This is a genomic window from Sutcliffiella halmapala (genome assembly GCF_002019665.1).
GTDB classification, from domain to species: Bacteria; Bacillota; Bacilli; order Bacillales; family Bacillaceae_I; genus Sutcliffiella_A; species Sutcliffiella_A halmapala.
The window spans coordinates 3,297,218-3,354,888 of the sequence record NZ_KV917375.1; the positions used below are offsets into that span (position 1 = coordinate 3,297,218).

Sequence of the window (57,671 nt, forward strand, 5' to 3'; positions counted from 1 at the left end):
ACTAGCAACTATAGCTAAGTTTTGAAATCCAGAACGATGATCTCCAGAAGACGCCCATGATGGATCATTAATATTAATAAAGCTCCCACTATCTCCTATTCTCGTAGTAACTGGATCCGTCCCATCAATCACTACGTTCGCTTTCAAACTAAAGCTCTCCACAAAATTTCCTGGTCCTACTTTCATCGAATATCTTTTTGTTGGACTAGCATCATTAATTGCTATCATTCCCCTTGGAATGGTAGCAAAAGGGTTAGCAATTGTTCCATCTCCAGTAACGTCATTACCACCTTTACTCACATATACTGTTTGAGAACTAACTGGTGATGGTGGGGTAAACCCCGGACCTGGTGGACCTTGTGGGCCTTGTGGACCTCTTGGGCCTTGGATTAGACAACAACAGGGATTAGAACAACACCTCGAGCACCTATTAATATTACTTTTTTTATAAAACGACAAAATGGATTACTCCTTTCTAATATAATATTAATATATTAGAAAAAAATATATTTGCTTGTATACTTATCTATTTCTTCTTTGAATAAGCAAATCATTTCAACTATGACCATACCAAATTCTCTAGAAAGAAAACCAGCTTCCTAAAAAGAGGTGTAATACAATTGTAAATGGTTTTTGAAAAAAAACGAACATTTAATCTGTGCCCAACAGTAAAAAGCAAAATACTATAGAGCAAAATGGTTGGTTTTTTGCACTAAAACGTTTATAGGAAATGCATCCGGGTATATAGCTCTTAAAAGGAATTAATAATAATCAATCAAACCGAGTGAAGAAGGAGTGCCAAACTACTATGCAGAAGCTAAAATCGACATCTTCTCTTAAAAAGTTAAAAGATGAATCCTTAAAATTCGCATATGAGCAAGCAAAAATCCAACACTTAGACCCCTACTTCATACAACTACTAGAGAAAGAGATGAAAAAAAGAAACATCTCGCGATTAGCTAAATTTCAGAGAATAATTAATTAATTGTTATGATTACATAATGCCTATTTCCTCATGCAAAAGAAAAAATATCTGTCACCCTCCAAAAAAGAAGGTGACAGATATTTTTTCTTACTTGCTTATTTTTTCTTTTCATTTAACATTTTAGAAATAGTCCCCATATCAACAGGTTTGTTTCCATTGATCAATGTATGAACAATCTTATCTTCTAATTCCTTAGGAACCTTCTTGTTCGCCAACGTAGCCACCTTACTCACTAAATTACGCACTGTTTGTTCATCTTTAAAATTTGCATTTTGCATCGAATTCGCTAATTCAAATACATCCTTCATATTAACGCCAGTTTTCTTCTCTATGCCTTTAAATAAATTATTTTCCACCAAACATCCTCCTCTCGGATATACCTCATTGTATGTGCCTTTGCCTAGGAATGTTACTCAAAAAGGTCCACTAACGAGTTTCTGAAAACCTGATTTATCGACTGTTTTTATTAGATAAAAACAGAAAAGCACGGAATACCGCACTTTTCTTCTTTTCATTCAGTTGGTATTAATAGAATTTAGAAGCACCAACGATAATTAACAGAATGAATAACACGACAATTAACACGAATGTGCCACCGTAACCGCCACCGCCACCACAGCCATAACCGTAGCCAGGATAACCAGCTCCACCAACACCAGGATAGCCACCATAGTAACCCATAATCTCGCACCTCCTTAATGAAGATTCCCTATTACTATATGTCTATATTTCCAAAGGGTATGGGCTAATTTACAGGGTATGTACAGAATTATTAGTTGATTTTATCAAGATGAATCCTTTGAGTTGAAGTTCACGGTATCCGGTACAAATAAAGAAGCCGCTGAAATCCAAGGATCTGTCACTTGGATTTCAGCGGCTTCTTTATTCTTCATCTGTTTCAATCTTATCCAATTTTCGTTTCGTACCTTCCATCCACATCTCTAAGCTTCCTACATACCGGTTCAATCGGATTTCAAACCATTGTGCTTGCTTAATTAAATCCTCTGCACTCTTAATATTTTTCCCACCAAACTTTTCTACTTCCGCAAGGTTTTCGTTCACTTTCCCGCGTTCAAACATGAATTTCAAATGTTCTTCTCCAAAGTCAAATTCACTCATATCGCTCACCTCTTAATACGATATGTTAGTAAGAAACACTGGTGACATTATCCCTTCAATAATGGGTGCAATGTTCTTTTTATATTTTTTAATTCCGCTCCAATATTGCGATACACATCCTTTTGTTTTTCAGTCGAAGTGGTCGCTTCTAAATAGGAAAAATCAGCGACACATTTTTCTAAAGTTAACAAAACAAATTCTCTTTCCTTCATTTTTGGCGGCTTACTTTGATCATCGTATAAATCTATTGATACCCTTCCAAGAGAATCGACCTGTGCGACAAAAACGGATTCTAATAATACTTGTTGCTTTTCAAGCTGTGCTTTCAACCACCCTCGACTTAAGCCTAACTTTGTAAGCGGTTCATCTAAAATGTCCCCATCCATAATTACTGTTTGCGGTTCTTTTATATGTGGTGAATCAGAAAATAAATCCCCATACGTGATTGGTTGCTTTTCCTTTTTCAACAACACACTAAAATCCCCATTTGGTTCCAATGTCGCAAATTCAATATCATCAATATTAAAGATATTCTTCTTACGTAACTGCTCCATAAACTCATCGATCGAGTAGGTTTCTTTCCTTAAGTTTTGTTCAAGGATTTTCCCGTTTTCCACAAAAACAGTAGCATTCCCCTCAATTAAATCTCGAAAACCTTTATACTTTAGGGAGATTCGGGAAATAAGTAACGGAAAAAGGGACCATATTAAGATGCTTGTCACACCATTTTTTATTACTAAATCAGGGTCCATTGATAAGGTTCCAGCAATATCCCCTACTGTTATGCCCACAATATATTCAAAAAAGGAAAGCTTAGATAGCTGCTTTTTCCCTAAAAGCTTGGTAATTAGAAAGAGGCCCAATATGATGGAAATGGAGCGGATAGCTATCTCTATCCATTGTGGCATATACTGACAGCTCCTTTTTCAATTCCTTATGAAGATTGATTTTCGTTTTTTAACACTTGATTAATAGTCTGGATGATTTCATCGATTTTCATCATCGATTCATGATAGCCTTTTTGAGCAACACCATCCACCGCTTCTAGCGCATAGACATGAAGATTACTGCGAATCATTTTTAAAGAAGCGAGATTATAGCTTAAGATTAATTTCTCATCCATTTCTCGTTATCCTTTCGGTTTAAAAAGTAACGCGCCGATGAATCCGAATACGATGGCCGCTGAAATACCAGAGCTTGTTACTTCAAACATCCCTGTAAGTACTCCCACTAAACCATGCTTCGATGCCTCTTCTAACGCTCCATGAACTAAGGAATTACCAAAGCTCGTAATCGGTACAGTTGCACCAGCACCAGCAAATGCTATTAATGGTTCGTAAAGCCCTAGTCCATCTAAAATAGCTCCTGCTACCACAAAGCTGCTTAACGTGTGAGCGGGTGTTAGCTTAAATACATCAAACATAATTTGTCCGATTAAACAAATAAGGCCGCCAACGACAAAGGCCCAAAAAAAGGATAAAAACATTTTTATTGCCCCCCCATCTCAATAGATACTGCATGTGCGATACATGGAATCGATTCTTTTTGTTGGAAAGATAATGGTGAAAGTAAGGCACCTGTTGCAACCATCAAAATTTTCTTTAGATTACCTTTTGCCATTTCATTTAATAAATGTCCATAAAACACAACTGCCGAACAACCAGCACCACTTCCACCCGCTAAGACCGGCTGATCTTTTTTATAAATTAATAACCCTGCATCTTTATATTGTTGATCTGTTACGGCAAAGCCCTGTTCCTTTAACATATCTAGTGAAACTTGTCTTCCTATTTCACCAAGATCTCCTGTAATTATCAGATCATAATAGGATGGATCTCGTCCCAGATCATTGAAATGGGCCTTAATCGTATCCACTGCCGCTGGAGCCATCGCGCCACCCATATTAAACGGATCCTTTAGTCCCATATTAATCACTTTGCCAATTGTTGCAGCAGTAACATGCGGGCCCACTCCGACATTACTAACTAGCCCCACTCCTGCTCCTGTCACTGTCCATTGTGCAGTTGGTGGTTTTTGGCCGCCATATTCTGTTGGATACCGAAACTGTTTTTCCACCGCTGTATTATGGCTTGTAGCACCTGTGAGGCAATAGTTTGCCCCTCCATAGTTGACCAGAAAGCTAGCAAGTGCCAAACCTTCCATCGAAGTAGAGCAGGCACCAAATACACCTAAATAAGGAATCCCTAAGGTTTCTGCTGCAAAATTAGAAGGAGTCATTTGGTTGATTAAATCTCCCGCAAGTAGAAACTGCATATTAGATAGCTCCAAGTTCGCCTTCTCCACTACTTTATTACATGCTTCTTCTAGTAAGAGTTTATGTGCTTTCTCATAACTTTCCTGTTCTAGCCATAAGTCTTTATGTAATAAATCAAAATCATCTGCAAGTAACCCATTCGCTTCAAAAGGTCCACCTACAGCCGCTCCTGCAAGAATAACCGGTTTATTTGCAAAGACCCATGACTGTTTTCCCTTAAGCATTATAAGCCTCCTAACTGTATAAAAATCGTTTTAATTAGCGCTACAACAAAGGCTGAAAACACTCCAAATAAAATAACTGAACCGGCAAGCTTAAACATATTGGATCCAACCCCAAGGACAAATCCCTCTGTTCTATGTTCAATACAAGCTGCTATCACAGCATTGCCAAACCCAGTAACCGGTACAGCACTACCGGCACCTGCAAATTGACCAATTCGATCATAGACTCCAAAGCCTGTTAATAGCATAGAAAGAAAAATCATTGTTGCCACAGTTGGGTTACCCGCTGTAACCTCTGTAAAATTCAAAAAGTGGATGTAACATAGCTGAATAGCTTGTCCGACAATACAAAATAGCCCACCTACTAAAAAGGCAATAGTACAATTTTTCCACACAGGTCGTTGCAGTTCTCTTCTTTGTTCAAACTCTTGATATACTTTCTGTTCTGGTGTTGGTTGATTGTTCTGTTTACTCATCGAATAATCACCTCTTATGCCTTTTCTTTTCGCAAATCGTCAATCTTTTTAATTCGTTTTTTTATTTCTTTATCTGACAGGTTTTTCTCTTCGATATCTTTACGTAATCTTTCAATTTCTAATCTAATTTTGAGATCATGAGATACGACCACTTTTTCATCGGGAAACTCTTTCTCTAGAGCCTTTTTCACTTTCTTTTCAACCTTTTCTGTAAAGAATTTTTGAAATTGCTTCAAATGAAAAGCAACAAGCAATTCATCCTCTGCATCGTATGCAATTGCATCCTTCACTTCGCTAACGTCCTTAGCAATTTCCTCTGCTCTGTTTTCTTTCTCTGTTTTTTCCTTCTGTTTCGTCGATGTTGGACTAACAGTATCCTCTACTCTTTCTTGAACCTCTCCACCGCCACAAGCGCTTAACATGCTTACTAAAAGCACAAAGGGTATCACGTACTTCATTACTTTCATACATTCACCTTCCTATAATAAATACTCTATCCTTTAATATTCTTTTATAAGAGAAAATTATGTATAACAAAAAAAACAGCACTCATGTGGAGGCTGCTTCACTTTACGAAATCATTCTATTCACGATACTTTCTATTAATCCAGCTAATCCAGCTGCTGCCAAAATTATCAGAAACGGCTTTCCTATAAATGGGTACAATTCAAATAAGAAAAATAGACCCGCTGTTACCCATACACCTGTACACCAATGACAACTAACCAGTTCCCCAATCCAGGCCCGTATTCCATTTCCCTTTATAATAAGATACGTTTCTGCTTCCCCATTTTCATCGACTTCCTCCACCTCTTCTACAAAAGGTCGTCTCATAAAATAAGTAATTTTATCAGTGACTACTAATCTGGTCATCCGGAAGCTAGCAAGTCCCAATAAAATAAACCAATACCAGCCTTCAAACATGAAAATCCCCCTTCCATATTACATGATATGATGGAAAGGAGGATCTCATATTAAAAAACATTACTCTTCTGTAATAATTTTTTTCTTCCCACAACCACAGCCTGAGGATTTCTTAACTTTCTTAGTGTTATAAGAGTTCGAAGAGGTAAGTACTTGTGTAGAAGAAACCTTTTGATTTGGTGTTTGTGATTTATAATATTGATAATAGTTCATATTATTATCCTCCATCTTAGTCGAATCGAAAGCATAAATATAATACCCTCTATACTATGCGATTAAGATAAAGATGTTTTCCGCGAAAATACTACAGGTTCGAAAATCTACTCATGTTTCTTTTTTAAAGTTATTATAGAACCAGCTTTGAATTTTAGGATCTTCCTTTGTTTCTTCCTGTTCAGAAGTAGGTAAAGGATCGATGTTCATTTCCCACTCTGCAATAACGGTCTTGTCATGAAAATAATTCTCTGCCTTTTTCTCTAAACTCCCAATGCACGCATGGAGCTTTGCGATATCATCAAGTAATACAGAACTCTCATCATACACTCCCATTAACTCTTCTTCTACTCCTTGGAGCTTTTCAATTTTACTTTGCAGTTCTTCCCGATAACGAATATTTTCCTGTTCCAACTTTTCATTTACTTCAATGACTGTTTGCAAACCATTTTTTTCTGCTATTTGCTTTTCTAATTCCTGTTTTAAACCTGTATTCGCTTCAAGTAAAATCCTTTTCTCTGCATTTACATCCTTTAACTCTTTTTCTACGCTTTCCAGCTTTTCTTGTTTACTTTGGAGCTGTTCCTGATACTGGCTCGTTTCCTGTTGCAGCTTTTGCTGGAGACCTATATTCTCTTCTTTTATTCCAGTCAACTCTGCTTCTACCTTTACTAATTTTTCATAATTAATTTGTTGTTGTTGCTGATTCTGAAGTTTTTCTTGGTCCAGTTTCTGCTTTAAGCTTGCTATACTTTCATGTAACGCAACTTTGTCGACCGTAACTCCTTTTAACTCCTTTTCTGTCTTTTGTAACACTTCTAAGGTCTTTTGTTGTTCTTGCTGGTGGCGGATTTTTTCCTGTTCGAGTTTTTGGTTTAGATTTAGATTCTCTTCATTTACTCCTTTTAACGCATCTTCTAACCTCTCTAGGTTTTCAAGATTACCTTGAATTTCTTGCTGATAGTTGGCCTTTTCCTGCTCAAACTTCTGCTTTAGATTTACATTCTCTTCATTTACTCCTCTTAATTTCACTTCTGCTTTTTGGAGCTTTTCGAGATTATTTTGAAGCTCTTGTTCGTAATGGAGTTTTTCTTGTTCCAGCTTCTGCTTTAAGTTTGTATTATTCTCTTGTAATACATCGTTATTTTCTATTGTTTTAGTTAACTCCATCTCTAGACTTTGAAGTTTGTTTTGCTTAATTTGAAGCTCTTGCTGATACTGGAGTTCTTCCTGCTCCAGCTTTTGCTTTAAGCTCGCATTCTCTTCATTTAATCCTTTTAATTCCCCTTCTAACTTCTCAAGATTTTCAAGCTTACCTTGAATTTCTTGCTGATAATGGGACTTTTCCTGTTCCAGCTTCTGTTTTAGAATTACATTTTCTTCATTTACTCCTCTTAACTTCACTTCTGTTTTTTGGAGTTTTTCTTGATTATTTTGAAGTTCTTGCTGATACAGAATTTTCTCTTGTTCCAGTTTCTGTTTTGATTTTGTATACTTATCCTGTAAAACTCCATTTTCTTCATACACTCGCTTTAGTCCGTCTTCAACTCTTTGAAGTTTATCGAGCGTAGTTTTAAGTTTTTCCTGATACTGCAACTTTTCCAATTCCAACGTTTGCTTTGTACTAACCATTTCTTCATGTAAGGAGTGCTTCTCTTTATTTACTTCTTTTAATTCCATTTCAACTTTTTTAAGTTTTTTGTGATTACTTTGAAGTTCTTGCTGATATCGGAATTTTTCCTGCTCCTGCTCTTTCTTCAGACCAGTTACCTTTTCTTTTAATACACCATTCTCTTTATTTACTCCCTCAAATTTCTCTTCTACTTGTTGTAGCTTTTCATAATTATTTTGTATTTCTTGTTTAAAGTGGAGTATTTCCTTTTCCAGCTTTTGCTTTAAATTTGCATTCTCTTCATGTAACTCATAATTCTCGTCATTTATCTCTTTAAATTTCTTTTCTAGGCTTTGTAACTTTTCAACATTACTTTGAAGTTCTTTTTGAAATTGTCGTTTTTCTTGTTCTAACTCTTGCTTTAAACTCGAGTTGTCGTATTTTGCTTGTTCATATTCCTTTACAGAAGCACTAACTTTCCGATTTGCTTGAATAAGGTAGCTTTCTAGATCAACAATAATGCCTATTTGATTCTTATTCTCAGTTTGGAGCTGCAGATTCTCCTGCTCTAGTTTTATTTTTGAATCCTCTAATGTTCTAATCGTTTCTTGCCATTGGTCTTTTTCCTCTTGCCACGCATGTAAATCCTGTTTTAAATTTGCAATATTCTCATATAAGAGAGCATTCTCTTCATATACTCCTTTTAACTCCCTTTCCACTCTTTGAAACTGATCAAGGTTGTTTTGGAGTTCTTGCTGATACTGGATACTTTCCTGTTCTAGATTCCCATCACTTTCTATAGTTTTTTGGGACCCAATATTTTCTGTTGGGTGCTTTTCTAACTCCTGCTTTAACTCTGCTATAACCTCTTTTGCTTTTTCACATTCTTTTACGGAGGCTCTTACCTTTTGATTTGCTTTGATAAGATGACTTTCTAAATCAGAGATAATGGCTAATTGGTTTTTATTTTCTTGTTGGAGTTGAAGATTTTCTTGTTCTAGTTCAACCCTTGCTTCCTCAAATGCAGCTCCATCCCTATTTTCCGTTTCAATATCCCTTGGAGTGGAAGTATACTTGATAATTTCTTTTTGAAAATGAGATAGCTCCTTCTTTAACTTTTTCTTCTTCTCTATCACAGATTCATATTTTTTATGCTGTTCTTTCCATTTACTTTCTAACTTCTTATTTTCTTCTTCTAGATTGCTAATGATTTCTTGCCATTTTACTTTTTCATCTTGCCATGCATAATTTTCTTTTTCTAATTTCTTTATATACTCTCGATCTTTAACCTTCTCTAAATCAGATTGAAGTCGCTTCACCTCTGATCCTAAATGAATGAGTTTCTGTTGCAATATTACTACATTATCATTCTTAAAACTTTTCATATAACGATGCCCTCCTTATAGACCCTCCCCTTACAAGTAATTCTTATTCATCAAGAAATATTACAGATTATCAAAAATTAAATTCGGGCTTTTGTCTCTGCACAATTACCTACAAAATTCATACTATAAATTAGTCCCGTACCCCAAAAGGGTAATATAAGAATAGGAGGAGTTTTTAGTGAGTCATAAAGAAACTGAAAGAGTCTGTATCAAGGCTCGAAAAGTTTATGATTGGGTTACACGTCAAGTTGATGTTGCTATAAAGCCTGTTTGTAACTCAGATTTAGATGATTTATTTGCTTGGGACCTTGATCATGACAAAGATGCTAGTATAGCTGACATTCTTTGTGATGCAAAGGTTGGTGGCTTATCTGTTGAGTGTTTCTTATCTGATGAAAAAGGTAATAAAATTAATCCGTTAGCAAATCACCATCATCGTCACCACAAAGGATTAACTTGTAAGGAAATTGAGCAGCCAAATGGACGACCAGATGTTGAGGTAACCCTTCCAGATGGAGTAGAAGTAATTCTCCAACGTGTAAAAGTCTTAGTCAAAGGATACGTAACAATACATCTAGTAAATAATAAAGGCCATGTAGTAGGGTGCTCTGCTCCAATACCGTTTGCAACCATCCAAACTTTCCTTTTATGTGCTCCAGACGGAACAGAACTAGATTGTCATGTTACATTCTTTGAGTGTGATTCTAATCTAATTGCAACTCCAGACTATGCACAATTAGATGTAACACTTGCTCTATGCTTAGACATCCAAATGGAAGCAGACGTTAAATTCGAAATTGATGCTAAGATCAGCAGACCTCGCGCTGAAATACTAGAAGGACTACTTTGCCCATTAAAAGAATTCCCACCACAATGTCCTGAAATCTTTCCAGCACATGGTAGAAAACCAAGATAATTTTTAAAAGTCGAGCAAAAATAAAAACAGCAGCCAATGAAATTCAGTTCACACTGAATCAAATTTGGCTGTTTTATTTTAGTTAAGATAAAGAATTACATATGACAAGTATTACTGTATATAGATTATACAAAGAGGTTGTTGGGAGGGATTAGATGAGTAATTATCAGGAATTAATTATGATACAGCAACAGGTCATTCACTATAAAGCAGAGATATCAAAATTTAAAGATCAAATCAAAGAATTAGAGTTGGATTTAGAAAAAGAAGGCATTCGAAATAAATATTTGCAAGCTCGAGTAAAGAGTTTGCAAAACCAACACGGAATTTCTACAAGTAACTTAATAAATCAACTTCGCAAAAAAGTGTTACACCTTGAGGTTTCATTAGAAGAAGAAAAAAAATTAAGTGAGACTTTACAACAGTCAACACCAATGGAAATAAAATCAACAGAAAAAAAAGAAACATCCTTCTACGGTTATTTTAATTATTCGATTCTTCATCCTAGCGATGGAGAAACTACCTTAACCATCATTAGTGATTTCAATATAGTAAATGTTGGTGACATGGAAATGGAAGACGTGATAATTTGTTTAAAAATCATGCCTATCAATAAAATCGTCTTCTCTGGAAAAATATCAAATCCAAAGCTCGTTCAACAAACTGATCAAAACCGTCCAGCAGCGAATTGGGTTTACGCAATCGAAAACTGGAAGGATAAAATAAGAATGGACGGCGAATATTGGATTCGTTCCTTACAAATGCCAAATATCGCTCCTAAAGAGAATGCATCATTTAAATCCTTTGAGATCCACTTGGAAAGGCAGGATTCCCCAACCAAGTATACAGTAGAAGCGTTTATATATTGTAAAGATAATACTATTGGGTTGCCTAGTAACAATAAGATAATGATTCGTTTCTAATAGGCAAATCTACTATAATAATGGAAAAAAGGCGCTTGTACTAAGTGTTTCGCCCTCTCCAAATAGTCCTACTAGAATACATTATTGTAGGAAGTAAAAATTCCTACCAAAATTAAGAGGGAGGCAAAATTTATGAGTTTGTATTATGAGTATAAGTCTTGTTGTGGCAAGAAGGACGACCGCAGAGAGCGTGCAGCTGATGTAGATCGTGAGAAGGATTGTTTTTGCGGGAAGTTTTTAAACAGGTTTTTAGGTGATGATGTTGATATTGTTACAGTTTCTGGGGCACCAATCTCTGGAATCTTAGCGTGTATTGACGATAAAACAGGAATTCTTACGGTTGTAGGAGACGACGGTCCTGTTTATGTTTGCTGTTCACGTATTGAAACTATTTCACCGGCTACTGACGAATCGTAATAAGTCCAAATTCTATAAAGGCTGTCTCAAAGTACTTTTGAGACAGCCTTTTCCCTTCTAATTATTCCGAATAATCAAAACATTACAACAAAAGCATTGGAACTTATTATCACTCTAGTATATATATTTATTAATTCGTTACTCAGGTTTAATACTTACTGTTGAATATTTAGATAGTCTTTAACCTACATTAAGCATAAATCGAATGTGAATTTTAACTTAGCATTTAAAATAATCGTAAATCCATTTTTCAATTTCTTCTCCCTGTGTTCTATAATCTTTAGCAGAAACACTTAGATTTAATGTCTTTTTAAATAACATATTGTTTTCTCCATGCCCAAAACACCTAAAAACTACCGGTAAATTAATCATCTTATAATTTACTTTACATTGGCGAAGGTGACTAATTATTTTTGGGTGCCTACTTAAAGTTAATCTAGAAAAGAATTTACTATTTATTCTAGGTGACTTAGGAAGCATACTATTTGAAAAATAGATAACAGAGCAGCTTCCACAATACTTATAAAATTTGTCAACCAACCAAAATTCATTCAAATAAAAATTTGATAAATATCCTTGATTAATGATAAATGCCTCATAAAAAGGTTCCGAATTAATATATTCTACAAAACGAAAATGTATTAAATCATCAGCATCAAGAGGCATTATATAGCCAGAGAAACCACCCTTCCTTAAATATACTCCTATTAATTTCCTTTTTTTCATTTTATCATTTGTAAAGCCCTTTGAGTTTACTGGTGGGGGAAATTGCGCTGATATCCATTCAACTTTTTTATTTTTCAATTCATTTATTGAAGGTTTTTCATGCCCTGCAATAATGATACGGAAATTTTTTTGAGTATTATTAAGTATTGACCTCAAAGTTCTACCTAGATTTTCTTCTATAATACTCCAATTATTTGATACTTTTTTACTCTTTAATGATATCGCAAAGATAATTTCTTCTTTTTTCATTTCTTTCTTGAAGGAATTTTTTTTTTCATTTAGTTCATTTTCTATATATATTAACTTTTCTTTTATTGATATATTTTCATTGTTTACTATATTTTCTTCTATTTGTTTCTCCTCCCTTATTAGAAATAGGATTATGCATTTCCATTTCAAACAAAGAGACATACTCCAGCCTGTTAATTATGCTTTTCAAAAAAGAAAGATTCCAATGCTACTTGTGTCCGATTGTTTGAGCTCTAAAAATTTATAACGTTCTCACAGATGTATTTGATAATTCAAATAGAGCCACTGTAATTATGAAATCGTAAGCCACTCAATTTCCAGTTTGAGAATGTCTTGATTTTGAGTGAGAGGTATGATAGGCTCGCTGCCTACTCTCGTAACACCATGGTTAGTCGACTTTCGAGCAAAATCTTACCTCTGGAGGGTCCGTGTCAAGAAATTCTAGATTTACCAGTACTAAATCACTAATTGATAATCGGAGTGGCTCAAAATGTAATTAACAAGCACACACAGATATAGGCAAAATTCATGTACAAAAAATGAATAGCATCAATATCTACAATATCCATAATAAACAAATTACTAACCAAGTTTAGATTATTTTAGAAACTTATAATATAGTCGGTTTTTCACTTATTTACACAAGAAAACCTTCTTTGTAGACTAATTAAGAAAAAGATAGATATAACATTCCATAGAGAATTATAAGTCACGTACTTCTATTAAGCATAAAAACTAAACCAAAATTAAAAGCTTAGTATTTAGGCCTTGAAATATATTTTTATCAGGTATCGGTAGAAATGTCCAAATCAAACAAGCTCTTCTCTCATATAATATGTTGATGAATAAATTATGAAAGGAAAATTCAAATGAACGATTTTACAAAAAAAGAAATAGCTATTCTGGGTTTAGGATACGTTGGCTTACATTTAGCTATATTATTTGTTCATAAAGGTTTTAAAGTTATCGGAATTGACATAGATATTGAAAAAATCAACAAGTTAAAAAAAGGTGAGAGTTATCTATCAGACATATCAAAAGAATTAATAATAGAAATAAACAAATCAAATTTGTTTGAAGCAACAAACGAATTTAAAAGCGTAGAAAATGTTGAAGCATGTATACTTTGTATTCCAACGCCATTATTAAATCGCCAAACACCAGATTTAAGTTATATCCGATCAACAATTAAATCAATTACTCCTTACCTTAGTAAGAGAAAACTTATTATTTTAGAGAGTTCTACTTATCCAGGTACAACTGAAGAAGTAATCCTTCCTATGCTAGAAAAAGAAAATAAGAAAATCGGAACTGATTTTCACCTAGCATATTCCCCAGAAAGAATTGATCCTGGTAATAAGAAATATCAATTAGAAGATATACCAAAGGTAATTAGTGGTGTTACCTATAAATGTTGCGAGAAGATTAAATATTTGTATAGTAAAGTTTTTAATAAAACAATTATAGTTTCTTCCCCTAAAGTGGCTGAAATGACTAAGTTGTTAGAAAACACTCAACGATTTATAAACATTTCCTTAATAAATGAAATAGCAATCATTAGCAATAAGCTAGGTATTAATATTTGGGAAGTAATTGAAGCAGCAAATACTAAACCATTTGGTTTTGTAAATTATACACCTGGACCTGGAATTGGTGGGCACTGTATACCTGTCGATCCTCTTTATTTATCGTGGAAGGCCAATGAGTGCGGGATAGACTCAAAATTCATTAGACTTTCTAATGAAATTAATACACAAATGCCTAACTATGTGGTTGAAAGAATCACAAATATATTGTCAGCTAAAGGGTTGTCTATGACAAATTCTAAAATACTTTTAATTGGTATGACATATAAAAAAGACATAAATGACTTACGAGAGTCTCCATCAACTACTATTTTAAGAGAATTATTAAAATTAAATATTATTGTCTCTTATCATGACCCTTTAGTAAATAAATTAGAGATTGATACAAATATATATGAAGGAATTGAACTATCAGAAAAAGTATTAATAAACTCTGATTGTGTTGTTATATTAACAAATCACAGTAACATAAATTATGATTTAATTATCGAATACGCCCCCTTAGTATTTGATACGCGTTTTGAAATAAAGGGTGATTTTCCAAACGTAGTTTATTTATAAACCCATTGATTTAACTTCACAACCGTTTTAGACTTTAAGTCCATTTTGGCCATAAAATGGCTAATTAAGTATATACTTTACAAGGATTATACGCTTCTATGCCTATTCAGCATACAAGATTTAAACGATTTATAAACGACCCAACTTATAACTTATTGTTGATTTATATCCAGTTGTATATAAATTCTTTCTTACCTGTGTAACAACAAAATCGGATGTTGCTTAGGCAGGCGCCATATGTCAAGAACACTACATTGATTTACTCACAGTTGCTAGAATTTCCAAACGAATCACTTTTCCCCCATAAAAAACATTAAAGTAACTATTTTTCCTTTTGGATTCGAGGATTTAGATAATTAGAAACTTTTCAATCACAGTCTGCACATCCACATTCCAGAATGATAACCGCCATCAATGAATTCAGCATGCTTGAGAAGTATCAGATATCTTTACTCTTTCTATTCTATATTTCATGGTTAATCCATCGAAGGCATAGTGACAATCGTTGCTATCCTTTTTTTGACATGAGATCACTTTATCTCTATTCAAAAAAACTTTAAATCCGAATCTAAATTCCTATCCGTAAATCGAAGAGAGACAAGTCAATAAAAGAACTTTCAGAGCTAGAAACGAACTTTACCTTCTTTGAAAAAGATATTACTAGTACTTCTTTCAAAACTTTATATTCAATAATGAAGGTACTCATACTTGTGTAAGTAGTTTCAGAAAGTACAAAACCCGAGACTGAAAAATCACTGCCGAGACAAATAATCAATAATAAGGGGAATACTTCTGTAGCTCACTCATTACAGAGTAAATTATAGCCACATATTTCTGCTTTACAAGCATGCTAAATCACTATTACTCTTTTACTACTACAAAGGTTTGCAATTCAATTCCAATTTAGGAAATAATGATTCAATCATTTAGTAAGTTCTGAATCATATATTTCTTAGTAGAAAAATTGCTTCTTAAAAATACAATAGTTATAACGGACTTCCTCCAATAAGTATGTTTTGCAATTTACTCATTTGGAGTTTCCCCTATTTGAAAATACCGTAATATACCCTGAAATCTTTTGATCCAAATTTAGAAATGCATTCATTTATAAAGGTCAATCAAATAATTTTTTGCTTTCTTGTTCTTAATTTGCCTAAAATTGTTCTTAATGTGTTTTTCTAAAGATAATGAAGTCCAAGAAAGTACTCCAACAGGTAGTTTAAAATGATAAAGATTACTGTTTCTTACATTTAATCCCTTGCAAAAAATTGTATTTCTAGGTGAGGGATGCCCGATTTTAGTTCTTGCCCCTCGAAATTTTTCGAAATTCCATATCATATTAGGGTATTCCTTATTTAAATACTTTACAGAGCCTTGCTTACGTGAAATCAAGTGATTTAAAACAGACTGATCAAACAAATTCACCTTCCTTGCAATCTCATACTTTAACTCTCTCCAGATATTTTCAAATTCATAAAAATGTTGTTGAGATCCTGAAAAAAGACAACCCATAGAGTAAATCTCTTGAGGAATCATTAAATTGGCCCCGCATTCACGCTTATTTTTCCCGTATCCATATGATATTGTGTTTATTTTATTTATATCTAATTTATTCTTCAAATCAGTAAATACTAACATATCTGCATCAATCCAACAGATATATTTATGTGTCTTTGCTGCGTGTAATAATATTAAAGGTTTTGCTGAACGTATCGGTAGTTTGCCTGAATATTCTTTCAGATTTCCCAATGAAATAGTATTATCAATAATACAACCTGGTAAATTCATATTTTTTGAATCTGTATAAATTTTAAGCATTGAACTATTACTTTTGGAAAAAGAACGTGCTAAACCTCTTACGTATCTATGATATTTTTTTCCGTACGCAGCAGTAATAAAAGTTATTTCCCCATCAGTATTATTCACGGTCTCACAAAAATCTAAATTTTTGTCCTTTATTATATTATTTAACTGTGGTTTTTTATGATTTTTTTTTTTAAAACCTTAGTTCTAACTTCATTACTTACAACATCATATAAAGCAATTCCATGTTGGTATTCTTTTCTTTCTGCATCATGTAATATTATTACTCCGTTAGTGTTTAATACTTCAAGACCAACAGCTAAACATTCTACTCTACGGCGCCCATCAATAAATATCAGATCATATTCTGGTACCTTATTTTGCATTAACGGCCAACATGCATAATGGCTTTTATATCCACTTGTTTTTTCAAACACTAGATTAATTTTTTTTCCAAATTGTTTTTTTGCCTTTTCATACCATTTTATATGATGTTCAATGCTTGTAATTTGTGCATCTGGACATTCTTGTAACATTATTTTGGTTGAATATCCTGGCCCATACTCTAATATTTTTTTAGGTTTTATTTCTCTCAACCATTTTCTAAGTGTATTTTCAAAATCATGCATCGACATTTTTTACCTCCGATTTAAATTTAGTTTTTAAGGGATTAAGCAAGCTATTTTTCCTTTTTTAACAAAAAAAAATTATTTCACATCATCTTATAATAAACAGATTTATTTTACTAAATTACAAATGAAAACCTCTCTAAAATATAACACCCCATTTCATTTTACTAATTTATTTATATGCAAGATGTACGTCTCTCTATCCCAAAAACAATACAATCCATTCTTAATTATGTTTTTTTTCTGAATTAACTAATATCAATTCGATAGATAAATTCCTTTTTTAAATAGCAATCAATAATTTGATAATAAACTAGGAGAATCAAATCTATTGTTAAGATAAAAACACTTAAATTACTATAAACAATCTGTAATTTTAATCTTTCATTAACTTTTTTAGAACTGCATACAATTATAAAATATAAAGGCTAATCCATTTACCTGAAAGGTATACTTTGAAAAGTTCCCTAACTAAAATAGAAATAGATGTGTGTATTAATGCTAAAGATTATAGATTTACAGCTAATTCAAATTAATGTAATCTGGAGTTAGGCATTAATGATTAGAAAGAAGTAAAATATAAAAATCTTGTAGGTACTATCGATCAATTTTAGTCATAAAGGGTTTTCTTTTCATAAAAACATCCTAACCTAGATTAGGATGTTATCACTATAATTCTAGAACGCACATTCCTGTTCTCTTCCTCTTCACTTTTTCTTTTTTCCAGTACGCTTTCCGCAACAAGCTTTTTTTCACCCATTACTCTCCATGTTTGTATCATAAATTCTAGTACTCCTTCCATTTTGAACTATTAGCAGTTTATTCAGTTGGCTTAAGAAGTGTTTGTACATATAGATTAGTAATTCAACCCATTGATTACATTTGAATGCCTATTTAATCAAGTTACTTTAATTTTTGTCTGTTTGTATAGTAACTCACAGCTTGCTTATAACACAAAAAATCCAGGTTTATACCAGGATTTTTTACACGATCATCAAACTTATCCTTATAACTTAAGATTCGCACTTAAAACCGAAGCCGATTTTAAATTTACACTTCCAACTTAACTTCTTCCTTTTCTTCTCACACTTACTTTTTCCCAGAAGCGACTCTGCAACTAGTTTTTTTTCACCCATTACTCGCACAACTTTTACCATGTTAACACTCCTCTCATCTGAATTACTAATAGAATATTCCTATTATCATGAAAGCGATTGGACAAGGGTTTATAGGAATAAAGCATTTTAGAAAATTTTTGATCTGATGAATTAACTAGTATTAATCACCAATTAATCAGTTAATTAACGTATACATAATTATTGTCTTTTATACTTCTTCTCATTCTATTTTATTAACAATAATGATAGATTGTATCAGCTACATCCCTAGGACAGAAATACATTTTAATAGAGAATAATAGATTATATTTTTTCAAAACATAAAAGCATCCTAGCCTAATCCAGGATGCTTTTACTATCTATAATTTTCAAAATTACAAGTTCAACCTTTTTTCTTTTTCTTCTTGTCTTTTTTTCTTTTTGAACTTTCCGAAACGAGCTTATTTTCACCCATTACTCTCCATGTTCGAATCATGTTACTTCTCCTTTCCACTTGAACTACTATCAATTTATTCATGTGGACTAGGATGTGTTTGTACATAAGTATAAAGAGTAAGTCACTTTGCTTTTTAGATACCTATTACATGTAACTCTTTCACTTCTTGTATCGTCAAAAAAATCGAATCCTCTGTGTTTGGTGCTTTGATTTCTAAGATTTCGTTTTGATACCCCGCCACTTTTCCTACATACTCCCCGTCTAGTGTAATGATTTTACACATTTTCTTAGTCATTTCTGGTGTATGCCTAGTTAATTCGTAAATTTTTTCTTCTAACGATAATGAATGAAATGGTCTCTTTTGTGCTTTTTTCATTTCAGCTTCCTCTTGCTCTTTCTTTAGATCTATAGTTTGGATTTGAATCTTCTGCTTTTTCATCCGCCTTTTTGCATCTACTACATCCAGCTGAATTTCACTTTGCATCGGAACTGCCACATTTGAGTTTGAAACTGTCTGTATATAAAGCAGCGGCATTTGTTTTATTTTATCTGTTTGCTTTTTCAACCTCTGCACCTCCACATCCTTCTATTCTTTAATATGTATGCAATTGGCTTGTCTCTTTTTACAAGAAGTTAATGTGTTAGGTATACTACCTAGCATAAATTAATTGGATTTCCCCCCTAAACCTCTCGCTAAGAACTATATTGGTGGGACGAAAGTTGGTATCCATATAGCATATCTATACCTTTTTTCTTTCAAAATAGTAATTTTCATAGGCGCTTAAATGCTTTATTTACACCTTTTACATAAAATCGCAACAAAAAAGGCTAAAGTATAGTAATTTTCATGTACGTTTTAATAGAAATTGAATACCTTATAAAATGTGAAAACATTACTCAACCACATTAAAAGGAGGATATTTAATGGGTTCTGTTTATATTGATTTTGGATGTGGAGATCGTTACCCTTCTCGAAGATGTAACTGCTCTCGCTGCAATCCAAGAAGAAATGACAATTGTGGCATACCACCGGAAGAACTTTTAAATCAGATTAGACTGTTGGCTGAGCGCTTACGCTTGGCTGAAACAAGAATCATCACCCTTGATAACAGAGTAAGTGAATTAGAAGCAGGATTGCCTGGAGAGCCTGGTGAGATTCAAGAATTTTTCGAAGACAATGTAGGTTCGATTGTCTCTGTTACAACTACCTTTGATCCGAACATTGTCGGAACTGTTTTAACTGCTGGAACAGATGCTGTAGAAATTGCATCTCTTGATGGTGATATTGTGATTATTCCTTATTCAAGTGTCATTACAGTTTCAATGGAAGAATTATAAAGGAGGCGAGTTCATGACATTTGCAGACATTCTCCGTAAATATATTGGTAGAGAAATCGAAGTATATTTACCTAATAATGGGTTACTTGAAGGCGTTTTGTTTTCTGTTGGGGATGAATCCTTTACGCTTCAAGTAAGAAACGGCTCTTATCCAGATCCGATTGCACCCGTAACTGTCTTCTTTTTTAACGTAGAAGGAATCAGGGTATTAAATATAGCAGTATAAGAGAGTGTGAAAACGATAGCCCATCTATCGTTTTCACACTTTTATATTTAATTCTCTCAATAACCATTGCTTCCATTCCTCGTAGGTACCTTTCGGTGTATTAGAAACACTATCCAACCTTAACCTTCTATGATAAAGCACTTCATTTAAATGTTTTAGCATACCATTCTTACTTACCAAACATATCATATATACATCTTCATAAAGCCTACTATCAAAAATATCTGTCGTATGCCACCCATTAACCTTATGCAATAACTTTACCCGATATAGTCGGGGTGCTAACGGTGAGGGGTTAGTTAAATAGCTTTTAATGTCAAAATTCCTACTGCCTCTTTTTATTCCTGCATAGAATAGCTTTTTATCCCGTGACCGCTCTCTCCATTCAACATAATTTCCATAGATAAGCCCTATATCTTGGTCCATTTGATTTAGGACAAGATTTATTTTTTCGATGCAATCCTTCTCTAACCAATCATCTGCATCTAATTCTAACATCCATTCTCCTTTTATTACCTTCATCGCTTGATTTAGACAGCATGCTTTGCCACGATTTTCAAAGTTGGAGATTAAACTAATAGACGGATAAGTTGAATACATTCCTAAAATCTGCTCTGTATGGTCAGTCGAACCATCATCAATAATGACTAGTTCCCAATCTGTAATCGTTTGACGAAGTACACTATTAACCGCAGTTTCCAAATATTCCGCATTATTATACGTACATAATACGATAGAAATCATTGAATCTCCCCCATTTCGTTATTTCTTTCCGCCCGTTCAGTGTGAAAATTCATTCATTCGTCCACACCTTCATCGATGCATCACATACTATAGGTTATGAAGTTTTTTCAGAGATTAGTATTTTAATAGTAGGGGGACTAGAATTGGATATTATTATTTATCCACCAACGATCGATTGGACCTTTATGAAGCAACGGCCACAGCACTTAATGAAGCAATTTGCCGATCAAGGCTATCTCGTATTTTACTGTAATCAAACGAGTCAGCAAATGGAGATAGAGGAAATATCCCCAAACTTATTTTTAGTTCATGATCATGATAAATGGTTAAACATGACATTACCAACGCTAAGAAAAAAGAATAACAGTAAGGTTGGTATATGGTGCACTTGGCCTCAGCTTGTCGACTCTTTACATCAGTATGAAGCAGATTGGATTATCTATGATTGTGTCGATGAATTTCCACGTATGCTAGCCTTTGAAAGAAAAATGATAGATGCCTCCACTGCGATCGTTTGCACTGCAGAAAGGATTTTTTCTCGATTAAGAAGAAAATACCCGGAGAAAAAAATAAAACTGATAAGAAATGCTTATGACAAAGACATGGGATTGCATCTCCAGAAAAATAACCGTTCCATTTCTCACAAGCAGAAGAAAAGTATTGGCTATATTGGTGCTTGGGCTCCCTGGATTGACGATAGACTGATTAGCCGAATTGCTACCAAAATGAAGGATGTTGAGATAGTGATTATCGGCACAGAATTCGGAAAAAAGTTTAACTTGAATAATCCTAACGTTACCTTTTTAGGTCACCTTCCACATAAAGACTTAGCCGAATATTTAACTTCATTTTCTGCCTGTCTCATCCCATTTCGAATCAATCCAATTACACGGGCTACTAATCCAGTAAAAATGTATGAATATCTTGCAACTGGAAAGCCAGTGATTTCTACCAATCTTCCGGAATGCTCTCTTGTGCACCAACACGTAGATATCGCTAATAGCCATGTGGAATTTATGGAGAAGTTATCATACAGACTGCATGATCCTGGAAACTTACAGAACAGAATTAATTTCGCTTTACAAAACACTTGGGAGCACCGAATTACAGATGCAATTTCCTTAATTCGTGAGATAACCTAAAAAGAAAGGAATAATCAGATGAAAATAGCAGTAGTTGTGGGAACTCGCCCAGAATTAATAAAAATGGCCGTTCTTATAAACGAGCTAAAGAAAAGAGATTCCTCCCATTTATTTATTCATTCCGGTCAGCATTACGATTATCATATGGATGGTATGGTTTCAGAATTATTTAATCTACCAAAACCTGATTATCACTTCGATGTAAAATCAGGTACACATGCAACAACAACCGCTACTATCATGACTAAATTGGAAGATATAATAGTGAAGGAGAAAATAGAGAAAATTATTGTTCACGGTGATACGAATACCACGCTTGCAGCAAGTTTAGCTGCTGCAAAAACCTTTATTCCTATTGCACATGTTGAAGCCGGACTTCGCAGCTTTGACAAAACAATGCCAGAAGAGATAAACCGGATCGTAGTGGATCATATGTCGACGTATCTATTCTGTCCTACTAAGGACGCGATAAAAAACTTACACAACGAAGGGATTTTTAATGGTATCCATCATGTTGGTCAAACTATCGTGGACGCTGTTGAATTCCTAAAACAGGTAAATTCTGTCGATGTATTAAAAAAGTATCAATTATCCGAAAAGCAATACTTTTTTCTCACTATTCATAGACAGGAAAATACGGACAACTTACTAAGACTTATTTCGATATTTTTAACCATCCACGAGCTTTCTCAAAACTCCAACTATAAATTAGTTCTCGCAATGCATCCCAGAACAAAAAAAATACTACAGCAGCATAATATGTTTGATAGTCTCATTAAAAATAACAACATTCTTTTATTAGACCCTCCACCTAATTTTTATGAAAGCATTCTCCTGCAACAACACGCTAAGCTTGTTTTGACGGATAGTGGCGGGTTACAAGAAGAATCCTGTATCTTAGGTACACCCTGCATCACTTTACGTGAGAATACCGAGAGACCGGAAACCATTGAATGCGGCTCAAACATTTTAGCAGGTTACAAGCGAGACACTATCATAAAGGCCGTAGAAGATAGCATAATGAAGTCCACTGACTGGACAAATCCTTATGGCAGTCCAGGAATAAGTAAACGCATTTTAGATTTGATAACAAACTAGTAGAAAGAGAGGAGATACGATGAAGGTATTAATTCATGGCTTTTATGGTGCAGGAAATGCTGGAGATGATGCAATTCTCCAATCTATTATAGAAACGTTAAAAGAAGTAGATCAGCATGTAGAAGTTGCAGTAAGCATTCGTTCAGCAACCATTCCTGCCTACTTTGGTAAAGAGAAAATATCTTATGTTCGAGGAGGTGACATCCCTTCCATTACAAAGGTCTTAAAGCAGTGCGATTTATTAATTGTCGGTGGCGGGGGTCTTTTTCAAGATTACAATTCCTATTTACCTGAAAATTTATTCACGAACCAAAAAGGAGCGATTAATTACTATAGCTATCCTATTATTCTAGCGAAGATGCTTAATATTAAAGTAATGCTCTACGCACTCGGAATAGGACCTTTGAGGAATCCTGAATCCAAGAAAGCAATGAAATGGGTAAGTGAAATCGTGGATACGATTACCGTGAGAGACACGGAATCCTTTGATTTATTAACTAGTCTTGGGGTCACCAAACATGTTTTATCAGCTGATCCGGTTGTGAATCTAACAGCCACACCTACTTCATTGCCTCGTTCCATGACTGAGAACCGTAGTAAAAATGATATAAAAGTTGGTTTAAATTTACGTAATTGGTCTTATGCAACGGACGATTTACATGATTTTCAACATATGCTGATCAAATATTTAAATGACCTTTCGTCTCACTATCCGCTATCAATTTATGTATTCCCATTTAATAAGCTTCCATCTGAAACAGCAATGGCCGAAGAACTAGTGAAAGCATTAACTGGAAAGGTTCAAATCATCCCCTATAACGCTTCTCCACAAGATTATAAATTTTTATGTGGTCAGCTTGATTTAATGATTGCAATGCGCCTTCATGCCAATATTTTTGCGATATATGAAGGAGTACCGAGTCTAGGAATTTCCTACGATGGAAAGGTTCGTCAATTCTTTCAAGAACTAGACTTACATGAATATTGTCATACTTTGGGTAATAGAGATTATGCTTCCTTTAAAACAATCATAAAAGACTGTATAAAAAATCCAGCACAACATAAACAGAACTTAAAAGGTAAGTTAAAGCATTTACAGGGAAGAGAACACTTAAACAAAGCTACTTTAATAAAAACGTACGAGTTGATTGAAAATGAATGACTCTCCTTTAAAAATTGTATTTATTGGTCGCTATACGGAAGGTCAAACTGGAATTGTCAAAAGTATTCACATGGGATTACTGGAAAATGGCTATGATGTTCATGAAATCAATTTGTCTCTTCGTCCAAAATTAATCTACAATCCTTACCGGAATTTTGGAGGATTTGGACCCGTTTTTGTGAAATGGGATTTAATTAAAGAAGAAGTGATTCAGTTTAATCCGGATGTAATTATTTTTTGTGCAGGTGGTTTAACATTCCCTGTTGATATATTAAAAAAGCTGAAAAAATATTGCACAATTATTGGTATCACACTTAGTGATCCAGATGTTTTCCCTTCTATAAAAAAATTCGCAGGCCATTTTGATTACCATACAACCAATTCCACTCTTGCATTTGAACAATACAAACAAATTGGATTAACCAACACTCTGTATCTGCCCTTTGGTATCGATTCTAGATTTTTCACTCCTCATGATTTAGTAGAAGAATATCGTTCAGATGTATCGATTATAGGGCATTATCGACCAAATCGCCTTGAACTTACGAAATCGCTGCAACAAAACTTCGATTTGAAGATTTTCGGAAGAGGATGGCCGATTCCCTCTGAAGGCCCGGTGTATGACGAAGAGTGGTTCAAAGCGATGTACTCGACGAAAATCATTGTAAACTTCCCGACGACCGGTGCAGGCTATACCAATGTGAAAGTAGGTATCTTCGAGGCTGCTGCTACTGGTAGGTTAATAATGACAGAATACTTTGATGAAATGAAACAGTTTTTCGAATATGAAAAAGAGATTGTTGGCTACAAGGATAAAAATGATTTAATCGAAAAGCTTCACTATTATCTAGCAAACCCTGACGAAGCAAAAATGATTGCTGATGCTGGTCAAAAAAGATGTGCCGTTTCCCACACATGGAAAAACAGATTAAACAACCTACTAAACTCCATTCAACTCACAAAGCAACCTTATTCATGGGAAAACTATGAAGATTAATTTGAATTACTCTAGCTATCATATAAAAAGGTCGACTCACTTGAATATGGAGTCGACCTTTAAACTTGTCAGGTTAACTCCAACGTATTGTTGTGGAAAACAAACGCCTGTAACGGAGATTAACAGGCGTTTTAACCGATACCTCAAAGCTCAATTAAAAAAATTTATTAACTTAATGTACTCCTCCACAATCCCAATATCATACCGCTCACTATCCACTACTTTCCCATAACAATCCTCCACCGCTAGTAAATCCCTTATTGCATCGGTTAACTGAAGCTCTTCCCCAATATTCGCTACCGAACTGTCGAGCATTTCAAAAATACCAGGAGTAAAAACATACCTTCCGACAACAGCAAAGTTGGAAGGCGGATTCATTTTAGGTTTTTCCTCGATCCCATCTAATTGATATAATCCTTTTGTCTTCTCTATCCCACTAATTACTCCATAATTACTGAGCTTTGACTCTTCTACCTCTTTCACACCAATAACTGATTTTTTCGTATCTCGATAAACATCGATCAATTGCTTCAAAGCTGGCTCTTTCTGAGAAACCATAATATCATCCGGGAGCAAAACCGCAAATGGTTCATTCCCTACAAATGTTTTCCCTATTCTAATCGCATCCCCTAGCCCCTTTGCATATGGTTGACGGACATAGTGAATCGGTACTGATGGAATTGGTACTAAGTCTATAAGGTGTTGTTTGTTTTCCCTTTCTAGAAATGCCTCAAGCTCTAAGGAATGATCAAAGTAATCGACGATCATATTTTTCTTTCTAGAGACAATTAGGAGGATTTGTTCAATTCCTGATGCTATTGCTTCTTCGACGACATAGTGGATTGCTGGTTTGACGCCAATTGGGAACATTTCTTTTGGTAGTACTTTGGTGATTGGTAAGCTACGGGTTCCGTAACCTGCCGCTGGAATGATTGCTTTTTTGACCACTCTTAACCCCTCAAATCCTGCTTTTTCCTTATTGTATTCGTTATTTATATGCAAGCAAGTTGTCTTTTTAGAATTTACTTCCTCCGCCTTTTCTCTTTTTCTATAATTGGGCTGGGTATTCGTCACAACTCAGGCTTGTTCCTTAATAGGATAGTAAATAAAGAATCTGGGTGTTAAGTGTTAGGGAAGGAGTGTAGGTCTTGAATATATGTATTATCGGAGCAGGCTATGTCGGTCTTACCACTTCAGCCGTCTTAGCCGAGTTCGGGCATAGAGTTCATTGTGTAGATATAAATGAAGCGAAAATAAAGAGTCTGCAGCTTGGCAAAGTTCCCATTTATGAACCGCAATTAGCAGAACTTCTTCACAAGAATAAAACGAGGATTACATTCACGACAACTATTTCTGAAGCTATTCAGAGCTGTCCCATTATCTTTGTTACGGTTGGTACCCCGAGCTTACCTGACGGAAGTACCGATCTAAGTTATCTTTATTCTACCTTTGATGGCATCGCACCATTTCTCGATACGTATAAAACCATTATTATCAAAAGTACCGTTCCACCTGGTACGAATAAAAACATGAGTCACTATTTAATAAAAAAAGGCGTTTCATCTTCTCTTTATCATATTGTTTCCAACCCTGAATTTCTGCGAGAGGGATCAGCTATCCACGATATGTTTTATCCAGATAGAACGGTGATTGGGTTAGGTGAGAATGATCAAACTTCAGAAGCGATTGTAAAAGAGATCTATCGAAAATTAGACGCACCACTACTAATCACAACATGGAATGGCGCCGAAATGATTAAATACGCATCCAACGCGTTTCTTGCTACTAAAATATCTTTTATTAATGAAATCGCACGTATTTGTGAAGCAAGTGATGCAGACGTGATGGATGTGGCAAAAGGAATTGGATTAGATCCGCGAATCGGTTCGTTATTTTTACAAGCTGGTATTGGCTATGGTGGCTCTTGTTTTCCAAAGGACCTTCAATCATTACAACATACAGCGACTATTCATTCCGTCTCCACTCCACTATTAGAAGCTGTTCAACATGTGAATCGAACCCAAATAGATTACTATATCGAGAAATTGCAAGAGAAGCTAACCTCTTTTACAGACAAAAAAATTACGGTGCTAGGAATCTCCTTTAAACCAAATACGGATGATATCCGATATTCACCAGCTATCACACTTATCTCCCGCCTTCATGATTTAGGTGTTGATGTTCATGTTTATGATCCAAAAGCATATTTACCAGTAACACTTCGCCATCTGGCAACTCAGCACAAAACACTGAAGTCCTCTTATCTGGATTCAGAAGCAATCATTATTGCAACAGACTGGCCAGAAATAAAGCAATTAGACTGGAAACACGTGAAAGCGAACCTGAAGGGCAATATTATTGTGGATGGCAGAAACTGTGTAGAAAAACATGACGTTACCCAATACGGTCTCGTCTACAAAGGAGTGGGACGCGGATGAGAATACTCGTAACTGGTGCTGCTGGATTTGTTGGGTCTCACCTTTGCGAACGATTACTCATAGAACCTTCCTATGAAGTAATTGGTGTGGATACTTTTATCGGTCCTACCCCTCCCTCTTTTAAAAGAAAAAATATTCTAGAATTAAAGCAACACCCTCGTTTTTCTTTTGTCGATACGAATCTATTAAACACAGATATTCCTACGCTTTTATCTGGTGTCGATGCCATCTATCATCTATCTGCTATACCTGGAGTACGTGCAAGCTGGGGGGATGAATTTGCCCCATATATGTACCATAATATTCTCGTCACGCAAAAATTATTAGAAGCGGCGAAAGATACAGAGATCGACCGTTTTATTTATATTTCTACCTCTTCTGTTTATGGCGAAAAAGTTGGAAAAGTCGGAGAAGACGACTATCTAACACCCTTGTCCCCTTATGGAATTACTAAGCTAACAGGGGAGCATTTATGTAAAGTATACGAAAAAAGCTTCGGACTTCCGCTTGTTATACTACGTTATTTTACTGTATATGGTCCTAGACAACGACCAGACATGGCTTTCCACCGCTTTATAAAACAGCTCTTAACTAATCAGCCGATCACAGTATTCGGCGACGGGTTACAAACAAGAGATTTTACGTTTATCGATGATTGTGTGACCGCAACAAAAGCGGCGTTAACGCTTGAGAATATTATCGGGGAAACGATTAATATCGGGGGGAAAGAACGTGCCTCTGTTCTCGAAATCCTTTCCCTGTTAGAGGACATTACCGGCAAAAAAGCGTTACGTTCTTTTTCCGGTATCGTGAAAGGAGAACCGAAGCATACATGGGCCGACATTACAAAAGCAGAAAAGCTATTAAACTATTCTCCTGTTACTCCCTTAAAAGAAGGGCTAGAAAAAGAATGGCTCTATTTGAAGAAATTGTACGGCGAGAACAACTCATAAAGCTTGCCATCATTTGTACAGAGAAACTTCCTGCTCCAGCCATAAAGGGTGGAGCCATTCAAATGATGATTGACGGAGTGACACCCTTTTTAAGTAAAAAATACGAGCTAACTATTTTTTCCGTTTCTGATCCAGAACTTCCTGATCGTGAAATACTGAATGATACTCGCTATATTCGTTTCCCACGAAGTGAGTATCGTCAGCATGTAGCGAATGAACTTGCCAATCATTCATTCGAGGTGATTCATGTATGCAATCGCCCAAAGAATGTTCTGCTATATAAACAAGCTTCTCCAAAAAGTAAGTTTGTGCTAAGTCTCCATAACGAAATGTTTGCCGAAAGAAAGCTATCAGAAGAAGAAGGCAAACAGGTGGTCGAAACGGTAAGTGCCATCACCACTGTTAGTAATTTCATCAAAAATACAGTGCTAGAACGCTTTCCAGAAGCCGCGGATAAAATAAGAGTAGTCTATTCTGGAGTAGATTTGTCCTCCTTCCCACTTCGCCAAAGTAAGGAAGGTCAGCAAATCCGCCGAGATTTCCGCAAAAGATACCATCTAGAAGGCAAGCAAGTTATTCTATTTGTCGGTCGTCTAAGTAAAACGAAAGGACCTCACCTCTTAATCCAAGCGATGGAACAATTATGGAAGAGGCACGAACATATCGTCTTGCTCGTAGTCGGAGGAAAATGGTTTAGCGATAACGGGATGAATAAATATGTGTACTCCTTATATAAAAAAGCCTTGCCTTTTAAAGATAAAATTATTTTCACAAAATACATCCCTGCTAATTTTATTCACGAAGCATTTCTTGCGGGAGATGTGTTTGTCTGCAGTTCACAATGGCAGGAGCCACTTGCAAGGGTCCACTATGAAGCGATGGCGGCTGGGATTCCTGTTATTTCCACAAACCGTGGTGGAAATGCCGAGGTGATTCTGAATAACTATAATGGGTTGATTATTGAGGAGTATAACAAAGCTCACGCCTTCACAAAAGCCATCCATTATGTACTGTCTGAGCCAGAGCTGAGTAAGTGGATGTGTCATAATGGCAGAACATTCATTGAAATTAATTTCACCTACAAACATGTGGCAGATCGACTTATCAGTGTTTATCAGGCCGTTCATCCACTTCATATAGAAGTATCAACAGGAAAGTGCCAGGCCCCTTAATAAAACAAGGGACCTGGCACTTTCTTATTCACGATTTTATTCTTCGTCATCATCATCTTCATAATCGTCTTCGTTTGCTCCCTCTTCTACAACTTCCACTTTCTCTACTTCTTCTGCCTCTATTCCCTCATTATACTCTACAGCAATCTTCACTTCAGAAACTCCGCCATCCTTCAGTGCTTTCAATACTGCCTTCAAAGCATCTTCCGCATTTAATTCTGGTGCTAAAATAAAACCATGTTCAAAATCAAGTTTTAGTTTAGCCTTACGTACTTCATTTACCATCCTACTCACCCCTACTATGAAAAGTTAACTGATATATTAACAACCTATGCTGTTACCTATATCTTTCATGTATAACATTTTAGGAGTAATTAATGATTCTTTTTAGATGGCGAAATATCGGGTGCAATCCAAGGTTTTTTCAATGCGGTTTCCTTAATAATAATTGTTACTTTCCTCTTAGGAACTGGTTCTTCTTCAAGTACTTCTTCCATTTCCTCTTCAATAAATTCTTCCACCTCGACAACACTTTCTGCTAATTCTGGTTCTACACTAATTACTTCCAGCGTCTCTTCCAAGTCCACTTCTGCAAGCTGGGCTTCTTCTTTGTTTTCTAGATGCTTCGCTTTTAATTCTCCACTTAACGAAAGTTCCACTAATTGGATCCCTCTTAAAGACTGCAATTGCGAATTAACCGTCGATTCATTTAAGACGAGTTGATCGGGGTTTTCTAATAGTTGTTCATACTCTGCCATATTCCACCCCATTGGCCCTGGAGGAGAAAAGGTGAATTTCCCTAACTCAAGTTTAGGTATTTTCGGACTATCCGTCATTCTAACTTCCCTCCCCCTTGTGAAGAAATGATTTCTCCATAAATCGAAGGATATTGCTTTAAAAATTGACCCTTTGATTGTTCCAAAGCAATGATATTTTGGATGGCCCAAATATATTTTTCATCGGACCACGAACGTTTTTGGGCTAGGAAGTATTTATGGCCAATCGCACAAAACAAATGTGGGAATAAAAGATCGATGTTCAAGATTTTATAATAGTCTTCTGAAAGTGGATTGGTTGAATGATAAGCTCGAAGCAAATCAAAGACCAGATTATCGTCCCAGACTGAAAACTTTTTCATCATTTTATTTAAAATAATGCGAAGGTCTCGTGTTGGTAAATCATACGTAACCGAATGAAGCTCCTTCATAAACGGTGCACCATCCACTTCTGTAAACCTCGCTAACGTGAAATCCTGCTGGCAGAAACCTTTTAAACTACTAACCTCTTTGGAAATCTCCTGATAAACTGGCTCATCCAATGCCGCTAATGCATTTTTCGCCCGAAGAATCATTTCATCCACATGTTCCAAAAATAAAAGAGAAAAGGCATCTGTTGGGTAAGATTGTGCAATTGTTTTATTACCTTCTAACTCCTGAAGTTTCCAGCGAAATAACTTATGCCACTTCCCTATTCTACCTCGCGTCTTACTTTCATCTGCAGGAACATATCCAATAGATGCTTGATAAAACTGGCCAGCAAACTCCATCGCTTGCAGCATTTGCTCTTTGTTGTAATAAATCACTTCATTTCCTTCTATTTTGTCATAAAGCACATAACCTAAAGAACCAGCCCCGATGCAGATACCGCCATTTTTCGTTTCATGTATCGGGGTGATTGGTAAGCCTTTCTGATGCAAATGTTGGTGAGCGCCAGCGATAAATAGCATTCGCTCTGGCTTCATGCTTGCCTGCTTTAAAATCTTCTTCCCTTCTGTTGTATCCACTTCCCATGTGGTTCTTCCACTTCTACTAGAAAGGAGCCTCACATCAGAAATGTCAAACGGGTAAAATTCTAGTACTTGCTGTAAGTGATGCTGTTCCACTTCTTGATGCTCTTCCACAAGTCATCACCTTTCTTCCTTATTTATTGGCAACTTCCTCATATACTGCTAGCAAATTATGTTCTACATTTCTCCAACTAAATTGTCGCTCTACCTTGTCACGCCCATATCTTCCAAGTCTTTCGCGCTTCTTTGAGTCATGTAATAAGGCATTAATCACTCGTGCATAGCTTTCTGGATCCTCGAACTGTTCAATTACATGGCCGTTTTTTCCTTCATCTATTACTTCTGGATTTCCTCCCCGTTTGCTCGTTACAATCGGCAGTCCTGCTGCCATTGCTTCGTAATGCACGCGAGCGAGCGGTTCCTGCCATTGTGAAGAGCAAACAAACACATCGGACATCGCAAATAATTTTGGAATATCTGCCGGTTTTACGAACTTAATAAATGTTACATATTCAGGATACATTGCACCTAATGTATATAAATGCTTGACGTAATTGTTTACCTGATCATCTCCAAACCATTTCGATCCAATAAATACCATCATGACATTAGGGTGTTCCTCTATAATAGAAGGAAGTCCCTGAAGCAGGATATGTGGTCCTTTTACTTTACTTAACCGCCCAACAAAAAGGATGACCTTTTTATTCGAAAGTCCTAATTCATCCCGAACCATTGTCCTTGCCTGCTTCCCTTTTGCAGACCATGAAGGCTGAAAAGTATCAAGATCCACTCCAGAATAAACTGTTCTCACTTTAGATTTTGCAAAAGGAAATCTATCGGTGATGGTACTGCCGATAAAATCACTAACCGTCACAACCTTGGAGACAAGATCTAAGCATTCTTTTCCTTCCTGATCGCTTAGTTTTTCAAACGTAAACATTTCATTATGGACACTTAACACAATTTTTGTTTGTGGTGTTGCTTCTTTCACTTGCTTCACCCAAGTTGGGCGGTTACACAAATGAATTACATCGTATTTCTCTTGCCTGATATGCGAAATAATAGAGGAAAGATATTGCTTTTCATTAAATCGAATAAAGCGGACATTCCCTCTTTTTTCTTGTTGTTCTAATTCTTCATGTTCAATGGATAGTATGGTTACATCGTGCTTGGCACCAATGATTTTTGCAACTGAATCTATATATATCTGTATTGCACCACCACGAATTGCCGGCACTGGAAGCTTCTCTGTTGCAATATAGGCAATTTTCATTTGTTACCTCCATTCACCTAAAAACGGTAGTTTATAAGTATGTTATGGATGAGCCACCACTAATGTAGCTTTTCCCTAACTTCTTTTCGAAAAAGGGCGGTTTTTCCTGTTTTTTTGAGAAATAAAGACACACGTCTATAACACTTTTTGGGTAAGTACCATACCTTAAAGAAAGTGATGCTCTAATATGGAGTGTATTCACTCTTAGACGCTGGTAGTTAACTTATACTGCCACTTAAAAGAGGATGGTGGACCGTTTGTTAGAAGGTAACATACTTAATCAAAATGAGGATTCGGAAGAATATGTATTGTCACCCGAGGAAATAGCAAGACTTGTATCCCTCGCTGAAACTATTATAAAAAATTGGGATGTATCAGTGGAACAAATAGAAGTAGTTCAAGGTGGTCAAATGGCGTTAGTATGGAAAATACATACGAGCGTTGGACCTATTTGTTTAAAAAGAATACATCGCCCCGAGAAAAAAGCATTATTCTCCATCAACGCTCAAAATTATTTAGCACAAAAAGGCACAAGAGTACCAGGCATTATCCCCAATAAAAATGGGGTGCTCTATACAAAGCATGGTCCCTTCTTATTTGTTGTATATGAATGGATCGAAGGGCGTCCATTCGAATTAACTGTGCAAGAAGACTTAGAATTTATCATGAAAGGTTTAGCCGATTTCCATACTGCATCCATCGGCTATAAACCACCGGATGGTATTCCAATTTTCACGAAACTTGGTCGCTGGCCAAACCATTATATAAAGCGCTGTCAACAAATGGAGACTTGGAAGCTAATGGCTAAGTCGATGCCCGATGATCCATTTTCCCAACTTTACCTCGCTGAAATTGACCCTTTTATTCAAGAAGGCAGAGATACACTCGCCAGATTATTAAACTCCGAGTACCGATCATGGGTCGGACAACTAAAAGCAAGTCCAACCCTGTGCCACCAAGATTACGGTACTGGGAACTCACTCCTTGGGGATGACGGACAAATATGGGTTATCGATTTGGACACCGTTTCTTTCGACTTGCCAATTCGTGATTTGCGGAAAATGATTATCCCATTACTTGATACAACTGGTGTTTGGAACGAAGAACAATTTAATGTCATGATAAATGCATACGAATCCATCTCCCCACTCACCGAAAAGCAAAAGGAAATTATGTTTATTGATATGCTTTTCCCATATGAGCTATATGATGTGATTCGCGAAAGATATGTTCGTAAATCCCCATTACTCGAAACTGAGTTGGCAGAAGCATTGGAATATGAACGGATTAAATCAGGTGCTTTAAATCAATTGATCTTGTAAAGGAAGAAAGCCGGACTCACTTATAATAGTGAGTCCGGCTTTTATTGCGTCGCACCTACGTGCGAAAAGTACACTTAGTTATTTTTGCGTACTTCGACTAATACATCTCTCATCTGTTCTAACTCCACTTGCTTCACCGTGATTGCCTCTTCTAAATTACGCTCATAAATTTTCAAGATAAGTTGCCCATATTGAGTGCCAGGCACTGCCCATCTTCCGTTTAAATCGGTCCAGCCAGGAGCAATTCCTCTTGTGACAAGATCGAAACGCGGATCTACTTTTGGATAAGTGCTTGGAAGAGGTTCTGTGGAAGCGTATGCGTATAGATGTTGAATATGTGCTAATACTCCTTCCTCTGGCGTGGCAAAGGATGCGCCGGTAACGCTGCCTCCCGTTGCGCCGATGCCCGCATAGTTATTTTGCTCTGGCTTTACAATACCCGTAAAGCGAAAATAGTTTGTTTCATGGATTGCCTGTGCAAATGCAACATCTCCCCGAATGCCATACCCCCGCCCGATTCTTTCATATAACTCACCAAGCTCAGGTGCTGTAGGATTTACTTTATGAACAAATAAATCCATTTCCTCCCCTTTTAATACAGATAATCCTTTAATGGAAAATCCCGGTGGTTGAGTTGGTGGAGGTGGAGGCGGTGGGGGCTCAACTGTTGGAGGTGGGTTGGAAGGCGGCGATGTCGGAGGAATAGACCCTTGTGCTTCAGCTATTAAAAATGCTTCCACTCCTAATTGATTTAATGCTTGAACCATTTGCTCTGCATTCTCTCTTTCCCTAAACGCACCTGCTTGAACACGGAAATATGGAGCGCCATTTAAGGTCGCTTGGACGATAAAAGCACCGATATTATTTTCTTGTAAAAACTGAATTCTTGCTTCCGCGTTTTTTCGATCCTTAAAGGACCCCGCGATGACTTTAAACATGATGCTAGTTGTTTTTCTTGGCAAGGACAACGCCTTAGCTATTCCTTCTACAATGGCAGCTGCAACATCCCTTTTAAACGTTTCATTTACAATTAATGCTCGATCACCCTCGTTATCTATAAATAATATTTCTATTAACATGGCAGGCATATTGGTCTCTCTTAAAACATGAAAATTTGCCGTCTTTATTCCTCTATCTCTTTTATTATATTTTCCTGCTATAACACGGACGATCTCCCCATGAATCGTCTCTTGGTAGACAATCGTCTGATTTGAAACCGTTCCATTATAACGGTAGCTTTCAAACCCTGTTCCTCCACCGGCATTGAAATGAATGGAAAAGTAGTAATCGGCTTTAAGTGAGTTTGCCAAATTCGTTCTTGCCTCAAGCGAAACAGTTGTATCTCCCTCTCTTGTCATGGCAATTCTAGTCTCATAATTTCTTTCTAACTGTTCCCTCACTCTTGTGGCCATTTCAAGATTCAAATTCTTTTCCAACAGTGACTGATACACAGCCCCTGGATCCTGACCGCCGTGGCCCGGGTCTAAAACTATCAATTTCATATGTTGATTCCCTCCTTTCTATACAATATGCTAGATTTCCGCGTCTAGTATAGGTAGATGGGAAGAAAATCGAATGGGAAGTTGTCCATTTCTTACAATCTTCATTTTTGTATCTTTTCTATGCTTTTTTTTACAAAAATGTCTAGTTAAAATGAAGAGCTGACGCTTTTTATGGAGCCTGCTTCCTTTTTAATTACCTATTTTCATTTTTTTACGTTGAATGTAATGGATTGGGGTTCTTTTTGGAGTTTTTCTATATGAAGATCTTAGGGGTTCTCACCTAAATCGGGGAGGTTCTCACGTAACTTGGAAGGGTTCTCACGTAACTCAAGGAGGTTCTCACCTAACTCGGGAAGGTTCTCACACAACTTCAAAACGTTCTCATATTTCTCAAAATCTAATGCTGCACACCCTCCACGTTTTGCACAAGTCTTGCGTTCTTCCAAAAAAGAAAAACCCGCTTCTGACACATAGTCGTCAAAAGCGGGTTTCGCAAATCAGATTATAGAATATGGTATCCAGAATCGACGTGTAGGTTTTCACCAGTAATGCCACGAGCTAGATCACTGAATAGGAAAAGGGCTGCATCGCCAACTTCTTCTTGAGTGGTAACACGGCGTAATGGTGCACGCTCTTCGATTTCTTTTAGGATCGAGTTGAAATCACTAACACCTTTTGCAGAAAGGGTACGGATCGGTCCTGCGGAAATGGAATTCACGCGGATCCCTACTTTTCCTAAGTCATTAGCTAAATACTTCACACTAGCATCTAAGCTTGCTTTTGCTACACCCATTACATTATAGTTAGCAACTACTTTTTCTCCACCAAGATAGGTAAGAGTTACAATGCTGCCACCTTCTGTCATTAGGTCTTTCGCTTCCTTCGCAACTGCTGTTAACGAATACGAGCTAATGTTGTGAGCAAGCATAAAGCCTTCTCTTGTTGTATTCATGTAATCTCCTTGTAGCTCTTCTTTATTAGCAAAAGCGATACAATGAGCAACACCATGAATTACACCAGTTTGTTCTTTAATTTGTTGGAAACATGTATGAACTTCTTCGTCTTTTGTTACATCACATGGAAGAACGATGGAGTCATTACGATCAAGTGAAGCCGCAAGATCGCGAACACTCTTTTCTAGACGTTCCCCGGCGTATGTAAATACTAAACGTGCTCCAGCATCATGCAAGGAACGTGCAATTCCCCATGCAATACTTCTTTTATTCGCTACACCCATTACTACATATGTACGACCATTTAAGGATAAAGTCATCTTTATATCCTCCTATTTATATAAGTTATTAGTACCTAGTCATAATTATAGCACAATCCAGATAAATTGCGAACTTTTCTTCTGGATATATTTTTTAGAAGAAAAATAGAGATCAGTTCTTTAGTAAAAGGCTACCCTGAAAAAAGATAGAACACGGTTGAACTCCCTTTCGATTTCCGCTCCTGTCACTTGCTTTCCGCGGGGCGTTTGTGAAGCCTCCTCGGCCATGCCTGTGGGGTCTCCACAAAACGCTACTTCCCGGTCGAGTAAGCGGGAGCCACACTTTTACTGTGTTCTCCTCACTCCTCACAGATCCGTGCATGCGATACTATCGCACACGGCTCTTCTCATCACCCTTCACAAAATGTAGCTAATGTCTTTCTTCAGTTGATATATGTTTACTTTCGCCCTTGGACTCTTCAAAGGATATTTACTTAAAAATATGTTGAACTTCTCCCATGTGAATGATTTCCTTTGGCTCCTTCGGTTCATCCACTTGAACAATAGTAGTCGGATACGATACAGAAAACTCTCGACATGTTGAGTGTTATCGGTAATACAGTAGTAGTTGTAGTAGCCTGTTAAGGAACGGTTAATGCTTTTCATAATGTCCTTGATGTCCATTGTTCGATTAGCTTTGAGCCATTCCTTATGTTTCTTTAACTTGGCTGTTACTTTCTTCTTACTACTCTTCCGTTTAACCCTAAATGACCCTTTCTTACTCTCACTACAATAGTGAGTGAAGCCTAAGAAATCGAATGTTGGTGGTTTTCCTTGTCCATTCCGCTTACTATCTTTATCTGCATAACGACCAAAGGAAATGATTTTCGTTTTATCTTCTGCAATTTCAAGATGGAACTTTTGTAAACGCATGATAAGGGCAGAGTAAAAGGCATCTGCATCGCTTTTGTACTGAAAGCAGCACACAAAGTCGTCCGCATAACGGACCATGTAAGCTTGACCATTACACTGTTTACGAACCACTTTTTCGAACCATAAGTCTAGGACATAATGTAGATATACGTTCGCTAAAATTGGTGAAATGATACCCCCTTGGGGAGTTCCTTTATCCGTATCGAAATATTTACCTTCTTCCATGTACCCACCTTTTAGAAACCTAGCGATAATTCCTAAGAAGTTTGGGTCATTGATACGTTGTTTCAAGAATTTCATCATCCACTCGTGATTAACGTTGTCAAAGAATCCTTTAATATCAACATCCACTATATAGTTGGTGGGGCGTTCTTCAATATACACATTCAGAATCTTTAATGCATCGTGGCAGTTTCTACCTGGTCGAAATCCAAAGGAACTGTCCAGGAACTCATGCTCAAATATGGCTTTGAGAATTTTCCCAATGGCTTGTTGAACGATTTTATCCTCGTGGTCTGGGATACCCAGTGGTCTTTTCATCTTCGTTCCAGGTTTATCGATGTATGTTCGTTTTACTGGGATAGGACGATAAGCCTTCTTCTTTAATTTCCCCACTAGTCTTTTGGTGTTCTCATCCAGATTTGTGTCATATTCCGCCTTTGTCATGCCAGTTATGCCTGTTGCCTTCTTGCTTGGCAACTCTCGGTGACATTGTTTAAGATTCTCTTCATTAAGTAAATGAGCCAACGAAGTGAAAACTATATCTTGATTCGATTTCGCTAATTCTGTTATCCTTGCTAGTTTTGTTTCCACTTCTCTCTCTACCTCCGTGTGTAGTAAGTGTGTCTCTTTCAAGGTCGATGACGAGTAATGGCCTTTCCTATCATTATTTTAATAGGTACTATGCCACTATCCGACTTCCTTTAAGCGTTTGACAGCCCTCACTTTGTTATCGCTTGTTCGTCATTACTCTCCGATATGAAGGAGAGACTTAAAGGACCTCCCGAGTTGCCGTAATATATCAATGTGAAACGTGCCACGGTCATCGACTCCGAGGAAGTTGTCATTCTCTCACCATTACGAGAATAACAATGTTGCCTTCTGCACTCCCGAACACATCGGCCTTCCTAACTTGGCACTGATTTCGGAGCTCAATCCCTTCAACCTTTATTCGGTTTACGGCCCATTCCCTAACTGTCTACGCTTAAAGATATAGTGTTACCACATATCCTCCAAGACTCGCTACGAGTGAATGGTTAGTTCTTTCTCGACGGGAATCCCACCCGTTATATATTACGACCTTGCTCGGTCGCTCCAGGAGTCAAGTGCCATCCGCTCCAATCTACAGGGAGGACGGGGATACTTAACATTCCCCTCTTTCATCATCCAAGGTGAAATTACTCTATATATTACATAGGTGTCTCCCTAAAACTCGATAACCTCTTTGAACATATCCTTGCCTTAGCAAAAGGCAACAATCGCATTGAATTTAACACAGTTCGTGCTTTTTAAGATTACTTAATCATAATCCCGCTCTAGCAGTACTTCCTTCGGTAATTCTGTGCCTCGTGTACCGCGGAGGTCTTCTTTTGTTTCGGTTGGGTAAAGGATGATAAAGCTTTCTGGGTTTATTTTTGCAAGTTTTTCTGGTACTTTTTCGAGCTGTGGATGCCATGCAGTTGTTCCTTTTCGTGCACTAATGACAACAACTAAATCATCCCTATTGAATGTGTTTAATTTTTCTTTATACAGGGATCCCCAACCTTCGACCCATTCCACTTCTGTTGGTGGATTAGGTTTTATTTCACGCATTTGGGCCTTAAATGTCTCAGGGTAGCCTTTTATCGCATAGCAATAAATGGATGCTCCTAAATTGGTTGCAAGTAGTTTGATTGTAGAAAGTGCATCCCAATAACCAGGTTTATGGTCGATTCCATTTGGTAAAACGAGAATGATTCTTTTCGTAGTGTTTAAGGGATGACCGAGTTTGGAAATAAGAACAGCCACATTGGACTGATCTAATACCTGATCAATCACTCCACCAAAGATTTTTTGTTGGGTCGTTCTCTCCCCATTCCACCCCGCAACGAGGGTTGTGATTCCTTCTTCGGCAATCGCGCGATTAATCCCGATGGCAATATTACGGTCTACCCTTGTTATGACTCGAATTGGAACATCTGCTCCGCTTGAATAAGTAACTGCTTGCCCAAGCATTTTCTCGGCCTTGGCGACCTCTCCTTCTGACGCCCACATATCTCGTTGAACGACTCTTAACGCATAGATAGGTTGTTCTTTTGATAAGGATTGGCGGATGACAAAGGAAAGGTCTAACAAGGATTCCATCGTTTTAGGATTCGCGATTGGAATAAGAATTCGCTCTGGGGCGTCTCCTTTTTTCACTGGCTTTTGATTCTCGTGCAACGCAATTCCTCTCCCATATTTTTCAACCAAATAGGGACCACCAATACACGTAATCAAAATCATAATGATCATCCCATTTACCGTTACCTGATCAAGCAGTCCAACGTTAAAACCGACTAACGTAGAAGCTAAGGTTCCGGCCGCTTGAGGTGTTGTTAACCCAAAGATAACGATGCGTTCTTTTTTGGAATAGCCGTAAAACTTACTTGTTAAGAGTGCAGCAGAATATTTTCCGATTAATAGTGCAAAAACAATCGAAATCGTTAATATCCATGCTTTTGGATTACTTACTAATACACGTAAATCCATTAGCATTCCAACCGATAACAAGAAGAAAGGGATGAAGATCGCATTGGCGGTAAATCGAATCCTGTTCATTAATGGACCTTGATCAAAAATAAAACGATTCAGTGCTAAACCAACTAAAAAAGCACCGAGAATTGGTTGTATTCCAGCCAATAGCGCAAGTGACCCGGCAGCGAATAACATAACCATGACAAACGTAAATTCGATTGGCCCCTCTGTTGTAACATTTCGGAAAAACCAACGAGCAATAAGAGGCGTTCCGATAAATATCGCCGCTACAAACACTATGAGAGAAATCGTTAGTTTTATACCAAAGTACATATCTAACTGCCCTACTGCCGCTCCAGCAATGATGGCTAAGATCAGGAAGGAAAATGTATCTGTGAGAATACTGCCTCCTACTGCTGTTGTTATCGCTTTGCTTTTTCCAATACCTAATCTACTTGCAATCGGGTAGCCTAACAAAGTATGCGATCCTAAAATGGAACCTATTAATATCGAAGCTGCTAAATTGTATCCAAGAAGGAAACTAATCAACGTTCCAACAGCAAAGGGAAGCCAAAACGACAGCATACCAAATACAATGCTACGGTTCCGGTATTTTTTAAATCCGTCTAAATCCATTTCCAGACCAGCAATAAAGATGATGAATAACAGTCCAACTGTTCCTAATAGCTCAATGGTCGAACTTCGCTCTAAAATCGCAAAACCATTAGGGCCAATTATTACTCCCGCTAAAATAGGGCCAATTAATCCAGGAATACGCAACAATTTCATTAAATAGGGAAATATGAAAAAGATAATCATTGCTAATGCAAAGATAAACACAGGCTCTTTGATTGGTAGCTCAAACATAGAATCCCCCCAATCATAAAATTTTTTTACACATGACTATATGTAATAAGCAAAGATTATATCATTCTTTTAGTTTTGTTAGTATATAAATTACATAAAATTAACATAGTCATGTAAGCAAAATTCCGGAGCTAATTCTCCAATAAAAGGTAGTTTTCCCTCGACATGATTTATTCAGTCAAGAAGAGAACTTTATGTATAGAAAGGAGCGGATTTTTTGATGAAAATAGATATTATCGGAGACATTCATGGCTGTTACGATGAATTCATTACTTTATTAAAAGAGTTAGGTTATGAAAAGCAAAAAAACCTCTATCAGCATCCAGAGGGAAGGAAGCTTGGATTTGTAGGAGATCTCACTGATCGTGGTCCCGCTTCTCTAAAAATAGTGGCTCTTGTAAGTAAGCTTGTTGAGAATGATATCGCTTATTATGTTCCAGGCAATCATTGCAACAAACTCTATCGTTTTTTCCTTGGCAATAAGGTACAACACACACATGGACTTGAAACGACTGTCACAGAATACGAAGCACTGTCTAAAAAAGAGCAAGAAAATATAAAAAAAACCTTTATTAGTTTGTATGAGAAAGCTCCACTCTACCAAGTTTTAGATAAAGGAAAACTCATCATCGCTCATGCTGGACTTAAGCATGAGTATATTGGGCAGCAAAGTAAAAAAGTGCAGATTTTTGTATTGTATGGAGATATAACCGGTGAGTTTCATGAAAATGGGATGCCTGTTAGAAAAGATTGGGCTAAGGATTATAACGGGGATGCATGGATTGTATATGGTCATACTCCGGTGCGTGAAGTGCGAATTGTGAATAGAACTGCAAATATTGATACTGGCGCTATATTTGGTGGTAAGCTTTCTGCATTAAGGTACCCAGAGATGCTTACTGTTTCTGTGCCATCTAGTATGCCATTTGTGAAGGAGAAGTTTCGTGAGTTGTGGGACTGACTGATAAACACTCTGTTTACCATAGCGTTTAATAGATCAAAAAAGAAAGAAGAAAGCTGTCATTTTTAGCTTTCTTCTTTCTTCAATAACCCCATCATGTCTTTGGGTAATTTGGAGTGGAAGGTGAAGGTTTTTTCAGCAGATGGATGGTAAAAAGATAGTTCACAGCTGTGAAGTGCCTGTCGCTTTATATCTTTCTTTTTACCTCCATACAAATTATCCCCAGCTAATGGATGGCCGAGGTATGCCATGTGGACGCGAATTTGGTGCGTTCTTCCCGTTTCTAAATGAAGGGACACATGGGTGAAGGCTTGAGATCTGCCAAGCACTTGATAATTCGTAATCGCTTTTTGTCCATCTTCTCTTACTTCGCGCTCGATTATGCTTGAATCTTTTCGACCGATTGGTGCGTCAATACGTCCGTTACTTTGTTGCACTAAGCCATGAGCGATCGCTTCATATCTTCTTTTAATCCCATATTCACGCTGTTGCAACGAGAATAAATGATGAGCATGGCGATGCTTTGCGATAAGCATTAAACCTGAGGTATCACGATCTAGTCTTGTCACGATGTGAATAGTCGATTCATACCCTTTAGACTGGTAATAATGTAACAAAGCATTAGCAAGTGTTCCACTCCGGTGCTCTCTTGAAGGTATGGATGCAATAGCGGGTGGCTTGTCTATAACAAGAACATAATCATCCTCATACACAATATCTAGTGGGATTTCTTCCGGTTGTAAATCCTCACTTGGTGTCTCCTTTGGAAATTGCACAACAATTTGATCTCCGGCCTTTAATAAATAGCGCACGGTCACTGGCTCATCGTTAACGAATAAACCTCCACCATAAAATTTAATCTCTGTGAGAGCACTTTTAGAAATCCGTTTTTCTTTTAAAAATTCACGTAATAATTTCCCTTTATCTTGCTGCTCGATGACGTAAGTTAAAGAAAACATGCTCACTTTTTATCCTCTTTCTCTCATTTATCCGTAATAAAGGAATCACTAACTCTCTTCCAAAACGGAAACGGACGAAAACGAGCAAATCTGATTTTTTCTTTTGCTACTCTACATTGAATCGATTTAACATCCTTATGCAACAAAGTTAAATGATCGATGGTGATTTGATAATCGACATCATTTACTGGCTTTAACAAACAGGTATGATGGTCAGGTAATACTAGTGGTGAACCAATCGTACGAAACACTCTGTTGTTAATAGAAGCCATTTCCGCTAATTGAATAGCAGGTAGCGACGGATGCAAAATAGCTCCACCTAGTGCTTTATTGTATGCCGTACTTCCAGAAGGGGTGGATATACAAAGTCCATCTCCACGAAAGGTTTCAAAAAGTTGGCCTTTAATTTCCACATCCATCACAAGCGTACCCTCTACACTTTTAACTGTGCATTCATTCAATGCCAAGTACCTTGCTTCACGGCCACCATCAATATATCGAATAATTACTTCAAGTAAAGGATATTCCACAATTTGATAAGGTGTTTTCGCGATCGCGATGACAAGCTTTTCTATTTCTTCTGGTACCCAATCTGCATAAAAACCTAAGTGTCCTGTATGAACCCCAATAAAAGCTGTTTTATCAAGGCGACTTCGATAGCGATGAAATGCATATAATAACGTCCCATCTCCACCAACTGAAACAACGATGTCTGGCTGATCTTCATCATATACTAATTCAAAGTCCTGCAAATACGTTTTCATTTTATGCATAAGCGTATTAGACGTTGAATCCCCTTTGGAGGTAATTGCAAACTTCATACTCCCACCCCTGACTTTTAGTCGATATCTTTGTTTTCTTTTTTCCGTGAGAAAATAGCTTGCGCTTCTTGAATTTCTCCACGTATTAGAGACATTTCTGCATCTAACAAATAAGCAGCTTCTGCTGCACGGACTAGCCGCTCTTTGATAACCTGAGGAAACTGCCCACTATACTTATAGTTTAAAGAATGCTCAATCGTAGCCCAAAAGTTCATTGCTAATGTACGAATTTGTATTTCTACAAGGATTTTCTTTTCTCCATCTATCGTTTGAACAGGATAACGAATCACCACATGATAAGATCTGTATCCACTATTCTTCTTTGTAGAAATATAATCTCTTTCTTCGACTATTTCAAAGTCATTCCGGATTCGTAATAATTCCACTACCCGATGAATGTCATCAACAAACTGACACATCATTCGTACTCCAGCAATATCTTGCATTTCCTCTTCTAGTTTCTCTAATGAGATACCCTTTCGTGTTGCTTTATCTAAAATACTGGCAATCGGTTTTACCCTTCCTGTCACAAACTCGATTGGAGAATGTTCAGATTGCATCTTAAATTGCCCACGAATTCCCTTTAATTTCACTTTCATTTCATCAATTGCTTGTTTATAAGGCGCTAAAAACAAATCCCAATCTTGTATCATATTTGGCCAAACCCCTTAAAATATCTCGTTTACTCGCTTCTCCATCTCTTCTCCGTAATTAGCATTATCTCTAATATTTTCTATTAAGTAGCCAAGCTCTTCTTCTATGTTTGTTAATAATAAGGCGATATTTTGAATTTTAAGCACGACAGCTTTTTTTTCAATCTGTGCTTTTTTTAATGCTTCCCAGTATGTATCTCTTATGCTTACATAAATAAACTCAGAAGGTGTTTCCAGCTTGTAAATAAATGATAAATTATCTGAGTCCACTAGCATTTGATTACTCGCTGATACTTGATCCAAAGAATAAGAAACAGGATCTGCTTGTAATAAAAGTTGATGTTCATTCCATGATGTACTTATAATTTCAATTCTCTTTTGCATAATAATCTCCTTCCAACCTAAAGCCTACTCATTATTTTATCATAATTCCCAGTTATCATCTAAACGGAATGTCATTTTTTTCTTCACGCCTAAAGTACCTTTTATTGTTATGATTATTGATATCTGTTTGAAAGCGAGTAATAATAGAAGTATACCAATGATGAGAGGTAATTATATGAACCATCAAGAAATTGAAATAGAATTCAAAAACATACTAACCTTCGAGGAATTCACAACTCTTTGTTCAAGTTTTCAAGTTCAAGCAGAAGATTTTTTCTCTCAAGAAAATCATTATTTTGATACGCCAACCTTTTCATTAAAAGAAAGCGGTTGTGCACTTCGAATACGAAAAAAGGAAAATAACTATACCCTCACCCTTAAACAGCCTGCTAATGAAGGATTGCTTGAAACTCACCAAGTGATCACAGAAGAAGAAAAAGCAAAAATGTTCGAAGAGGAAGAGGGATTAATCAACGGTGATATATTCACCATTTTAAAAGACCAATTAATGATTGACCCCCTATCAGTTCGCTATTTCGGAACACTTAAAACAAATCGTGTAGAATTTCCATACAAAAATGGCTTGTTAGTATTAGATGAAAGTCATTATCTACAAACTAGTGATTTTGAAATCGAATATGAAGTCAGCAATTATTTAGAGGGCCAAAAGCATTTTCAAGAGCTACTCCAGGCTCATAACATACCAGTTCGCGAAACGAAAAATAAAATTGCCCGCTTTTATGACATAAAAGTTTGTAGGCTCAATGAATAGGATGGCAGAAAATGAAAGTTGATCAGTTCCGATCTATGATGCAAATACAAGCATTGCAAACACTACAATCAAACAAACCCGCTTCCACTAATGCTAATAGCTATCAATCCTTCTCCCACATGTTCGAAGGATTATTAGAAGAGAAGCCCCAAGCTAGTCAAACTAGCACAAGTCCCTTTTCCTTGTCGCACCCTTTGAACCTAGCTCATTTAACAAATTTTTCACCAACTATACAAGCATCATCTGTTCAACATACGCCAAGCATCGCTAACCGAACAAATTACGAGGACCTCATTCAAGAAGCGTCACTGAAGTACAACGTAGATCCAGCACTAATTAAATCGATCATCCAGCACGAATCCAGCTTCAACCCAAATGCCAAAAGCCACGCTGGCGCACTCGGCCTCATGCAACTGATGCCACAAACCGCTAAAGGGCTAGGTGTAACGAATTCATTAGACCCAAAGCAAAACATCATGGGCGGAACGAAATACATCCGCCAAATGCTAGACCGCTACAACGGTAACATTCCACTAGCCCTAGCAGCCTATAACGCTGGCCCAGGAAACGTCGACAAATACAATGGAATTCCGCCATTTAAAGAAACAACCAACTACGTAAGAAAAATAACCGAAAGCCTAAAAGCCTAAAAGTGAGCGCCCCAAGCGCCCACTTTTTTTTACAACATAAATCAAAAGAACAAAATCAAAACACCGCAAATCCACCCCTTTTCCCTTTATTTTGCAAGGTTGGAATCGAATTGTTTGAGATATAATAACCACATTGCTAAAATATACATACAATCTTCACATTGATTTTTATAAGGAGTTAAGAGAATGATGAATAACATACAATCACCTTTTGAAAATATTGGCGGAGAACAAGTTATTCACGAACTTGTTGATGCATTTTACGCGCGTGTTAGTCGCCATCCTGATTTAGCTCCCATTTTTCCTGATGATTTAACGGATACAGCAAGGAAGCAAAAACAATTTCTTACACAGTATTTAGGAGGTCCGTCTCTCTACACAAGTGAGCATGGACATCCCATGTTACGTGCAAGGCATCTGCCTTTTGAAATAACGCCAAAACGTGCCAAGTCATGGATAGCCTGTATGGAAGAAGCGATGGATGAAATTGGACTTGAGGGTTCATATCGAAAAGAATTTTTTCAGCGTTTAGTTTTAACAGCTCAACATATGATTAATACCCCAGACAAACCTGAAGAAAAGGAAGATTCATGTGACCTGTAATGACAAACAATTATTTTATTTAAATAATATTCGCCATACAACAAACAAACCAATTGAAGTCTATTTTTTTATAGATCCACTTTGCCCGGAATGTTGGGCATTAGAACCGATATTAAAGAAATTGCAAATGCAATATGGCCAGTACTTTACGATCAAGCATGTTCTCAGTGGAAATTTAACCACGTTAAATCTAGCAAAAAAACATTATGCGGCTTCGATGGCGCAGGTTTGGGAAAGAACCGCAAATCGATCTGGTATGTCCTGTGATGGCTCATTATGGCTGGAAAATCCAATTTCGACTCCCTATGCAGCATCTCTAGCCATTAAATCTGCCGAGCTTCAAGGAAAAAAGGCAGGTATTAAGTTTTTGCGAAAGCTTCAAGAAGTATTATTTTTAGAAAAACAAAATATTTCGGAGCTACCTGTATTAATTGACTGTGCAGATTCTGTGGGATTAGATAAAGAAGAATTTATTAAAGACATTAACGGAGAATGTGCGTCAAAAGCATTAAAGTGTGATTTGAAAATCACAAACGAAATGGAAGTTAACGAAATCCCGACACTCGTTTTCTTTAATGAAAACATTGAAGAAGAAGGAATCAAGATTTCAGGGTATCATTCATACGACGTGTATGTACAGATCTTCCAAGACATGCTTGGAGAATACCCATTTCCAACGATGCTGCCATCATTAGAAGATTTTCTGCAACAATTTCAATTCGTTGCAACAAAAGAAATCTCTGTCGTATACAACTTACCTATCGCAGAGGTGGAACGCGAATTAAAGAAGTTACAATTAGCACAAAAAGTGGAGCAAGTTCCTGTTAAATACGGAACCTTTTGGAGATATTTAGCATAGAGAATCCAAACATAAGTGTTGGAGTTTTAAAGTATAGAAACCTCAATAATAGTAGTACGTATAAAGAAAAGCCTTGGTCCTAGGACCAAGGCTTTCTTCTTGTCATATAGACAACAAAGGGGATGGGAGAAATTTTTCACGGTCAAACAAAGGGGTATATGTTTGTTTGTGAATCGTTTCACGATATTAATATATCAAATTTTGTCGACTTTTGACAAGTACTTTGCTTACTTTTTCACAAGTTTGTCACAATAAATAGGGTACAGTTATTTTTTTGAAATGATTTTGGCTTTCTAACATACATATAATGTAGGAGTAGTCCAAGGATAAGAAAGGAGAAATGTAATGAGTAGATTACCATTTTTATTTGCCTTATTATTTATTTTTATTTGTTTTGTTTTTAATATTTTGGGACTGATGAAGATTTATCCGCTCTATCTTACATCTCCTCTTTTATTTTTGTCCGTTTTGTTTTTGATAATTTTGCTAAATAATAAGCACCGGTTTCGTGGGTTTCGGAGGTAGCTTAATTAGTTAACATATGGATTGGTACATTTTATTGCTAATACTTTTATAGTTGGGAAGCAATCATAAAAGACTACCCTTTATACAACTGGTAGTCTTCTTTGTTTTTATAATAGGCTCCCCTGAAAATAAAGTGCACCCTTTCAACCCCCTGAAGATTTCCGTGCCAGGCGTTCGCTTTCCGCGGGGCGCTTGTGGAACCTCCTCGGCTTTGCCTGCGGGGTCTCCACAAAACGCTACTTCCCGCAGGAGTCTCACGCCTTGCACTACAATCATCAGGTGAGACGGGGGATTCTTGAAGAACCACTTTTGCATTATCCATGATGCGATTTTTCTTTGCACTGCATGGCTGTCTCCTCTGAAAATGAGGATATCTCATTAAACACACTGTTGATTTACGCTCTAATCAACAGTGTGGTATAACTTGGCCTTCTATTTAGGAAAGTAGTTCTTCCATTTCTTTTAGCTTTTCTTCGAATACTTTGCATGCTTCTTCGATTGGGGTTGATTGGGTCATATCAACGCCTGCTTTTTTGAGTACTTCGATTGGATAGTCTGAGCTTCCCGCTTTGAGGAATTCTAAGTAGCGATCCACAGCTGGTTGGCCTTCTTCTAGGATTTGCTTACTTAGTGCAGTTGCTGCGCTATAGCCTGTCGCGTACTGATAGACATAGTAGTTATAATAGAAGTGAGGAATTCTTGCCCACTCTAGGCCGATCTCTTCATCGATGTGAATGTTTTCACCGAAGTATTTTTTGTTTAGCTCATAATAAGTTTCTGTTAAAAGATCTGAAGTTAAGGCTTCTCCGTTTTGCGCTAGCTCGTGAATCTTGTGCTCATATTCAGCAAACATCGTTTGACGGAAAACGGTTCCACGGAAACCTTCTAAGAAATGATTGAGTAAATATAAACGCTTCTTATCATCATCAATAGTTTTTAGCAAATAGTCATTTAATAACGCTTCATTGCATGTAGAAGCCACTTCTGCTACGAAAATTGAGTAATTTCCATACGGGTATGGCTGGGTTTTTCTAGTGTAATAACTGTGTACAGAATGGCCGAATTCATGAGCAAGGGTAAATAGGTTATTGACATTATCCTGCCAGTTCATAAGGATATAAGGGTTTGTCCCATAAGTACCAGAAGAATAAGCACCAGAGCGTTTTCCTTTATTCTCCTGTACATCCACCCATCTGTTTTCAAAGCCTTCTTTTAGGATATCTAAGTATTCCTCACCCAGTGGAGTCAGACCCTTTAACAAATAATCCTTCGCTTCTTCATAAGGCACTTCCATTTTTACATCTTTAACAAGTGGTGTGTAGAGGTCGTACATGTGTAACTCCTCGACGCCTAAGACTTTTTTTCGTAATTCTACATATCTGTGTAGTAAATGAAGATTTTTGTTTACAGTATTCACTAAGTTATCATAAACTGTTTCAGGGATGTTGTTGTTGCTAAGTGCTGCATGACGAGCAGAGTCATAATTACGCACTTTTGCTTGGAAATTATCCTTTTTAACTGCTCCACCTAATGTGCTAGCAAATGTGTTTTTATATTTTCCATATGTTTCGTAAACCGCTTTAAAAGCATTTTTACGAACCTCTTGTTTTTCACTTTCTAAGAAACGAATATAACGACCATGGGTAATTTCTACTTCTTCTCCGTCCTCATCCTTTACAGATGGGAAAGTTAAATCTGCATTGTTTAACATTCCAAATGTATTAGAAGATGCAGATAATACTTCAGACGCCTCTGCTAACAGGGCTTCTTCTTTAGCAGATAATATATGAGGTCGCTGATGATTAATTTCATCTAAAGAATGCTTGTATAGAGTAAGCTCTTCTTTTTCTTGAAGGAATTTCGCGATGTCTTCTTCCTTCATTGTTAAAATTTCAGGGACAACAAATGACAACGCGCTTGCAACCTGTGTGTAGAGATTTGTAGCACGATCATTTAAACCTTGATAGAAGCCATTTGTTGTATCTTGGTCATAGCGCATATGTGCATATGTATAAAGCTTTCCGAGACGACTTGATATAGAATCTTGATATTGTAGTGCTTCATACAAATTGTCAGCAGACTTGGAAAGTTCCCCTTCAAAGTCCTTTATTTTTCCAATCAACCCTTTTACTTCTTGGAACTCCTTTTCCCAAGCCTCATCACTTGGAAAAATATCTTCTAACCTCCATGTATCTTCCACAGAGATTTCTTTTCTTTCTTGCAATTTTTTTACTGCTGTTTGTTCCGCCATGGACTGTACCCCCTTAACAAATTTAAAAATGGCATCTTTAAAACAATTCGACGCAAGCTTATTATTCCCTCTTTTCTTCTCATTAAATGTCCTTTCCTTCCTGTATCTGTAATATCCGCTCTAACACTTGTTTATCTTGGACAGACGCCTCTTCTAAATGAGTATATGGCATTTCTTTTTTCTTCTTTCGATAAATAATACTCGACTCTTTTTCAAGAATTCCTAATAATTCGAGGAGCATTAAATATTCTTTTATAGCATCTTCATAATGACCATATTTCACCAACGGTAGGTCCTTAACCTTGATGAAGGATTGCTTAATTCGTTGATTAAATCTTTTTACAATAGAAGGAACATGGATGATTGAGGAGACAGGAGTTTTATAGATGGAGTCAAAATACAACCAAGCTTGCCATTGTATGATAGGAGTTTGAAACCAATAAGACGAAGGTACAGGCAGACCAATTTCAGCGGGAAATAACGATAGTGGTATGTGCATTTTATTGTAGCAATAGTAACGTAATTGTTGATTCTGCTTATACAAGCAATAGTTATATCTCCACTGCTTCTTGTGATGAAGCCATTTTGTTTTCCAGTACATCGGTTTATTTTTACTAGTTATCAATTTAGGTTCTAACTGCCATTCTTTACTCGATTGATAGGTTAGATAAGTGTCTAAACTACTGAAGCTAAACGTAGGAAACAAATAATAAAATAAAGATTGTTGTGGACAAAAGCTTAATAAATAGGGAGAACTATCTGAAGAATGATTTTGCAGAAAAGCCCATTGAAAAGTGGATAGCTTCATATGTGTATCAACTGCTCCTAGCTTTTCCTTGCCAATTAACCAAATTGGAGTAATAAGAATGGATTCGTAAAGCTTTGTTCTGCGTTTTAGCGTAGAGGGATTTATAGAGGAGCATTGAAACTCAAAAGCGAATTTTCGATCCGTTTCTAACAGTATATCTGCTCGTTGTTTTGTCTGAGGAATAAAGGATTCCAGCTGTGTAGCTCCATAATCTTGCAGCACCTTATAGAGCTTGTCTTTTCCTTCTAAATGATACCAAGTCTCTGGTTCTGTTGCCGCTCGACATTCTGCCTGAACATGAGCAAAATGGATCCTACGTATCTCGCCATTTTTCACTCTCACTTCTGCACCACAAGCGGGACAAAAAAAGCCTTGGTTCTTATCTCCTTTTAGTTCTAACTCTTGTGTGTTTTTTAAATCCATTAACGTGATAAAGGAACCATCTTTCCTTTTCGCAACAAACATCGCTTCACACCTTTCGAATTTTTCTACTCCATTCACCTATTCGTCAAAACAAAACAAATTCCTCCAAAAAAATAAAAGAATGCCGTTTAGACATTCTTTTTTTAGGCTATATTCAGCTATTAAATTTTTCACGAAAATTAAAGCTGCATTACAGTAGAGGTGATGCTAATCTAGCAAATGACTCTGTAACTTTTTGATAAAAAGGGCGATTAGCAAAAACCTCTTTCACAATTGGCTTACAATCTAACAAATCCTTCTCAAAATCCTCTACAAGGGCCAAGACACTTTCGGTATTATACAAGAAGGCGTTTACTTCGAAGTTTAGATGAAAACTCCTCATATCCATGTTTGCGGTTCCAATTGATGCTGTTTCATCGTCCACAATGACAACCTTACTGTGTAAAAAACCTTTTTCATATTCATAAATTTGCACACCAGCGTCCATCATTTCTGGAAAATAGGAACGGGAAGCGTAATAGACAATTCGTTTATCAGGTCGCTGCGGTACCAATAATCGAACGTCCAACCCACTAAGGGCAGCAACCTTTAATGCTGTAAAAATATCATCATCTGGAACAAAATAAGGGGATGCAATCCAAATAGACTTTCTTGCAGAAGTAATCATAGAAAAGTACAAGCTTTTTATGACTTCCCATTCCTGGTCTGGTCCCCCTGCGATCATCTGAACCCCACCATGCCTTTTATCCTCAGATACCTCTGGTGTTAAATAGGTTGAAGTAAGTAATGACTGATCTGTTGCATAATACCAATCTTGCAAAAAGATTAGCTGAAGAGTTCGAACGGCCTCTCCTTTTACAAAAAGATGAGTATCTCGCCAAAACCCAAAATATTTATCCCTTCCTAAATACTCATCTCCTATATTTAAACCGCCAACAAACCCTACATTACCATCTATTACAATAATTTTACGGTGATTCCGGAAATTGATCTTATTGTTAAAAACAGGAAGTCTTACAGGCGAGAAAGAAACTATTTCCACACCTGCAGCTCGCAAATCCTTTAAATATTTTTTTCCTAACTTTAAACTCCCAACTGCATCAAAGAGAAAACGTACACTAACGCCTTTCTTTGCCTTTTCAATTAATAATTTTTTAATTTGATTGCCTATCTTATCATCTCTTACTATGTAATATTCTAAATGGATATGGTGCTCTGCTTTACTTATCTCTTCAAGAATTCTCGTAAACGTCTGATCTCCATTTGTTAAAACATCTGTCTCTGTTTGAAAGGAGATTGGGCTTCTTCCAATATTTTCAGAAAGTCGAAAAATACCTCTTTTATTATCTCCTAGTAAAGCCATATCTTCTTTGGCGTAAACTCTTTCCCCTTCAATTTCTCTAATAACCTCTTTATCAAGTAGCGCTTTTCTTTGAAAAAGACGACGTTTTCGAACATTACGCCCGAACATTAAATAAAAAAAGAAACCTAAGACCGGGAAACTACCAAGAACAACAAGCCAAGTTAGCGTTCTTGTTGGATGACGATTCTCTAAGGAAATTAAAAAAGCAATAAAAACAACTGAAAATGTAAATAGCAAGGAAATGGAACCTAATAACCACCCTTCCCATAAACCTTGAGTAGCAAATAAAACGGCGCCAACCGCTAATACGAATACAGCCACCCTAACAGTATTCTTCAAAAAACTCAGCTCCCTAAATTCTGTATCTCAATGTAGATAAAGGGCAATTCCCCTTGTTCTGCCTTCTGTATAGAGATTTTTAACTAAACCGCATTCTATCTCTCAAAAAGCTGGAGATTAGAACAAGGCCCTAACCAAACATGATTTTAGTAATACTTCTTTTGTTGAGGAAAAAAAACCGATTTCAACAATGTGAAATCGGTCTTTTTATCTAAGTGGAAAATGCTTTGTCATTTCCTTCATTGCATCGTCCTTCGTTACCTCAGAACCATACTCTTGGAGACGGTGGATCGACATTGCTGATTCATCACCATATTCAAGGAGAACGCTTAGAACATTATCAATTTCTTCATCGGTATAATGCTCGCTTGAAAAATCTGAGTATAAATAGTAGTTCCCTTCAAAGAAATAGAGGCTATTGCTTAAATTTTCAAGATTCTGTAAACGATGACTTACTGATATAATATCCTCCAAATCTCTAAAGCGGATCATAAATTGTAATAAATCCGTTTCTTCTTCAAGCTTTTCTTCTTTATTCGCTTCCGTCTTTTGAGATGAATTAAAGTGTTGATCTAGAAGCGACTCTATTCGCTCATCGACAGGAATATCTATTTTTTTGTCATCTGAAACAGGAACTTCAAAATTCTTGCCGTCTTTTGATAATTGTGCTCTCGTTACAATGACCTCAAGTCCTTTATCTAGCGCTTGAACCTGTATCCATAATGGACCTTCCACCATAAAATCTTCCTCGTCATGGGCTTCATCCATCATTTCCCAAAACAACTCTTCACTTCGCTCACGATTGTACCAAATTTCTTCGCGATCGAAGCCTCTTTCTTCTATATCACCATATGAAATATAAAACTTAACTGTATGATCGTTTATACGTTCAATTTCCATCTTACTCAACTCCCTTCAAATTAGGTAAATGATCAGCGCTTACTCTCTTCAACAAACCTCTTGCTAAGCATGAGATCAGCTATTCTCTATATTGTCCGCTTCTCATTTTCCTCCAACTTTCCTTGGAAGGGACCCTCCACAAAATTTAATATGCCTATTGTTACAATTTATCCAAACACATCAGCCTGTAAACATATATCCTATGCAAAGATACAATATCTTGTACTCTTATTTTATGATAAAAAAGGAAGAATGGAAATAAAAAAGCTCATATTTTTAAAAATCGTTCATTTGCCTATTCTTCTTAGAAAAAAAGATGTTGCTTGTTCAACTCTCTCGGCTATAAACATTAGAAAATAGTCATAAATCCAGACAAGCTCCACTATATTTAAAAAGGAATGGGACAAGAAGGGGCGATTGGGTGGACTTAGAGCTAATTACTTCTATTCTAATTATTATTGGGATTGATATAGTCTTAGGTGGAGACAACGCGATTGTTATTGCATTAGCCTGCAGAAATCTTCCAGTACAATATCGAAATAAAGCAATCATAATAGGAACACTATTAGCCATTATCGTTAGAATAATTCTTACTATTGGAGCCGTTTATTTACTAGCCATTCCATTTTTACAGTTTGTTGGCGGCGTACTTTTAGTTTATATTGCGATAAACTTATTAAAAAAAGAAGATGAAACAACCATTATAAAAGGAAGTACTTCCATCTTAGTTGCAATAAAAACAATCGTAATTGCCGATATCATCATGGGAATTGACAATGTTATGGCTGTTGCTGGTGCAGCCCATGGTGAATTCTTTCTCGTTATGATTGGATTATTATTCTCTATACCGATAATAATATGGGGGAGTAAAATTATATTAAATGTAATGGAGAAATATCCTATAATTATTTATTTTGGAGCAAGCATTCTTAGCTTTACTGCTGGGAAAATGATATTACAAGAACCAATTATTGCAATTATAATAAGCGATGGTATTTTAAAAACTGCGATTCCATTTCTTTTGATCCTATTTGTTCTATCTTTTGCATGGGTCCAGAAATTATATCACTCGTATAAAAATAACTAACGAAGTCATGTTAACCAATAGTTAAAAAAAGCTTCTACATAATTAAATGTAGAAGCTTTTTTTAATTTTATATTAGCCGTTAACTAAGCGTTGAGCTTCTCTTAACTGGAATGTTCTTACCTTTCTTGGTAAGAAGCGACGAATCTCATCTTCGTTGTACCCTACTTGTAGTCGTTTTTCGTCAATGATAATAGGTCTTCTTAGTAAACCCGGATGTTCTTTTATAACAGAATATAATTCTTGAAGGGGCATTGCCTCCACATTTATATTCAGCTTTTGAAAGATTTTAGAACGAGTAGAAATAATCTCATCTGTCCCGTCTTCTGTCATTCGAAGGATTTCTTTAATCTCGTCGATTGATAAAGACTCAGAAAAAATATTTCTTTCTGTATATGGAATGTTATGTTCTTCTAACCAATTTTTCGCTTTACGACAAGAAGTACAACTTGGAGATGTATATAAGGTTACCATGAACTTTCCCTCTCCTTTATTCTTATATTATTCGAATAAGAACATGCTGTAGGATGCTTAATTGTGAATCGCTCTCACTTTGAAATTACTCTAAAAAAGGAATTTCTATTGATTATTATACACGATTTTTCATGAAAAAGGTACCGTATTTTAAAAGTTTGACAAGTTGTCACAGCATGTTCGTATGTCTAGAGGAGCTAGCTAGATAGCTAGACATCCATAAGGCGGAGCAGGCTTGTACTGCTTTCCACACTTATTAAGACGTATTACCCTTAAGAAAAGTTTCATTTAAATGAAATTAATTATCACTATATTTCTTATGTTCACAAATTAGTAACAATTAGTTCTTTTCTAGCCCCACCTGTTAGATAGCAATTGTAAGGGTACTTCATACATGATAGCTTTATATTTAGACAAGATAAGTATGAGGTGAATACATTTGAAGAAAACATGGCTATTCCTTGCTTTATTTTTACTGATATTTACATCCGCATGTAGTAAAAAAGAGATTACAAGTCAGAATACAGAAGCTAATAAAACACCTGTTTCCATTGCAAATGTTACAGAAAAAAATATTAGCAACACGATTGAACTAGTTGGGCTAGCAGTACCCCAAACGCAAGTACCACTCCTCACTACCTCCCCTCTAACGGTTAATCAGGTTCACGTGAAAATTGGTGATATAGTGAAAAAGGGTGAATTGCTTGTCTCTCTAGATTCAGATGCTGCCGACAATCAAGTAAGTCAAGCAAGAAATGCTGTTTCTGAATTGGAAAATGCCCTATCTAAAATGAAAGAAATGCAACAAGCTTCTGAAAATCAAGCCTCTTCAGCTGATATACCCAAGTTACAAGGGGAATTAAACCAATCTCTAGAAAAATCTCAAGCTCTTTTAGATGGAGTCGAAACTGGGGCTGTAACATCTTTAGATTTATTACAGAGCACGATGGAAGTAATGTTGAAACAAGCCCAACTCGCAACAGCCGCAAGTCAACTGCAACAAATACCTACTTTTAACACCTTAGAAATTGAAGCACAATTAAGTCAAGCTCGCCAAGGCCTAAAACAAGCCGAACAATTAGCAGAAGCAACGTCTATTACCAGCCCAATTGATGGAATTGTCTCAGAATTGAATGTCGTGCAAGATGGAATCGCTGCACCTAACGTCCCAATTGGAACCATCATACAATTAGACAATATTGCAGCTACCTTTTTAGTTAATAGTTATCAAGTAAGTAAACTAAAAGAAGGCCAAAGTGCAAACATAACTTTTGAAGGTTTATCAGATATCTTTGAATCATCGATTGAAACGGTTTCCCCAACAGTTAATCAGCAAACAAATATGTTCACTGTCACAATCCCTATCAGCAACACGGATTCAACT

59 protein-coding genes (2 of these 59 running past the window's edge) are annotated in these 57,671 nt (G+C 36.5%); 22 read left to right on the forward strand and 37 right to left on the reverse strand.

Annotation, left to right across the window (positions count from 1 at the left end; all coding sequences use genetic code 11):
• A protein-coding gene (locus BK580_RS16320; protein ID WP_078381367.1) for a hypothetical protein crosses the window boundary here: on the reverse strand, positions 1-459 show its 5' portion. Its footprint begins 567 nt before the window's first position; the window shows 459 of its 1,026 coding nt (coding positions 1-459); the start codon lies at positions 457-459; the stop codon falls past the left edge of the window.
• A 349-nt stretch (positions 460-808) separates the two neighbouring features.
• On the opposite strand from BK580_RS16320, the gene sda reads away from it, so the two are divergent.
• Positions 809-985: a sporulation histidine kinase inhibitor Sda gene (gene sda, locus BK580_RS24170; protein WP_078381368.1), complete on the forward strand. Its 177-nt coding sequence runs from the start codon at positions 809-811 to the stop codon at positions 983-985.
• 95 nt (positions 986-1,080) lie between these two features.
• Here sda and BK580_RS16330 read toward each other — a convergent pair whose 3' ends face one another.
• The 12 genes from BK580_RS16330 to BK580_RS16380 all read right to left on the reverse strand — a co-directional run bounded on the left by BK580_RS16330 (position 1,081) and on the right by BK580_RS16380 (position 9,213).
• On the reverse strand, positions 1,081-1,341 hold the full coding sequence (locus BK580_RS16330) for a sporulation-specific transcription regulator SpoVIF (RefSeq protein ID WP_078381369.1): 261 nt from the start codon (positions 1,339-1,341) through the stop codon (positions 1,081-1,083).
• Positions 1,342-1,510: 169 nt separating this feature from the next.
• On the reverse strand, positions 1,511-1,666 hold the full coding sequence (locus BK580_RS16335) for a YjcZ family sporulation protein (protein WP_078381370.1): 156 nt from the start codon (positions 1,664-1,666) through the stop codon (positions 1,511-1,513).
• 201 nt (positions 1,667-1,867) lie between these two features.
• Entirely contained in the window at positions 1,868-2,104 is a 237-nt protein-coding gene (locus tag BK580_RS16340) for a hypothetical protein (RefSeq protein WP_078381371.1), read from the reverse strand.
• A 47-nt stretch (positions 2,105-2,151) separates the two neighbouring features.
• Entirely contained in the window at positions 2,152-3,012 is an 861-nt protein-coding gene (locus tag BK580_RS16345; protein ID WP_078381372.1) for a DUF421 domain-containing protein, read from the reverse strand.
• 26 nt (positions 3,013-3,038) lie between these two features.
• Entirely contained in the window at positions 3,039-3,227 is a 189-nt protein-coding gene (locus tag BK580_RS16350; protein ID WP_078381373.1) for a DUF1657 domain-containing protein, read from the reverse strand.
• Between the two features lie 6 nt (positions 3,228-3,233).
• Positions 3,234-3,590 (reverse strand): stage V sporulation protein AE, encoded by a 357-nt coding sequence (gene spoVAE / locus BK580_RS16355; protein WP_078381374.1) that lies wholly within the window; start codon positions 3,588-3,590, stop codon positions 3,234-3,236.
• A 2-nt stretch (positions 3,591-3,592) separates the two neighbouring features.
• Entirely contained in the window at positions 3,593-4,603 is a 1,011-nt protein-coding gene (gene spoVAD / locus BK580_RS16360; protein ID WP_078381375.1) for a stage V sporulation protein AD, read from the reverse strand.
• Positions 4,603-5,079 (reverse strand): stage V sporulation protein AC, encoded by a 477-nt coding sequence (spoVAC, locus tag BK580_RS16365; protein ID WP_078381376.1) that lies wholly within the window; start codon positions 5,077-5,079, stop codon positions 4,603-4,605. The genes spoVAD and spoVAC overlap by 1 nt, the downstream gene beginning before the upstream one ends.
• Before the next feature lie 14 nt (positions 5,080-5,093).
• A complete protein-coding gene (locus BK580_RS16370; protein WP_078381377.1) occupies positions 5,094-5,546 on the reverse strand; it encodes a YhcN/YlaJ family sporulation lipoprotein in 453 nt (150 codons plus the stop codon).
• A 103-nt stretch (positions 5,547-5,649) separates the two neighbouring features.
• Positions 5,650-6,003: a DUF1360 domain-containing protein gene (locus tag BK580_RS16375; RefSeq protein WP_078381378.1), complete on the reverse strand. Its 354-nt coding sequence runs from the start codon at positions 6,001-6,003 to the stop codon at positions 5,650-5,652.
• A 60-nt stretch (positions 6,004-6,063) separates the two neighbouring features.
• Positions 6,064-6,216: a hypothetical protein gene (locus tag BK580_RS23675; RefSeq protein WP_169865061.1), complete on the reverse strand. Its 153-nt coding sequence runs from the start codon at positions 6,214-6,216 to the stop codon at positions 6,064-6,066.
• A 111-nt stretch (positions 6,217-6,327) separates the two neighbouring features.
• Positions 6,328-9,213 (reverse strand): hypothetical protein, encoded by a 2,886-nt coding sequence (locus BK580_RS16380; protein ID WP_078381379.1) that lies wholly within the window; start codon positions 9,211-9,213, stop codon positions 6,328-6,330.
• A 178-nt stretch (positions 9,214-9,391) separates the two neighbouring features.
• Between BK580_RS16380 and BK580_RS16385 the strand changes: the two genes are divergently transcribed.
• From BK580_RS16385 to BK580_RS16395, 3 genes are all read left to right on the forward strand, one after another.
• Entirely contained in the window at positions 9,392-10,129 is a 738-nt protein-coding gene (locus tag BK580_RS16385) for a BMQ_0737 family morphogenetic spore coat protein (RefSeq protein ID WP_078381380.1), read from the forward strand.
• A 155-nt stretch (positions 10,130-10,284) separates the two neighbouring features.
• Positions 10,285-11,052, forward strand: a complete 768-nt coding sequence (locus BK580_RS16390; RefSeq protein WP_078381381.1) for a hypothetical protein — start codon at positions 10,285-10,287, stop codon at positions 11,050-11,052.
• Positions 11,053-11,184: 132 nt separating this feature from the next.
• Positions 11,185-11,469 carry a hypothetical protein gene (locus tag BK580_RS16395; RefSeq protein ID WP_078381382.1) on the forward strand — a complete coding sequence of 95 codons (285 nt, stop codon included), beginning with the start codon at positions 11,185-11,187 and terminating at the stop codon, positions 11,467-11,469.
• Between the two features lie 219 nt (positions 11,470-11,688).
• Here BK580_RS16395 and BK580_RS16400 read toward each other — a convergent pair whose 3' ends face one another.
• Positions 11,689-12,594, reverse strand: a complete 906-nt coding sequence (locus tag BK580_RS16400) for a glycosyltransferase family A protein (protein ID WP_078381383.1) — start codon at positions 12,592-12,594, stop codon at positions 11,689-11,691.
• A gap of 719 nt (positions 12,595-13,313) precedes the next feature.
• Here BK580_RS16400 and BK580_RS16405 point away from each other — a divergent pair.
• On the forward strand, positions 13,314-14,591 hold the full coding sequence (locus BK580_RS16405; protein ID WP_078381384.1) for a nucleotide sugar dehydrogenase: 1,278 nt from the start codon (positions 13,314-13,316) through the stop codon (positions 14,589-14,591).
• A gap of 1,101 nt (positions 14,592-15,692) precedes the next feature.
• Here the strand turns inward: BK580_RS16405 and BK580_RS16410 are convergent.
• From BK580_RS16410 to BK580_RS16420, 4 genes are all read right to left on the reverse strand, one after another.
• Positions 15,693-16,517 carry a hypothetical protein gene (locus BK580_RS16410; protein WP_139364921.1) on the reverse strand — a complete coding sequence of 275 codons (825 nt, stop codon included), beginning with the start codon at positions 16,515-16,517 and terminating at the stop codon, positions 15,693-15,695.
• A 41-nt stretch (positions 16,518-16,558) separates the two neighbouring features.
• Positions 16,559-17,029, reverse strand: coding sequence for an O-methyltransferase (locus BK580_RS16415; protein WP_078381386.1), 471 nt, complete (start codon positions 17,027-17,029; stop codon positions 16,559-16,561).
• A gap of 649 nt (positions 17,030-17,678) precedes the next feature.
• Entirely contained in the window at positions 17,679-17,804 is a 126-nt protein-coding gene (locus BK580_RS24055; RefSeq protein WP_268877401.1) for a hypothetical protein, read from the reverse strand.
• Between the two features lie 906 nt (positions 17,805-18,710).
• Entirely contained in the window at positions 18,711-19,142 is a 432-nt protein-coding gene (locus BK580_RS16420; protein WP_078381387.1) for a CotO family spore coat protein, read from the reverse strand.
• Between the two features lie 359 nt (positions 19,143-19,501).
• Between BK580_RS16420 and BK580_RS16425 the strand changes: the two genes are divergently transcribed.
• The gene (locus tag BK580_RS16425; RefSeq protein ID WP_078381388.1) at positions 19,502-19,915 is read left to right on the forward strand and encodes a hypothetical protein; all 414 of its coding nucleotides are present in this window, start codon (positions 19,502-19,504) and stop codon (positions 19,913-19,915) included.
• Positions 19,916-19,928: 13 nt separating this feature from the next.
• Positions 19,929-20,141 carry an LSm family protein gene (locus BK580_RS16430; RefSeq protein WP_078381389.1) on the forward strand — a complete coding sequence of 71 codons (213 nt, stop codon included), beginning with the start codon at positions 19,929-19,931 and terminating at the stop codon, positions 20,139-20,141.
• Between the two features lie 33 nt (positions 20,142-20,174).
• Here BK580_RS16430 and BK580_RS16435 read toward each other — a convergent pair whose 3' ends face one another.
• Positions 20,175-20,885 carry a glycosyltransferase family 2 protein gene (locus BK580_RS16435; protein ID WP_078381390.1) on the reverse strand — a complete coding sequence of 237 codons (711 nt, stop codon included), beginning with the start codon at positions 20,883-20,885 and terminating at the stop codon, positions 20,175-20,177.
• Positions 20,886-21,028: 143 nt separating this feature from the next.
• On the opposite strand from BK580_RS16435, the gene BK580_RS16440 reads away from it, so the two are divergent.
• Genes BK580_RS16440 through BK580_RS16455 form a run of 4 tightly spaced genes read left to right on the forward strand, consistent with a single transcriptional unit; the run spans position 21,029 to position 25,284 of the window.
• Positions 21,029-22,027 carry a glycosyltransferase gene (locus BK580_RS16440; RefSeq protein WP_078381391.1) on the forward strand — a complete coding sequence of 333 codons (999 nt, stop codon included), beginning with the start codon at positions 21,029-21,031 and terminating at the stop codon, positions 22,025-22,027.
• 18 nt (positions 22,028-22,045) lie between these two features.
• Positions 22,046-23,125, forward strand: a complete 1,080-nt coding sequence (wecB, locus tag BK580_RS16445; RefSeq protein ID WP_078381392.1) for a non-hydrolyzing UDP-N-acetylglucosamine 2-epimerase — start codon at positions 22,046-22,048, stop codon at positions 23,123-23,125.
• Between the two features lie 19 nt (positions 23,126-23,144).
• The gene (locus BK580_RS16450; protein ID WP_078381393.1) at positions 23,145-24,287 is read left to right on the forward strand and encodes a polysaccharide pyruvyl transferase family protein; all 1,143 of its coding nucleotides are present in this window, start codon (positions 23,145-23,147) and stop codon (positions 24,285-24,287) included.
• Positions 24,280-25,284 (forward strand): CgeB family protein, encoded by a 1,005-nt coding sequence (locus BK580_RS16455; RefSeq protein ID WP_078381394.1) that lies wholly within the window; start codon positions 24,280-24,282, stop codon positions 25,282-25,284. The genes BK580_RS16450 and BK580_RS16455 overlap by 8 nt, the downstream gene beginning before the upstream one ends.
• A gap of 150 nt (positions 25,285-25,434) precedes the next feature.
• On the opposite strand, the gene BK580_RS16460 is transcribed toward BK580_RS16455, so the two are convergent.
• Positions 25,435-26,232 carry a UTP--glucose-1-phosphate uridylyltransferase gene (locus tag BK580_RS16460; protein ID WP_078382805.1) on the reverse strand — a complete coding sequence of 266 codons (798 nt, stop codon included), beginning with the start codon at positions 26,230-26,232 and terminating at the stop codon, positions 25,435-25,437.
• A gap of 200 nt (positions 26,233-26,432) precedes the next feature.
• Here BK580_RS16460 and BK580_RS16465 point away from each other — a divergent pair, with 200 nt between their 5' ends.
• From BK580_RS16465 to BK580_RS16475, 3 genes are read left to right on the forward strand one after another with little or no spacing between them, the layout of a single operon-like run.
• A complete protein-coding gene (locus BK580_RS16465; protein ID WP_078381395.1) occupies positions 26,433-27,722 on the forward strand; it encodes a UDP-glucose dehydrogenase family protein in 1,290 nt (429 codons plus the stop codon).
• On the forward strand, positions 27,719-28,675 hold the full coding sequence (locus tag BK580_RS16470) for an NAD-dependent epimerase/dehydratase family protein (protein ID WP_078381396.1): 957 nt from the start codon (positions 27,719-27,721) through the stop codon (positions 28,673-28,675). The genes BK580_RS16465 and BK580_RS16470 overlap by 4 nt, the downstream gene beginning before the upstream one ends.
• A complete protein-coding gene (locus BK580_RS16475; protein WP_235864061.1) occupies positions 28,633-29,847 on the forward strand; it encodes a glycosyltransferase family 4 protein in 1,215 nt (404 codons plus the stop codon). The genes BK580_RS16470 and BK580_RS16475 overlap by 43 nt, the downstream gene beginning before the upstream one ends.
• 36 nt (positions 29,848-29,883) lie before the next feature.
• On the opposite strand, the gene BK580_RS16480 is transcribed toward BK580_RS16475, so the two are convergent.
• The 4 genes from BK580_RS16480 to BK580_RS16495 form a co-directional block, all read right to left on the reverse strand.
• Positions 29,884-30,132 carry a hypothetical protein gene (locus BK580_RS16480; RefSeq protein WP_078381397.1) on the reverse strand — a complete coding sequence of 83 codons (249 nt, stop codon included), beginning with the start codon at positions 30,130-30,132 and terminating at the stop codon, positions 29,884-29,886.
• An 89-nt stretch (positions 30,133-30,221) separates the two neighbouring features.
• Entirely contained in the window at positions 30,222-30,683 is a 462-nt protein-coding gene (locus BK580_RS16485; RefSeq protein WP_078381398.1) for a hypothetical protein, read from the reverse strand.
• A complete protein-coding gene (locus BK580_RS16490; protein ID WP_078381399.1) occupies positions 30,680-31,747 on the reverse strand; it encodes a CotS family spore coat protein in 1,068 nt (355 codons plus the stop codon). Before BK580_RS16490 ends, BK580_RS16485 begins: the two co-directional genes overlap by 4 nt.
• A gap of 19 nt (positions 31,748-31,766) precedes the next feature.
• Complete coding sequence (locus tag BK580_RS16495; RefSeq protein ID WP_078381400.1) at positions 31,767-32,906, reverse strand: glycosyltransferase family 4 protein; 1,140 nt, start codon at positions 32,904-32,906, stop codon at positions 31,767-31,769.
• Positions 32,907-33,151: 245 nt separating this feature from the next.
• On the opposite strand from BK580_RS16495, the gene BK580_RS16500 reads away from it, so the two are divergent.
• Positions 33,152-34,228: a spore coat kinase CotI gene (locus BK580_RS16500; protein ID WP_078381401.1), complete on the forward strand. Its 1,077-nt coding sequence runs from the start codon at positions 33,152-33,154 to the stop codon at positions 34,226-34,228.
• Positions 34,229-34,302: 74 nt separating this feature from the next.
• On the opposite strand, the gene BK580_RS16505 is transcribed toward BK580_RS16500, so the two are convergent.
• The 4 genes from BK580_RS16505 to BK580_RS16520 form a co-directional block, all read right to left on the reverse strand.
• On the reverse strand, positions 34,303-35,730 hold the full coding sequence (locus BK580_RS16505; protein ID WP_078381402.1) for an N-acetylmuramoyl-L-alanine amidase: 1,428 nt from the start codon (positions 35,728-35,730) through the stop codon (positions 34,303-34,305).
• A 502-nt stretch (positions 35,731-36,232) separates the two neighbouring features.
• The gene (gene fabI / locus BK580_RS16510; protein WP_078381403.1) at positions 36,233-37,003 is read right to left on the reverse strand and encodes an enoyl-ACP reductase FabI; all 771 of its coding nucleotides are present in this window, start codon (positions 37,001-37,003) and stop codon (positions 36,233-36,235) included.
• A gap of 357 nt (positions 37,004-37,360) precedes the next feature.
• A complete protein-coding gene (gene ltrA / locus BK580_RS16515) occupies positions 37,361-38,689 on the reverse strand; it encodes a group II intron reverse transcriptase/maturase (protein ID WP_078380098.1) in 1,329 nt (442 codons plus the stop codon).
• Between the two features lie 705 nt (positions 38,690-39,394).
• Positions 39,395-41,458, reverse strand: coding sequence for a cation:proton antiporter domain-containing protein (locus BK580_RS16520; RefSeq protein ID WP_078381404.1), 2,064 nt, complete (start codon positions 41,456-41,458; stop codon positions 39,395-39,397).
• 220 nt (positions 41,459-41,678) lie between these two features.
• Between BK580_RS16520 and prpE the strand changes: the two genes are divergently transcribed.
• Positions 41,679-42,419: a bis(5'-nucleosyl)-tetraphosphatase PrpE gene (gene prpE / locus BK580_RS16525; protein ID WP_078381405.1), complete on the forward strand. Its 741-nt coding sequence runs from the start codon at positions 41,679-41,681 to the stop codon at positions 42,417-42,419.
• A 65-nt stretch (positions 42,420-42,484) separates the two neighbouring features.
• Here prpE and BK580_RS16530 read toward each other — a convergent pair whose 3' ends face one another.
• From BK580_RS16530 to BK580_RS16545, 4 genes are read right to left on the reverse strand one after another with little or no spacing between them, the layout of a single operon-like run.
• Entirely contained in the window at positions 42,485-43,378 is an 894-nt protein-coding gene (locus BK580_RS16530; RefSeq protein ID WP_078382806.1) for an RluA family pseudouridine synthase, read from the reverse strand.
• A 23-nt stretch (positions 43,379-43,401) separates the two neighbouring features.
• On the reverse strand, positions 43,402-44,199 hold the full coding sequence (locus BK580_RS16535; protein ID WP_078381406.1) for an NAD kinase: 798 nt from the start codon (positions 44,197-44,199) through the stop codon (positions 43,402-43,404).
• Between the two features lie 17 nt (positions 44,200-44,216).
• The gene (locus BK580_RS16540) at positions 44,217-44,852 is read right to left on the reverse strand and encodes a GTP diphosphokinase (RefSeq protein WP_169865064.1); all 636 of its coding nucleotides are present in this window, start codon (positions 44,850-44,852) and stop codon (positions 44,217-44,219) included.
• Between the two features lie 15 nt (positions 44,853-44,867).
• Complete coding sequence (locus tag BK580_RS16545) at positions 44,868-45,236, reverse strand: UPF0738 family protein (protein ID WP_078381407.1); 369 nt, start codon at positions 45,234-45,236, stop codon at positions 44,868-44,870.
• A 175-nt stretch (positions 45,237-45,411) separates the two neighbouring features.
• On the opposite strand from BK580_RS16545, the gene BK580_RS16550 reads away from it, so the two are divergent.
• The 4 genes from BK580_RS16550 to BK580_RS16565 all read left to right on the forward strand — a co-directional run bounded on the left by BK580_RS16550 (position 45,412) and on the right by BK580_RS16565 (position 48,120).
• Complete coding sequence (locus tag BK580_RS16550; protein WP_078381408.1) at positions 45,412-46,008, forward strand: CYTH domain-containing protein; 597 nt, start codon at positions 45,412-45,414, stop codon at positions 46,006-46,008.
• A gap of 11 nt (positions 46,009-46,019) precedes the next feature.
• On the forward strand, positions 46,020-46,658 hold the full coding sequence (locus BK580_RS16555) for a lytic transglycosylase domain-containing protein (protein WP_078381409.1): 639 nt from the start codon (positions 46,020-46,022) through the stop codon (positions 46,656-46,658).
• Positions 46,659-46,844: 186 nt separating this feature from the next.
• Positions 46,845-47,261 (forward strand): globin domain-containing protein, encoded by a 417-nt coding sequence (locus BK580_RS16560; protein ID WP_078381410.1) that lies wholly within the window; start codon positions 46,845-46,847, stop codon positions 47,259-47,261.
• On the forward strand, positions 47,251-48,120 hold the full coding sequence (locus BK580_RS16565; RefSeq protein ID WP_078381411.1) for a ClpXP adapter SpxH family protein: 870 nt from the start codon (positions 47,251-47,253) through the stop codon (positions 48,118-48,120). Before BK580_RS16560 ends, BK580_RS16565 begins: the two co-directional genes overlap by 11 nt.
• A 961-nt stretch (positions 48,121-49,081) precedes the next feature.
• On the opposite strand, the gene pepF is transcribed toward BK580_RS16565, so the two are convergent.
• From pepF to mecA, 4 genes are all read right to left on the reverse strand, one after another.
• Positions 49,082-50,896, reverse strand: coding sequence for an oligoendopeptidase F (gene pepF / locus BK580_RS16580; RefSeq protein WP_078381414.1), 1,815 nt, complete (start codon positions 50,894-50,896; stop codon positions 49,082-49,084).
• 82 nt (positions 50,897-50,978) lie between these two features.
• Positions 50,979-52,169: a competence protein CoiA gene (locus BK580_RS16585; RefSeq protein ID WP_139364922.1), complete on the reverse strand. Its 1,191-nt coding sequence runs from the start codon at positions 52,167-52,169 to the stop codon at positions 50,979-50,981.
• A gap of 148 nt (positions 52,170-52,317) precedes the next feature.
• Complete coding sequence (gene cls, locus BK580_RS16590) at positions 52,318-53,829, reverse strand: cardiolipin synthase (RefSeq protein ID WP_078381416.1); 1,512 nt, start codon at positions 53,827-53,829, stop codon at positions 52,318-52,320.
• A 207-nt stretch (positions 53,830-54,036) separates the two neighbouring features.
• Positions 54,037-54,729: an adaptor protein MecA gene (gene mecA / locus BK580_RS16595; RefSeq protein ID WP_078381417.1), complete on the reverse strand. Its 693-nt coding sequence runs from the start codon at positions 54,727-54,729 to the stop codon at positions 54,037-54,039.
• Positions 54,730-55,150: 421 nt separating this feature from the next.
• On the opposite strand from mecA, the gene BK580_RS16600 reads away from it, so the two are divergent.
• Positions 55,151-55,816, forward strand: a complete 666-nt coding sequence (locus tag BK580_RS16600) for a TerC family protein (protein ID WP_078381418.1) — start codon at positions 55,151-55,153, stop codon at positions 55,814-55,816.
• Between the two features lie 72 nt (positions 55,817-55,888).
• Here BK580_RS16600 and spxA read toward each other — a convergent pair whose 3' ends face one another.
• A complete protein-coding gene (gene spxA / locus BK580_RS16605; RefSeq protein WP_078381419.1) occupies positions 55,889-56,287 on the reverse strand; it encodes a transcriptional regulator SpxA in 399 nt (132 codons plus the stop codon).
• 439 nt (positions 56,288-56,726) lie between these two features.
• On the opposite strand from spxA, the gene BK580_RS16610 reads away from it, so the two are divergent.
• On the forward strand, positions 56,727-57,671 hold the 5' portion of the coding sequence (locus BK580_RS16610) for an efflux RND transporter periplasmic adaptor subunit (protein WP_169865067.1). The gene runs 273 nt beyond the window's last position; 945 of the gene's 1,218 nt are visible here — the first part of the coding sequence; it begins with the start codon at positions 56,727-56,729; the stop codon falls past the right edge of the window.

Coding starts and splice junctions, on each gene's coding strand:
- sda (WP_078381368.1), top strand. CDS start 809: ATGCAGAAGCTAAAATCGACATCTTCTCTTAAAAAGTTAAAAGATGAA.
- BK580_RS16335 (WP_078381370.1), bottom strand. CDS start 1,666: ATGGGTTACTATGGTGGCTATCCTGGTGTTGGTGGAGCTGGTTATCCT.
- BK580_RS16340 (WP_078381371.1), bottom strand. CDS start 2,104: ATGAGTGAATTTGACTTTGGAGAAGAACATTTGAAATTCATGTTTGAA.
- BK580_RS16345 (WP_078381372.1), bottom strand. CDS start 3,012: ATGCCACAATGGATAGAGATAGCTATCCGCTCCATTTCCATCATATTG.
- BK580_RS16350 (WP_078381373.1), bottom strand. CDS start 3,227: ATGGATGAGAAATTAATCTTAAGCTATAATCTCGCTTCTTTAAAAATG.
- spoVAE (WP_078381374.1), bottom strand. CDS start 3,590: ATGTTTTTATCCTTTTTTTGGGCCTTTGTCGTTGGCGGCCTTATTTGT.
- spoVAD (WP_078381375.1), bottom strand. CDS start 4,603: ATGCTTAAGGGAAAACAGTCATGGGTCTTTGCAAATAAACCGGTTATT.
- spoVAC (WP_078381376.1), bottom strand. CDS start 5,079: ATGAGTAAACAGAACAATCAACCAACACCAGAACAGAAAGTATATCAA.
- BK580_RS16370 (WP_078381377.1), bottom strand. CDS start 5,546: ATGAAAGTAATGAAGTACGTGATACCCTTTGTGCTTTTAGTAAGCATG.
- BK580_RS16375 (WP_078381378.1), bottom strand. CDS start 6,003: ATGTTTGAAGGCTGGTATTGGTTTATTTTATTGGGACTTGCTAGCTTC.
- BK580_RS23675 (WP_169865061.1), bottom strand. CDS start 6,216: ATGAACTATTATCAATATTATAAATCACAAACACCAAATCAAAAGGTT.
- BK580_RS16380 (WP_078381379.1), bottom strand. CDS start 9,213: ATGAAAAGTTTTAAGAATGATAATGTAGTAATATTGCAACAGAAACTC.
- BK580_RS16390 (WP_078381381.1), top strand. CDS start 10,285: ATGAGTAATTATCAGGAATTAATTATGATACAGCAACAGGTCATTCAC.
- BK580_RS16395 (WP_078381382.1), top strand. CDS start 11,185: ATGAGTTTGTATTATGAGTATAAGTCTTGTTGTGGCAAGAAGGACGAC.
- BK580_RS16405 (WP_078381384.1), top strand. CDS start 13,314: ATGAACGATTTTACAAAAAAAGAAATAGCTATTCTGGGTTTAGGATAC.
- BK580_RS16415 (WP_078381386.1), bottom strand. CDS start 17,029: ATGTCGATGCATGATTTTGAAAATACACTTAGAAAATGGTTGAGAGAA.
- BK580_RS24055 (WP_268877401.1), bottom strand. CDS start 17,804: ATGATACAAACATGGAGAGTAATGGGTGAAAAAAAGCTTGTTGCGGAA.
- BK580_RS16425 (WP_078381388.1), top strand. CDS start 19,502: ATGGGTTCTGTTTATATTGATTTTGGATGTGGAGATCGTTACCCTTCT.
- BK580_RS16430 (WP_078381389.1), top strand. CDS start 19,929: ATGACATTTGCAGACATTCTCCGTAAATATATTGGTAGAGAAATCGAA.
- BK580_RS16435 (WP_078381390.1), bottom strand. CDS start 20,885: ATGATTTCTATCGTATTATGTACGTATAATAATGCGGAATATTTGGAA.
- wecB (WP_078381392.1), top strand. CDS start 22,046: ATGAAAATAGCAGTAGTTGTGGGAACTCGCCCAGAATTAATAAAAATG.
- BK580_RS16450 (WP_078381393.1), top strand. CDS start 23,145: ATGAAGGTATTAATTCATGGCTTTTATGGTGCAGGAAATGCTGGAGAT.
- BK580_RS16455 (WP_078381394.1), top strand. CDS start 24,280: ATGAATGACTCTCCTTTAAAAATTGTATTTATTGGTCGCTATACGGAA.
- BK580_RS16470 (WP_078381396.1), top strand. CDS start 27,719: ATGAGAATACTCGTAACTGGTGCTGCTGGATTTGTTGGGTCTCACCTT.
- BK580_RS16475 (WP_235864061.1), top strand. CDS start 28,633: ATGGCTCTATTTGAAGAAATTGTACGGCGAGAACAACTCATAAAGCTT.
- BK580_RS16480 (WP_078381397.1), bottom strand. CDS start 30,132: ATGGTAAATGAAGTACGTAAGGCTAAACTAAAACTTGATTTTGAACAT.
- BK580_RS16485 (WP_078381398.1), bottom strand. CDS start 30,683: ATGACGGATAGTCCGAAAATACCTAAACTTGAGTTAGGGAAATTCACC.
- BK580_RS16495 (WP_078381400.1), bottom strand. CDS start 32,906: ATGAAAATTGCCTATATTGCAACAGAGAAGCTTCCAGTGCCGGCAATT.
- BK580_RS16500 (WP_078381401.1), top strand. CDS start 33,152: ATGGTGGACCGTTTGTTAGAAGGTAACATACTTAATCAAAATGAGGAT.
- BK580_RS16505 (WP_078381402.1), bottom strand. CDS start 35,730: ATGAAATTGATAGTTTTAGACCCGGGCCACGGCGGTCAGGATCCAGGG.
- fabI (WP_078381403.1), bottom strand. CDS start 37,003: ATGACTTTATCCTTAAATGGTCGTACATATGTAGTAATGGGTGTAGCG.
- BK580_RS16520 (WP_078381404.1), bottom strand. CDS start 41,458: ATGTTTGAGCTACCAATCAAAGAGCCTGTGTTTATCTTTGCATTAGCA.
- prpE (WP_078381405.1), top strand. CDS start 41,679: ATGAAAATAGATATTATCGGAGACATTCATGGCTGTTACGATGAATTC.
- BK580_RS16530 (WP_078382806.1), bottom strand. CDS start 43,378: ATGTTTTCTTTAACTTACGTCATCGAGCAGCAAGATAAAGGGAAATTA.
- BK580_RS16535 (WP_078381406.1), bottom strand. CDS start 44,199: ATGAAGTTTGCAATTACCTCCAAAGGGGATTCAACGTCTAATACGCTT.
- BK580_RS16540 (WP_169865064.1), bottom strand. CDS start 44,852: ATGATACAAGATTGGGATTTGTTTTTAGCGCCTTATAAACAAGCAATT.
- BK580_RS16545 (WP_078381407.1), bottom strand. CDS start 45,236: ATGCAAAAGAGAATTGAAATTATAAGTACATCATGGAATGAACATCAA.
- BK580_RS16550 (WP_078381408.1), top strand. CDS start 45,412: ATGAACCATCAAGAAATTGAAATAGAATTCAAAAACATACTAACCTTC.
- BK580_RS16555 (WP_078381409.1), top strand. CDS start 46,020: ATGAAAGTTGATCAGTTCCGATCTATGATGCAAATACAAGCATTGCAA.
- BK580_RS16560 (WP_078381410.1), top strand. CDS start 46,845: ATGATGAATAACATACAATCACCTTTTGAAAATATTGGCGGAGAACAA.
- pepF (WP_078381414.1), bottom strand. CDS start 50,896: ATGGCGGAACAAACAGCAGTAAAAAAATTGCAAGAAAGAAAAGAAATC.
- BK580_RS16585 (WP_139364922.1), bottom strand. CDS start 52,169: ATGTTTGTTGCGAAAAGGAAAGATGGTTCCTTTATCACGTTAATGGAT.
- mecA (WP_078381417.1), bottom strand. CDS start 54,729: ATGGAAATTGAACGTATAAACGATCATACAGTTAAGTTTTATATTTCA.
- spxA (WP_078381419.1), bottom strand. CDS start 56,287: ATGGTAACCTTATATACATCTCCAAGTTGTACTTCTTGTCGTAAAGCG.